Origin of the sequence: Microbacterium aurantiacum (genome assembly GCF_002872075.1) — a bacterium.
Classification (GTDB): domain Bacteria; phylum Actinomycetota; class Actinomycetes; order Actinomycetales; family Microbacteriaceae; genus Microbacterium; species Microbacterium aurantiacum_A.
Genome location: NZ_PGGU01000004.1, coordinates 111,407 through 157,115, shown reverse-complemented (window position 1 = coordinate 157,115; position 45,709 = coordinate 111,407). Strand labels below are relative to the sequence as shown.

The 45,709-nt window shown below is 67.0% G+C and carries 57 protein-coding genes; 6 read left to right on the top strand and 51 right to left on the bottom strand.

Translation table 11 applies throughout. The annotated features are described in order from the left end of the window. A partial coding sequence (locus tag CUR96_RS02405) for a helix-turn-helix domain-containing protein (protein WP_102191697.1) occupies positions 1-1,433 on the bottom strand: 1,433 nt, incomplete at its 3' end. A 138-nt stretch (positions 1,434-1,571) separates the two neighbouring features. Between CUR96_RS02405 and aceB the strand changes: the two genes are divergently transcribed. The 3 genes from aceB (at position 1,572) to CUR96_RS02390 (ending at position 5,356) form a co-directional block, all read left to right on the top strand. After that, positions 1,572-3,227: a malate synthase A gene (gene aceB, locus CUR96_RS02400; protein WP_102191696.1), complete on the top strand. Its 1,656-nt coding sequence runs from the start codon at positions 1,572-1,574 to the stop codon at positions 3,225-3,227. A gap of 27 nt (positions 3,228-3,254) precedes the next feature. Then, positions 3,255-4,850, top strand: a complete 1,596-nt coding sequence (locus tag CUR96_RS02395) for an isocitrate lyase (protein ID WP_102191695.1) — start codon at positions 3,255-3,257, stop codon at positions 4,848-4,850. A gap of 161 nt (positions 4,851-5,011) precedes the next feature. After that, a complete protein-coding gene (locus CUR96_RS02390; RefSeq protein WP_102191694.1) occupies positions 5,012-5,356 on the top strand; it encodes a hypothetical protein in 345 nt (114 codons plus the stop codon). A 25-nt stretch (positions 5,357-5,381) separates the two neighbouring features. On the opposite strand, the gene CUR96_RS02385 is transcribed toward CUR96_RS02390, so the two are convergent. Next, complete coding sequence (locus tag CUR96_RS02385; protein WP_102191793.1) at positions 5,382-5,885, bottom strand: Lrp/AsnC family transcriptional regulator; 504 nt, start codon at positions 5,883-5,885, stop codon at positions 5,382-5,384. Between the two features lie 117 nt (positions 5,886-6,002). On the opposite strand from CUR96_RS02385, the gene ald reads away from it, so the two are divergent. Then, positions 6,003-7,088 carry an alanine dehydrogenase gene (gene ald, locus CUR96_RS02380; RefSeq protein WP_102191693.1) on the top strand — a complete coding sequence of 362 codons (1,086 nt, stop codon included), beginning with the start codon at positions 6,003-6,005 and terminating at the stop codon, positions 7,086-7,088. Between the two features lie 236 nt (positions 7,089-7,324). Then, positions 7,325-8,524 carry a pyridoxal phosphate-dependent aminotransferase gene (locus tag CUR96_RS02375; protein ID WP_102191692.1) on the top strand — a complete coding sequence of 400 codons (1,200 nt, stop codon included), beginning with the start codon at positions 7,325-7,327 and terminating at the stop codon, positions 8,522-8,524. 118 nt (positions 8,525-8,642) lie between these two features. Here CUR96_RS02375 and CUR96_RS02370 read toward each other — a convergent pair whose 3' ends face one another. The 13 genes from CUR96_RS02370 to CUR96_RS02310 all read right to left on the bottom strand — a co-directional run bounded on the left by CUR96_RS02370 (position 8,643) and on the right by CUR96_RS02310 (position 20,640). After that, the gene (locus CUR96_RS02370) at positions 8,643-9,038 is read right to left on the bottom strand and encodes a VOC family protein (protein WP_102191691.1); all 396 of its coding nucleotides are present in this window, start codon (positions 9,036-9,038) and stop codon (positions 8,643-8,645) included. 33 nt (positions 9,039-9,071) lie between these two features. Continuing rightward, entirely contained in the window at positions 9,072-10,217 is a 1,146-nt protein-coding gene (locus tag CUR96_RS02365) for a UDP-N-acetylmuramate dehydrogenase (RefSeq protein WP_102191690.1), read from the bottom strand. Positions 10,218-10,220: 3 nt separating this feature from the next. Beyond that, positions 10,221-10,619 carry a MaoC/PaaZ C-terminal domain-containing protein gene (locus CUR96_RS02360; protein WP_102191792.1) on the bottom strand — a complete coding sequence of 133 codons (399 nt, stop codon included), beginning with the start codon at positions 10,617-10,619 and terminating at the stop codon, positions 10,221-10,223. Beyond that, a complete protein-coding gene (locus tag CUR96_RS02355; RefSeq protein ID WP_102191689.1) occupies positions 10,619-11,080 on the bottom strand; it encodes an FAS1-like dehydratase domain-containing protein in 462 nt (153 codons plus the stop codon). The genes CUR96_RS02360 and CUR96_RS02355 overlap by 1 nt, the downstream gene beginning before the upstream one ends. Before the next feature lie 26 nt (positions 11,081-11,106). Beyond that, on the bottom strand, positions 11,107-12,309 hold the full coding sequence (locus tag CUR96_RS02350) for a glycerate kinase family protein (protein WP_102191688.1): 1,203 nt from the start codon (positions 12,307-12,309) through the stop codon (positions 11,107-11,109). Between the two features lie 99 nt (positions 12,310-12,408). Further along, a complete protein-coding gene (locus CUR96_RS02345; protein WP_102191687.1) occupies positions 12,409-14,076 on the bottom strand; it encodes an SLC13 family permease in 1,668 nt (555 codons plus the stop codon). After that, on the bottom strand, positions 14,073-14,732 hold the full coding sequence (locus tag CUR96_RS02340) for a response regulator transcription factor (protein WP_102191686.1): 660 nt from the start codon (positions 14,730-14,732) through the stop codon (positions 14,073-14,075). Before CUR96_RS02340 ends, CUR96_RS02345 begins: the two co-directional genes overlap by 4 nt. A 1-nt stretch (position 14,733) precedes the next feature. Then, positions 14,734-16,296, bottom strand: a complete 1,563-nt coding sequence (locus tag CUR96_RS02335) for a sensor histidine kinase (protein WP_219721951.1) — start codon at positions 16,294-16,296, stop codon at positions 14,734-14,736. Continuing rightward, complete coding sequence (locus CUR96_RS18480; protein ID WP_146008112.1) at positions 16,289-16,570, bottom strand: hypothetical protein; 282 nt, start codon at positions 16,568-16,570, stop codon at positions 16,289-16,291. The genes CUR96_RS02335 and CUR96_RS18480 overlap by 8 nt, the downstream gene beginning before the upstream one ends. Positions 16,571-16,647: 77 nt before the next feature. Then, positions 16,648-17,445: a sulfite exporter TauE/SafE family protein gene (locus CUR96_RS02325; RefSeq protein ID WP_102191684.1), complete on the bottom strand. Its 798-nt coding sequence runs from the start codon at positions 17,443-17,445 to the stop codon at positions 16,648-16,650. Positions 17,446-17,508: 63 nt separating this feature from the next. Beyond that, positions 17,509-19,056: a tripartite tricarboxylate transporter permease gene (locus tag CUR96_RS02320; protein WP_102191683.1), complete on the bottom strand. Its 1,548-nt coding sequence runs from the start codon at positions 19,054-19,056 to the stop codon at positions 17,509-17,511. Next, a complete protein-coding gene (locus CUR96_RS02315) occupies positions 19,056-19,619 on the bottom strand; it encodes a tripartite tricarboxylate transporter TctB family protein (RefSeq protein WP_102191682.1) in 564 nt (187 codons plus the stop codon). The genes CUR96_RS02320 and CUR96_RS02315 overlap by 1 nt, the downstream gene beginning before the upstream one ends. Position 19,620: 1 nt before the next feature. Next, positions 19,621-20,640, bottom strand: coding sequence for a Bug family tripartite tricarboxylate transporter substrate binding protein (locus tag CUR96_RS02310; RefSeq protein WP_102191681.1), 1,020 nt, complete (start codon positions 20,638-20,640; stop codon positions 19,621-19,623). Positions 20,641-20,801: 161 nt separating this feature from the next. On the opposite strand from CUR96_RS02310, the gene CUR96_RS02305 reads away from it, so the two are divergent. Continuing rightward, positions 20,802-22,034 (top strand): hypothetical protein, encoded by a 1,233-nt coding sequence (locus tag CUR96_RS02305; protein ID WP_102191790.1) that lies wholly within the window; start codon positions 20,802-20,804, stop codon positions 22,032-22,034. Positions 22,035-22,108: 74 nt separating this feature from the next. On the opposite strand, the gene rplQ is transcribed toward CUR96_RS02305, so the two are convergent. From rplQ to rpsL, 36 genes are all read right to left on the bottom strand, one after another. Beyond that, positions 22,109-22,672, bottom strand: coding sequence for a 50S ribosomal protein L17 (rplQ, locus tag CUR96_RS02300; protein ID WP_102191680.1), 564 nt, complete (start codon positions 22,670-22,672; stop codon positions 22,109-22,111). A gap of 34 nt (positions 22,673-22,706) precedes the next feature. Further along, positions 22,707-23,696 carry a DNA-directed RNA polymerase subunit alpha gene (locus CUR96_RS02295; RefSeq protein ID WP_102191679.1) on the bottom strand — a complete coding sequence of 330 codons (990 nt, stop codon included), beginning with the start codon at positions 23,694-23,696 and terminating at the stop codon, positions 22,707-22,709. Positions 23,697-23,818: 122 nt separating this feature from the next. After that, positions 23,819-24,217 carry a 30S ribosomal protein S11 gene (rpsK, locus tag CUR96_RS02290; RefSeq protein WP_033106075.1) on the bottom strand — a complete coding sequence of 133 codons (399 nt, stop codon included), beginning with the start codon at positions 24,215-24,217 and terminating at the stop codon, positions 23,819-23,821. A 32-nt stretch (positions 24,218-24,249) separates the two neighbouring features. Continuing rightward, positions 24,250-24,624: a 30S ribosomal protein S13 gene (gene rpsM / locus CUR96_RS02285; RefSeq protein WP_102191678.1), complete on the bottom strand. Its 375-nt coding sequence runs from the start codon at positions 24,622-24,624 to the stop codon at positions 24,250-24,252. 135 nt (positions 24,625-24,759) lie between these two features. Next, positions 24,760-24,876, bottom strand: a complete 117-nt coding sequence (rpmJ, locus tag CUR96_RS02280) for a 50S ribosomal protein L36 (RefSeq protein ID WP_005050492.1) — start codon at positions 24,874-24,876, stop codon at positions 24,760-24,762. Positions 24,877-24,944: 68 nt separating this feature from the next. Next, a complete protein-coding gene (gene infA, locus CUR96_RS02275; protein WP_102191677.1) occupies positions 24,945-25,166 on the bottom strand; it encodes a translation initiation factor IF-1 in 222 nt (73 codons plus the stop codon). A gap of 203 nt (positions 25,167-25,369) precedes the next feature. Then, the gene (locus tag CUR96_RS02270; RefSeq protein ID WP_102191676.1) at positions 25,370-26,050 is read right to left on the bottom strand and encodes a DsbA family protein; all 681 of its coding nucleotides are present in this window, start codon (positions 26,048-26,050) and stop codon (positions 25,370-25,372) included. A 207-nt stretch (positions 26,051-26,257) separates the two neighbouring features. Beyond that, positions 26,258-27,253 carry a hypothetical protein gene (locus CUR96_RS02265; RefSeq protein ID WP_102191675.1) on the bottom strand — a complete coding sequence of 332 codons (996 nt, stop codon included), beginning with the start codon at positions 27,251-27,253 and terminating at the stop codon, positions 26,258-26,260. A 206-nt stretch (positions 27,254-27,459) separates the two neighbouring features. Next, positions 27,460-28,308, bottom strand: a complete 849-nt coding sequence (map, locus tag CUR96_RS02260; protein ID WP_102191674.1) for a type I methionyl aminopeptidase — start codon at positions 28,306-28,308, stop codon at positions 27,460-27,462. 1 nt (position 28,309) lies between these two features. After that, a complete protein-coding gene (locus tag CUR96_RS02255; RefSeq protein WP_102191673.1) occupies positions 28,310-28,906 on the bottom strand; it encodes an adenylate kinase in 597 nt (198 codons plus the stop codon). Next, a complete protein-coding gene (gene secY, locus CUR96_RS02250) occupies positions 28,903-30,225 on the bottom strand; it encodes a preprotein translocase subunit SecY (RefSeq protein WP_102191672.1) in 1,323 nt (440 codons plus the stop codon). The genes CUR96_RS02255 and secY overlap by 4 nt, the downstream gene beginning before the upstream one ends. Positions 30,226-30,327: 102 nt before the next feature. After that, complete coding sequence (rplO, locus tag CUR96_RS02245; protein WP_102191671.1) at positions 30,328-30,969, bottom strand: 50S ribosomal protein L15; 642 nt, start codon at positions 30,967-30,969, stop codon at positions 30,328-30,330. Continuing rightward, positions 30,969-31,154, bottom strand: a complete 186-nt coding sequence (gene rpmD, locus CUR96_RS02240) for a 50S ribosomal protein L30 (RefSeq protein ID WP_102191670.1) — start codon at positions 31,152-31,154, stop codon at positions 30,969-30,971. The genes rplO and rpmD overlap by 1 nt, the downstream gene beginning before the upstream one ends. Next, on the bottom strand, positions 31,154-31,843 hold the full coding sequence (gene rpsE / locus CUR96_RS02235; RefSeq protein WP_432612405.1) for a 30S ribosomal protein S5: 690 nt from the start codon (positions 31,841-31,843) through the stop codon (positions 31,154-31,156). Before rpsE ends, rpmD begins: the two co-directional genes overlap by 1 nt. Positions 31,844-31,863: 20 nt before the next feature. Further along, positions 31,864-32,223, bottom strand: a complete 360-nt coding sequence (gene rplR / locus CUR96_RS02230; RefSeq protein ID WP_029260926.1) for a 50S ribosomal protein L18 — start codon at positions 32,221-32,223, stop codon at positions 31,864-31,866. A 2-nt stretch (positions 32,224-32,225) separates the two neighbouring features. Further along, positions 32,226-32,762, bottom strand: a complete 537-nt coding sequence (rplF, locus tag CUR96_RS02225; RefSeq protein ID WP_102191668.1) for a 50S ribosomal protein L6 — start codon at positions 32,760-32,762, stop codon at positions 32,226-32,228. Between the two features lie 6 nt (positions 32,763-32,768). Then, positions 32,769-33,167, bottom strand: a complete 399-nt coding sequence (gene rpsH, locus CUR96_RS02220) for a 30S ribosomal protein S8 (RefSeq protein WP_102191667.1) — start codon at positions 33,165-33,167, stop codon at positions 32,769-32,771. 156 nt (positions 33,168-33,323) lie between these two features. After that, the gene (rplE, locus tag CUR96_RS02215; RefSeq protein WP_102191666.1) at positions 33,324-33,914 is read right to left on the bottom strand and encodes a 50S ribosomal protein L5; all 591 of its coding nucleotides are present in this window, start codon (positions 33,912-33,914) and stop codon (positions 33,324-33,326) included. Further along, positions 33,914-34,273: a 50S ribosomal protein L24 gene (gene rplX / locus CUR96_RS02210; protein ID WP_102191665.1), complete on the bottom strand. Its 360-nt coding sequence runs from the start codon at positions 34,271-34,273 to the stop codon at positions 33,914-33,916. Before rplX ends, rplE begins: the two co-directional genes overlap by 1 nt. 2 nt (positions 34,274-34,275) lie before the next feature. Further along, positions 34,276-34,644: a 50S ribosomal protein L14 gene (gene rplN, locus CUR96_RS02205; RefSeq protein ID WP_102191664.1), complete on the bottom strand. Its 369-nt coding sequence runs from the start codon at positions 34,642-34,644 to the stop codon at positions 34,276-34,278. Then, on the bottom strand, positions 34,641-34,985 hold the full coding sequence (gene rpsQ / locus CUR96_RS02200) for a 30S ribosomal protein S17 (protein WP_102191663.1): 345 nt from the start codon (positions 34,983-34,985) through the stop codon (positions 34,641-34,643). The genes rplN and rpsQ overlap by 4 nt, the downstream gene beginning before the upstream one ends. After that, positions 34,985-35,302 carry a 50S ribosomal protein L29 gene (gene rpmC / locus CUR96_RS18830; RefSeq protein ID WP_045278747.1) on the bottom strand — a complete coding sequence of 106 codons (318 nt, stop codon included), beginning with the start codon at positions 35,300-35,302 and terminating at the stop codon, positions 34,985-34,987. Before rpmC ends, rpsQ begins: the two co-directional genes overlap by 1 nt. Then, positions 35,302-35,721 (bottom strand): 50S ribosomal protein L16, encoded by a 420-nt coding sequence (rplP, locus tag CUR96_RS02190; RefSeq protein ID WP_053097481.1) that lies wholly within the window; start codon positions 35,719-35,721, stop codon positions 35,302-35,304. Before rplP ends, rpmC begins: the two co-directional genes overlap by 1 nt. Beyond that, positions 35,721-36,479: a 30S ribosomal protein S3 gene (gene rpsC / locus CUR96_RS02185; RefSeq protein ID WP_102191662.1), complete on the bottom strand. Its 759-nt coding sequence runs from the start codon at positions 36,477-36,479 to the stop codon at positions 35,721-35,723. Before rpsC ends, rplP begins: the two co-directional genes overlap by 1 nt. Next, the gene (rplV, locus tag CUR96_RS02180; protein ID WP_102191661.1) at positions 36,479-36,877 is read right to left on the bottom strand and encodes a 50S ribosomal protein L22; all 399 of its coding nucleotides are present in this window, start codon (positions 36,875-36,877) and stop codon (positions 36,479-36,481) included. Before rplV ends, rpsC begins: the two co-directional genes overlap by 1 nt. Positions 36,878-36,902: 25 nt before the next feature. Next, positions 36,903-37,184, bottom strand: a complete 282-nt coding sequence (gene rpsS, locus CUR96_RS02175) for a 30S ribosomal protein S19 (RefSeq protein WP_102191660.1) — start codon at positions 37,182-37,184, stop codon at positions 36,903-36,905. Between the two features lie 12 nt (positions 37,185-37,196). Next, positions 37,197-38,036, bottom strand: coding sequence for a 50S ribosomal protein L2 (gene rplB / locus CUR96_RS02170; RefSeq protein ID WP_102191659.1), 840 nt, complete (start codon positions 38,034-38,036; stop codon positions 37,197-37,199). Between the two features lie 20 nt (positions 38,037-38,056). Beyond that, positions 38,057-38,380, bottom strand: a complete 324-nt coding sequence (gene rplW, locus CUR96_RS02165; protein WP_102191658.1) for a 50S ribosomal protein L23 — start codon at positions 38,378-38,380, stop codon at positions 38,057-38,059. Then, positions 38,377-39,039 carry a 50S ribosomal protein L4 gene (rplD, locus tag CUR96_RS02160; protein WP_102191657.1) on the bottom strand — a complete coding sequence of 221 codons (663 nt, stop codon included), beginning with the start codon at positions 39,037-39,039 and terminating at the stop codon, positions 38,377-38,379. The genes rplW and rplD overlap by 4 nt, the downstream gene beginning before the upstream one ends. A gap of 3 nt (positions 39,040-39,042) precedes the next feature. Continuing rightward, positions 39,043-39,702 (bottom strand): 50S ribosomal protein L3, encoded by a 660-nt coding sequence (rplC, locus tag CUR96_RS02155; protein ID WP_102191656.1) that lies wholly within the window; start codon positions 39,700-39,702, stop codon positions 39,043-39,045. Between the two features lie 8 nt (positions 39,703-39,710). Continuing rightward, complete coding sequence (rpsJ, locus tag CUR96_RS02150) at positions 39,711-40,019, bottom strand: 30S ribosomal protein S10 (protein ID WP_030147986.1); 309 nt, start codon at positions 40,017-40,019, stop codon at positions 39,711-39,713. Between the two features lie 837 nt (positions 40,020-40,856). After that, positions 40,857-41,081 carry a hypothetical protein gene (locus CUR96_RS02145; RefSeq protein ID WP_102191655.1) on the bottom strand — a complete coding sequence of 75 codons (225 nt, stop codon included), beginning with the start codon at positions 41,079-41,081 and terminating at the stop codon, positions 40,857-40,859. 143 nt (positions 41,082-41,224) lie between these two features. Next, positions 41,225-42,415 carry an elongation factor Tu gene (gene tuf, locus CUR96_RS02140; protein WP_102191654.1) on the bottom strand — a complete coding sequence of 397 codons (1,191 nt, stop codon included), beginning with the start codon at positions 42,413-42,415 and terminating at the stop codon, positions 41,225-41,227. 147 nt (positions 42,416-42,562) lie between these two features. After that, positions 42,563-44,677, bottom strand: a complete 2,115-nt coding sequence (fusA, locus tag CUR96_RS02135; RefSeq protein WP_102191653.1) for an elongation factor G — start codon at positions 44,675-44,677, stop codon at positions 42,563-42,565. 99 nt (positions 44,678-44,776) lie between these two features. Then, positions 44,777-45,250, bottom strand: a complete 474-nt coding sequence (gene rpsG / locus CUR96_RS02130; protein WP_028502477.1) for a 30S ribosomal protein S7 — start codon at positions 45,248-45,250, stop codon at positions 44,777-44,779. A gap of 5 nt (positions 45,251-45,255) precedes the next feature. Next, complete coding sequence (gene rpsL, locus CUR96_RS02125) at positions 45,256-45,624, bottom strand: 30S ribosomal protein S12 (protein ID WP_046013400.1); 369 nt, start codon at positions 45,622-45,624, stop codon at positions 45,256-45,258. Between the last annotated feature and the right edge of the window lie 85 nt (positions 45,625-45,709).

The window sequence follows — 45,709 nt, the reverse complement described above, 5'->3', positions numbered from 1 at the left end:
TCGAGGAACTCGTACACGTCGGTCGTATCGACCCCGGGGAAGGCTCCGGTCGGCAGCGTCGCGAGCAGGGTGCGCGGCGTGCGCACGTTCGGCCAGGAGTTGTCGCGCCAGCGCTGCTCGAGGTCGGCCGGCGCCCGCCGGCAGCAGACCTCGACGGAGTGCTTCGACGTACCGCGGTTCGCGGTGTCACGCCCCACGAACCACTTCGTGTCGTCGAAGCGCACGCCGACGCTGACCGAGTGCAGGCCTTCGCTGGACGATTCGACCCGAGCGGTGCACCAGTAGGTGCCGTTGCCGGTGTCGGTGTACTGGTAGTACGGGTTGAAGCGGTCATCCTCGTCGAAGACGACCCGGCTCGTCCACCGGCGGCAGCACATCTGCCCCTCGATGGCACCGAGCCGGTCGGTGGGGAAGTTGACGTCGTCGTTCTCGTAGGCCTTCGTGATCGTTCCCGACTCGTGCACCTTCAGGAAGTGCACGGGGATGTCGAGGTGGCGCGTCGCCAGGTTCGTGAAGCGGTGCGCCGCGGTCTCGTACGACACCGAGTAGGTGTCGCGGAGGTCTTCGATCGAGATCGCCCGGCGGGCCTTCGCATCCTTCAGGGCGGGCACGACGTGGGCCTCCGGGATGAGCAGCGCGCCGGTCAGGTAGTTCGTCTCGACCCGCTGGCGGAGGAACTCGGCATAGCTGCGGGGCTCGGAGTGCCCCAGCATCCGGGAGGAGAGCGCCTGCAGCACCGCCGTGCGCGCGTCCCCCTTCGCCGGCACCTGGCTGGAAAGGTAAAGGCGCCCGTTCGCGAGATCGGCGACGCTGCGGGTGGTCTGCGGCAGGTCGGGCGCATAGTGCAGGGTGAATCCGAGGTACGCCGCGATCTCGGATGCGGTGCGCTGCGTGAGCGGCCCTCCCGGGTGCCCGACCGCGGTGAGGATCTCGGAGGCCTTCGTCTCGAGGTCGGCGAAGTGGTTGTCCTGACGGCGCATGAGATGGCGCAGCTCGACGTTCGCCCTCCGCGCCTCCTCCGGGGTCGCCGCCCGCTCATCGCGCAGTCGGTCGATCTCGCCGTGCAGCGCGAGCAGCGCCTTCAGCGCGTCGGTCGGCATTCCCTTGCCGATCCGGAACGGCTCGATGCCGAGGGCTTGGAACGTCTGCCCCTTCATCGCCCGCTCCAGCGCGATCTCCGCGGCGCTGCGCTCGTCGAGGGGCTCGCCCTCGAGCAGCGCGTCGATCGTGACTCCGAGGGCACGGGCGATCGCCTGCAGGGCGGTGAGCTTCGGCTCGCGTTTGCCGGTCTCGATCATCGAGAGCTGGCTGGGCACCCGGTCGACGGCCGAAGCGAGGTCGTCAAGGGTCATCCCGCGCGCCGTGCGCAGCTGGCGGATGCGGCGGCCGATCGTGAGGGCGTCGGTCTCTTCTGCGGTGTCAACGGTGACCATGGCGCCGATTCTGTCACAGAAGAAGAATTTCAGCCAAACTTCACATGCGATTTGGCCAGGCGGATGCAGAAACTTCACCCACAGTGGAACCAAGCCACCCGGCAGTTCCACCGCCGAGAACGACCGAAAGGACTCATCATGACCACTCCCACCGCTGCCGCGTTCACCGCGCCGATCCAGACGGCGCAGCAGGGACCCGCGATCGAGCTCACGGGCCCCACCCGCGATCGCTATGACGAGATCCTCACGCCCGAGGCGGTCGCCTTTCTCACCGAGCTGCACCACCGCTTCACCAACCGACGGCACGACCGTCTCGCCGACCGGATGCGCCGGCGGTTCGAGATCGGCAACGGCCACGACCCGCGCTTCCGCGACGACACCGCGCACATCCGCGAGGACGCCGACTGGCGCGTCGCCGGAGCCGGCCCAGGACTCGAGGACCGTCGCGTCGAGATCACCGGCCCCACCGACCCGAAGATGACCATCAACGCGCTGAACTCCGGGGCGCGGGTCTGGCTGGCCGATCAGGAGGACGCCACCAGCCCCACCTGGAAGAACGTCATCGAGGGGCAGCTGTCGCTGCGCGATGCGATCCGCGGCGAACTCAGCTTCACAAGCCCGGAGGGCAAGGAGTATCGCGTCACCGCCGAGCGCACGCCGACGATCGTGATGCGGCCGCGCGGCTGGCACCTCACCGAGAAGCACATGGAGTTCACCGACCGCGCGGGTCGCCGGATGGCCGCATCGGGCTCGCTGGTCGACTTCGGGCTCTACTTCTTCCACAACGCCCAGGCGCTCATCGACGCCGGCCGCGGGCCGTACTTCTACATCGCCAAGATCGAGTCCAGCGAAGAGGCGAAGCTGTGGGACGACGTGTTCCGCTTCAGCGAGGAGTACATCGGCATCCCGCACGGCACGATCCGCGCGACCGTCCTCATCGAGACCCTGCCCGCCGCATTCGAGATGGACGAGATCCTGTACGAGCTGCGCGACCACTGCGCAGGCCTCAACGCCGGGCGCTGGGACTACATCTTCTCGATCATCAAGAACTATCGCGGCCGCGGTGCGCGCTTCGTGCTGCCGGACCGCAGCGAGGTCACGATGACGGTGCCGTTCATGCGGGCGTACACCGAGCTGCTGGTGAAGACCTGCCACAAGCGCGGGGCCTTCGCCATCGGCGGCATGAGCGCATTCATCCCGAATCGCCGGGATGCCGAGGTCACGGCCCGTGCCGTCGAGAAGGTGTCCGCCGACAAGAGGCGCGAGGCGGGAGACGGCTTCGACGGCACCTGGGTGGCGCACCCCGACCTGATCGCCACCGCGCAGGCGGAGTTCGATGCGGTGCTCGGCGACCGCCCGAACCAGGTCGACCGTCAGCGCGACGACGTGCACGTGACGGCATCCGATCTGCTGGACCTGCACATCGGCCGGCCCATCACCGCTCAGGGAGTGCGCGACAACGTGTCGGTGGCGATCCGCTACCTCGAGGCATGGCTGCGCGGCCTCGGCGCCGTGGCGATCGACAACCTGATGGAGGATGCGGCGACGGCGGAGATCAGCCGCTCGCAGGTGTGGCAGTGGATCCACCAGGATCGCTCCACCGAGGACGGCACGGCGATCACTCCCGAGTACGTCGAGGGCCTGATCACGCAGGTGCTCGCCCAGGCCACCCGCTCGGCAGGAGACCGGTTCGACGACGCGGCCGAGATCTTCCGCGAAGTCGCGCTGAAGGAGGAGTTCCCCTCCTTTCTCACGCTCGGTGCGTACAACCGCTACCTCACCGAGACCGACTGACCGTCCACCACCCACGAAGGGCATGACATGACCCCGTACCAGAACGACATCGACACGCTCCAGACGCTGAAGGATGCGCAGGGCTCCAGCTGGCGCGCCATCAACCCCGAATCCGTCGCCAGGATGCGCGCGCAGAACCGGTTCCGCACCGGACTGGAGATCGCGCAGTACACGGCCGACATCATGCGCCGCGACATGGAGGAGTACGACGCCGACTCGTCGGCGTACACCCAGTCGCTCGGGGTCTGGCACGGTTTCATCGGGCAGCAGAAGCTCATCTCTATCAAGAAGCACCTGAAGTCCACCAGCAAGCGGTACCTCTATCTCTCCGGGTGGATGGTCGCCGCACTCCGTTCCGAGTTCGGCCCGCTGCCGGACCAGTCGATGCACGAGAAGACCGCGGTGCCCGCCCTGATCGAGGAGCTCTACACCTTCCTCCGCCAGGCCGACGCCCGTGAGCTCGACCTGCTCTTCTCCCAGCTCGACGCCGCCCGTGCCGGCGGCGACGAGACCGCTGTCGAGTTCATCCAGTCCCAGATCGACAACTACGAGACGCATGTCGTCCCGATCATCGCCGACATCGACGCGGGCTTCGGCAACCCGGAGGCGACTTACCTCCTCGCCAAGAAGATGATCGAGGCGGGCGCGTGCGCCATCCAGATCGAGAATCAGGTCTCGGATGAGAAGCAGTGCGGCCATCAGGACGGCAAGGTCACCGTGCCGCATGAGGACTTCATCGCGAAGATCAACGCAGTCCGGCACGCGTTTCTCGAGCTCGGCATCGACAACGGCATCATCGTCGCCCGCACCGATTCGCTCGGCGCCGGCCTCACGCAGAAGCTCGCCGTCACGCACGAGCCGGGCGACCTCGGCGACCGGTACAACTCCTTCCTCGACGTCGAAGTGGTCTCGGAGGATGACCTCGGCAACGGCGACGTGGTGATCAAGCGTGACGGCGCGCTGCTGCGCCCGAAGCGCCTGGCCAGCAACCTGTACCAGTTCCGCCCCGGTACCGGTGAGGAGCGCGTCGTGCTCGACTGCATCACGTCGCTGCGCAACGGCGCTGACCTGCTGTGGATCGAGACGGAGAAGCCGCATGTGGAGCAGATCGCGGGCATGGTCGATGCGATCCGCCGTGAAGTCCCGAACGCGAAGCTCGTCTACAACAACAGCCCGTCGTTCAACTGGACGCTGAACTTCCGTCAGCAGGCGTACGACCTGCTCGCGGAAGACGGGACGGATGTCTCGGCATACGACCGCAACGCCCTCATGAGCATCGAGTACGACGACACCGAGCTCGCACGGCTGGCCGACGAGAAGATCCGCACGTTCCAGCGCGACAGCGCAGCCCGCGCGGGGATCTTCCACCATCTCATCACGCTCCCGACCTATCACACGGCTGCGCTGTCGACCGACGATCTCGCCAAGGGGTACTTCGGCGACGAGGGGATGCTCGCCTACGTCAAGGGCGTCCAGCGCCGCGAGATCCGCGGCGGGATCGCCACGGTCAAGCACCAGAACATGGCAGGGTCCGACCTCGGCGACAACCACAAGGAGTACTTCGCTGGCGATGCCGCCCTCAAGGCCGGCGGTCAGCACAACACGATGAACCAGTTCGGCTGACGCCGGCTCTGCGGCGAGCCGGACACCCCGGCGAGGCCGCGCCCGAAGAACCCCTGGCCCCCGGTTGCTGCGAGACCCGCAGCATCCGGGGGCCTCGTCCTGCACCCGCGGCCTGTGGACAACCCGAACGTCACCGGGCGGATCCGAGTACGTTCCCAGGCATGCTCACCTCTGAAACCATCGCTGGTACCGGACCGCGACGCCGCGCCATCGCCCGGACGATCTTCATCGTCTCGGCCGTGGTCATCTTCTCGGCGCTCGTGCTGCTCGTCTCGGAATCACGGCTGATCCCTGGATCCGTGCCGGCGGAGGCGTTCCTCCTCTTCATGATCCCGGCGTACCTGTTCATCTTCGGGTGGTGGTTCTTCGGACTGCTCCTCATCGCGGGGATGCTGTTGCTGATCCGAGTGCCGAAGCCGCTGCCGCTGGCGATCTTCGGGGCGATCGTGCTGGTGTCCGGCGGCATCGTCGGTGCCGACCTCATGCACCTCTACGACCTGGGGTGACGTCCGGCCGCTCCCGGCATCACGTTCACTCGAACGACGCGGCGACAGAATTGCGGTGGTAGTCGAAGACGATGCTGGTACGCGTCGAGGCCACGCTGCTCTGCGCGGAGAGGTGCTCGAGGACGAACTCGCGCATCTGCGACGAGTCGGTGACCGCGATGTGCAGCAGGAAGTCGTCGTCTCCGCCGAGGAAGAACACCTGGATGACCTGCGGCAGTCCGCGCACCCGGTCGGCGAACTCGACGATGCTCTCGCGCCGTCCGCTCGGGCGCAGCGTGACGCCGATGACCGCCTGAAGGCCGGCGCCCAGCATCCGCTCGTCGACACTGGCGTGGAATCCGGTGATCACGCCTCTGTCGAGGAGCGATCGCAGCCGCGCATGAGCGGTCGACGGAGCGACGCCGAGCGTGGCGGCGAGCTCGGCGTTCGTCATTCGGCCGTCGGCCGCGAGCAGGCCGACGATCTGCGCGTCGACCGGGTCGAGGGCCGGCGCTCGCAGAGTATTCGGCCGAGGGGCTTCCGATGGCATCTCCATCCGAATGATTATTCAGGATCTGCGCCTGCTTCGAATAGTCTTCAGCGAATCTTTTCTCGTGCCGATGATTCTGCGATCATTGCCTCACCGCCACCACTATCTGGAGGATCGATGAAGATCGCCGTGCCCACCGAGGTCAAGAACAACGAGAGCCGCGTCGCCCTCACTCCGGCCGGCGCCGATCGCCTCGTCCACGAGGGGCATCGCGTCCTCGTGCAGTCGGGCGCCGGGCTCGGGTCGCGCATCGACGACGACGCCTATCGCGCAGCCGGCGCCGAGATCATCGCGTCCGCCGACGAGGTGTGGGGCGAAGCCGATCTGCTGATCAAGGTCAAGGAGCCGATCGCACAGGAGTACGGCTTCCTCCGCCCCGACCTGACGCTCTTCACCTATCTGCACCTCGCCGCCGACCGGGCGCTGACGACGGCTCTCGTCGACGCGGGCACCACCGCCGTCGCCTATGAGACGGTGCAGCTGCCCGATCGCACCCTGCCGCTGCTCGTGCCGATGAGCGAGATCGCCGGCCGCCTCTCGGTCACGATGGGCTCCTACTCGCTGATGCGCTCAGCCGGCGGGCGCGGTGTCCTCCTCGGCGGCATCGCCGGCACTCCGCGGGCGAAGACCGTCGTGATCGGCGGCGGTGTCGCCGGCGAGCACGCCGCAGCCAACGCGCTCGGCCTCGGTTCGAAGGTCACCGTGATCGACATCTCGCTGCCGCGGCTGCGTGAGCTGGAGCACCGATACGGCGGTGCGATCGAGACGCGCGCTTCCAGCCGCTACGACATCGCCGAGGAGCTCGCGACGGCCGACCTCGTCATCGGTTCCGTCCTGATCCCGGGGGCCGCGGCCCCGAAACTCGTCACCGACGAGATGGTCGCCACGATGAAGTCCGGCTCGGTTCTGGTGGACATCGCGATCGACCAGGGCGGATGCTTCGAGGGCTCACGCCCGACCACGCACGACGACCCCACCTTCGCCGTGCACGATTCGATCTACTACTGCGTCGCGAACATGCCGGGCGCCGTGCCGGAGACGGCGACCCGCGCACTGACCAACGCCACCCTCCCGTACGTCTCGGCGATCGCCGGCAAGGGCTGGGAGCGCGCTGCGGCAGACGACCTCGCCCTGGCCAAGGGCCTCAACACCCAGGACGGGCGCATCACGCTCGCGGCCGTCGCCCAGGCCCACGGCCTCTGACGCGGCATCCGGCGCACAACTCAAGATCACGCGACTCAGCATCTCGGCACGAGACAGAGTTTCCAGCATGAGGCGGCCCCAGCCCGGCGCTGTCTCATGCCGCACACTCTGTCTCAGCGCGTCACCTTGGTTCGCGGGAGCATCCCTGCACGGACTTGCCGAACGCGTAAAGAACAGGCGAACTTGATGTCGTCGGCGACCTCCTGCCAGGCGACGATCCGAGTACGCTCGAAGGCGTGACCGAACGCGCACCTCTCTCTCGCAAGCTGTCCGCCATCGCCGAGTCCGCCACCCTCAAGGTGGATGCCAAGGCCAAGGCCCTCAAGGCCGAGGGCAAGCCGATCATCTCCTACGCGGCGGGCGAGCCGGACTTCGCGACGCCGCAGTTCATCGTGGATGCCGCAGCGACGGCGCTCGCCGACCCTGCGAGCTACCGTTACACCCCTGCTCCGGGGCTGCCAGCGCTGCGCGAGGCGATCGCCGCGAAGACTCTGCGCGACTCGGGGATCGAAGTCTCCCCCAGCCAGGTCATCGTCACCAACGGCGGCAAGCAGTCCGTCTACCAGGCGTTCCAGGCCGTGGTGAACCCGGGCGACGAGGTGCTGCTGCCCGCGCCGTACTGGACCACGTACCCCGAGGCGATCCGTCTCGCCGACGGCGTCCCGGTCGAGGTGTTCGCCGGCGCCGACCAGGACTACAAGGTGACCGTCGAGCAGCTCGAGGCCGCGCGTACCGAGCGCACCACGGTGCTCGTCTTCGTGTCGCCGTCGAACCCGACCGGATCCGTGTACACCGCCGAGGAGACGAAGTCGATCGGCGAGTGGGCCGTCGAGCACGGCATCTGGATCATCTCCGACGAGATCTATCAGAACCTCACCTACGAGGGCATCAAGGCGACCTCGATCGTCGAGGCGGTGCCGGATGCCGCAGGCCAGACGATCCTCGTCAACGGTGTCGCGAAGACCTACGCGATGACCGGCTGGCGCGTGGGCTGGATGGTCGGTCCGGCCGACGCGATCAAGATCGCCGGCAACCTGCAGTCGCACCTGTCCAGCAACGTGAACAACGTCGCCCAGAAGGCCGCGATCGCCGCGCTCAACGGCCCGCAGACCGAGGCCGAGCAGTTCCGCGAGGCGTTCGACCGCCGCCGCCGGCTGATCGTCGCCGAGCTCTCCAAGATCGACGGGATGCGGGTGCCGAACCCGCTCGGCGCGTTCTACGTCTACCCCGACGTGCAGGGTCTGCTCGGCCGCACCTGGGGCGGCGTGACGCCGACGACGTCGCTCGAGCTCGCCGACCTCATCCTCGAGCAGGCCGAGGTCGCCGTCGTTCCGGGCGAGGCGTTCGGGCCGAGTGGCTACATCCGCATGTCGTACGCCCTCGGCGACGACGCACTGCTCGAGGGCGTGCAGCGACTGCAGCGCCTGTTCTCGTAGCATCCGCCCGCCCTGCCGGGCCTCGAGTGCACGGCTTGTTGCCGAGTGCATGGCTTCCGCACCGCGATAAGCCGTGCACTCGGCGAGATCCCGTGCACTCGGCGACGAACCGCCCCGCTCAATCCTCGTATCCGACGAGCCAGCGGATGCCGAAGCGGTCGGTGACCTGTCCGTCGTGCGCACCCCACTGACGTTTCTGCATCGGGTCGAGCGCCGTGCCGCGGTCGGCGAGCGCGGCGAACCAGCGTGTCAGGGTCTCCGGATCCGCCGTTCCCAGCAGCGAGAAGACGGCCCCGACGACGTGCACAGCGTCCTGGTCGGGCCCGGCGTCCGCGGCGAAGAGCTCGACCGGGCCGCGGATCTCGCCGTGCGCGATGGCATCGCCGGGCCCGTCGGTCCGAGCGAACTCCGCGTAAGTGTGCAGGTCGAGTTCGCCGCCGAACACGCCGTGATAGAACGTCAGCGCTTCGGCAGCGGTTCCGGGGAAGAAGAGATAAGGGACGAGTCCGGCCATGCGCAGAGCGTACCGTCGGTCGGCGGGATCGGCCTACAGCTCCACGCCGATCAGCACCGGCTCCGGCTGGAGCACGAGACCGAACTCGGCGTGCACGCGGCTCTGGATGAACCGGGCGAGCTCCGCGACCTCACCCGCGGTCGCGCCGCCTCGGTTGGTCAGCGCGAGAGCATGCTTCGTCGACACGGAGGCACGCGAGCGCGGGAGCTTGAATCCCTTGCCGATGCCAGCCTGCTCGATGAGCCACGCGGCGCTCACCTTCACGTCGGACGCCTCGTGGCGCGGCGTCGGGAGGAGACCGTCGTACGACGCGAGCGGAATGACGGTGACAGCGTCGAGGTCGGGGGCCACCGGCCACTGGGGGCACTCCGGCGGCAGCGCACGAGCGACGGCCTCCGGCACGACCGCGTTCTGGAAGAACGAGCCGACCCCGTGCGTGTCGGGGTCGTGCTCGTCGAGCAGCATCCCCTTCGACGCGCGGGTGGCGAGGATGCGTTCGCGCACCCAGGCGAGGGGCACGGGGGCCTCGTCCTGAAGTCCGAGGGCTCGCCGCAGCTGCTCGCCCCGCACCACGCGCTCGTTCGCGATGTGCAGATCGACCGTCACCGAGAGGATGACCGCTCGGCGCAGCGGCTCGCCGCCGTAGTGGTGCTTGAACACCGAGGTGCGGAATCCGAGCCCGAGGTCGGCTGCGGGCACGACCGAGATCTCGCCGGAGGACTCGTCGATGAGCTCGACCTCGACGAGCGTCTCCTGGATCTCCTGCCCGTACGCCCCGATGTTCTGCACCGGGGCGGCGCCGACGGTGCCCGGGATCCCGGACATCGCCTCCAGTCCGGCGTAGCCCCGATCGACCGCATGGGCGACGAGCGCATCCCAGCTGTGGCCGGCCTGCGCGCGCAGTCGCACGCGTCCCTGGTGCGGTGACGGGAGTTCGTCGATGCCGCGCGTCAGCACACGGATGACGGTGCCCTCGAACGGCTCGTCGCCGACGAAGAGATTCGAACCGCCGCCGAGCACGAACCACTCGTCGCCGCGCGCCCAGGTGTCGCGCAGCGCGTCGACGAGTTCTGCGGTGGTCGTGACCTGCAGCATCCGCTCCGGGGCGGCGCCGGTGCGCAGCGTCGTGAGCTCGGACAGCCGGATCGGGGCGATCTCCACGGGGTTCGAGAGGTCCATATGTCAGACCGCGACGCGCAGCTGCGCCTTGACCAGCACGGTGGCGTCGTTGAAGGTGACCTTCAGATCGATGCGCGCCGACGTCTCGTCGACCGCACCGACGGTGGCGAGCACGTGCACGTCGGCGCCGTCCACGGGATCCACGACGACCGGCTTGGTGAAGCGCACCCCGTAGTCCAGGATGCGGGCACCCGGCTCGAGAGCGGCGAGCACGACCGAGGAGCCGATGCCCATGGTCAGCATGCCGTGCGCGAGCACCCCGGGAAGCCCGACGGATGCCGCGACGTCATCGCGGTAGTGGATCGGGTTGAAGTCGCCGGATGCTCCGGCGTAGCGGACCAGCGACTCCCGGGTGAGGTGCACGGTCCGCTCGGCGACGGTGTCTCCGACCGCGTAGGCCATCATTCCGCCTCTCCTTCGGGGTCGGAGCCGACCAGCAGCACGCTGGTGGCCGTCACGACGTGGGCGCCCTCGGCATCCGTGATCTCCGCGTCGCTGGTGATCAGCGCGTTGCCCGCCATCATGCGGATGCCGGTGACCTTCAGCTGCGCGCTCAGCGCGTCACCCGCGACGATCGGACGCGAGTAGGTGAAGCGCTGTTCGGCATGGATGGTGCGCGCGAGAACGATCCCCGAGTCGGGTTCGGCCAGAAGCTGCTGCAGCGTGTGATCCTGGATCACCATCGCGAAGGTCGGCGGGGCGACGACATCGGCGAAGCCGGCGGCGCGTGCCACCTCGACGTCGGTGTGCTGCGGGGCATCGGCGAAGACGGCGCGCGCGAACTCGCGCACCTTCTCACGTCCGACGAGGTACGGGGGCGTCGGCGGGAACTCCCGGCCGACCAGTTCTGAGTTCACGGGCACCCCTCGATCCTATGCCGACCTGCCTGTCACGCCGCCCTCGCCGACAACGCCGACCCGAGCAGAACGAGCCGCATGCAGCGTTCTGCGGCATCGCGCAGCAGCTCCTCCCCCTGCTCGACGGCCTGCTCGAGTTCCATCGGCACAGTCAGGATCGAGGCGATCGCACCGATGCCGATGTCGTGCACGGCCGGCGCCCCCACGCCCAGAGAGCCGGCGATCCCCAGGACCGGAACGCCCTCGATGCGCGCCCGCATCGCGACCTCCGCGGGGACCTTGCCGCGCGGTGTCTGGAAGTCGATGGCGCCCTCGGCGGTGATGACCAGATCCGCCTTCGCGATGAGGTCATCGAGAGACGTCGGCAGGAGCCAGCTGTCGAGCAGCACCTCGAAGCGCGGTGCGAGCCGGGCACCCAGCACCGCGGCGAGCCCGGCGCCGAGCCCACCGGAGGCGCCGGTTCCGGCGCCGGTGCGCACGTCCATCGCACCCCCGAAAGGAGATTGCGCCTCGAGAAGCCCGGCCCAGGCATCGAGCGCCGTCGACAGCACCTCGACCTGTTCAGGCGTCGCGCCCTTCTGCGGCCCGAACACCCGGGCGACGCCGCGGCGCCCGCACAGCACATTGTGGATGTTGCAGGCGAGCACGATCTCGACGTCGCCGAGCCGCGGGTGCAGTCCTGCGAGATCGAGTTCGACCGCCTCGGCCAGGTGGCGTCCGCCGCGCGCGAGCGGTATCCCGTCGCGGTCGAGGATCCGCGCTCCGAGCGCCTGGAGCGCACCCGCACCGCCGTCGCTCGTGCCCGAGTCGCCGCATCCGATCACGATGCGCTCCGCACCGTCGTCGAGGGCGGCGGCGATCAGCTCGCCGACTCCGTAGGTCGTGGTCTCGCCGGGGTCGCGACGGTCGCGGGGCACGAGGCGCAGTCCGGCGGCCGCAGCCATCTCGACGACCGCGGTTCCGGTCGCCGCGCCCCCGAGCCGAGCCCAGTGCGCGTCGACCGCGTCTCCGGCGGGGCCGGTCACCCGCACCGGCACGACGTCGCCGCCGGTTGCCGCGGCGAGCGCCAGCGCGGTGCCCTCGCCGCCGTCCGGAACGGGGAACTCGTCGACCTGCACGCCCGGGATGACCCGGCGGATGCCGGACGCGATGGCGTGCGCGACGGCTTCTGCGCTCAGGCTCTCCTTGAATCCGCTCGGGGCGACGAGGATGCGCTGCGGGATGTGAATGGACATGTGTTCTCCTTCGATACGGCGTGAGCAGGGGCGGAGTGCCCTTCGGCGGGCACGACGATCAACGGGTACGCGGTGCGGACCCGGGCGAGGTGCGGATGCTCAGCGCATGAGGGGCATTCCCATCGCCGGCCAGATCCAGAACGCGAACACGGCGACCAGGGTGAACATCGCCGGCGCCAGCAGGACGGAGAGACGCCGGAGATCGTTCGGCGCGAACCCGCCGGGCACGACCGCGGGGTCGGCGAACATCGCCACCGGTTTCGCCGAGCTCGGCAGGGTGTGGCAGAAGCCCGCGGCCACCGTCGAGGCGAATGCGGCGGCCATGGGCTCGACGCCGAGACCGGGTGCCAGCGCGATCACCACCGGGATGACGGCGGCCGATCGCGCCGACCGCGACGGGATGAGCAGGTGCGCGGCGATCGAGAGACCGATCACCACGAGAATGAAGGCGACTCCTCCGCCGTCGCCCAGCCCCGCGAGCGGGGCGAGGGCCGACCCGCTCAGCCAGGCCGCCGCACCCGTCTCGGTGAGTGCGGATGCCAGCGCGAGCGTCGCGGCGAGGAAGAGCAGCAGCCCCCACGGCACCTTCGCCACGGCGGCGGGAAGGCGCGTGCATCCGATCACCGGTGAGACAGCGGCGACCGCGCCCAGCAGGGCGACGAGCGCCGGAGAGAGCTGGTGCAGCGGCTCTGTGCTCCAGAGCACGATCACGCCTGCCAGCAGCGCCGCCGCCCGCCATTCATCGGTGCTCAGCGGCCCGGTCACCGATGTCGGCGCGGTGCGCTCGAAATCGGCGAGGCCGATCCGCAGTCGGCCGGCGCGCTCGCGGCGGTCGGTGAAGCGCCACAGGATGATCTCGCAGGCGAGATGCGAGGAGATGACGGCGACGGGCAGGCCGAACCACAGCCAGCTGAGGAAGGTGAACCCTTCACCACCGGCGGCGACGAGAAGCTGGTTCGTGATGATGTGCGCGCCGGCTCCGAGGAGAGACGCCGCAGCCGAAAGCAGGATGACCGTCGGGAAGAGCAGCGCGAGCGCCTTCACCAGCTTGTCCCGGCCCGCGAGTGCGGCCGCCACCGCCGTGAAGACGGGGATGGCGAGCGCCGCGCGCCCGGATGTCGCCGGCACCGCGAACGCCGTGAGGGTGAGGGCGACGGTCGTCAGGTGGAACAGTGCCCGCGGGCTTCGCGCCCCGCGCAGCAGGTGGGCGGCGCCGCGCATCGCGAGGCCCGATGAGGTGACGCCCGCAGCGATCACGAATGCGCCGATGAGCAGCCAGATCGTGGGATCTCCGAGCGAGGCGAAGAACGTGTCGACGGGGAGCACGCCGGCGGCGATGAGGGCGATCGCCGCGAGGAGGGCGACGAGCGTGTCGTCCAGTCGCGTCGCGGTCCACGCCCAGACGGCGAGGAGGAACACCGTCACGGTGATGGCGACCGGGACCGTCAGGCCGCCCCCGGCATCGGTGGCGGGCACGGGCGCCGCGATCGCCGACATCGTCATCGCTGCACCGGCCGCCAGCACAGCGGCGAGCGCGGCGAACGCGACGATGCGACGCATCCGGGTGGGCCGGCCGATCGCGCCGGACGGCCGTGCCGAGCCGCCGCGCCGGCGCTGCGGCCACTCCGGTGTCGCCCGGCTGAGCAGGGGCTTCCCGGCTGGAGGCAGGGTCGCGAAACGCACGCGTGCCGGACGCTCGGCCGGCTCCTCCGGAGCCCTCGGAGTCGTCGGAGCGAGGCCGGTTCGGGAGTCGATCAGAGTGCTCATCGCAGTCGGTATCCCGCCCCGCGCACGGTCTCGATGCGGTCTGCGCCGATCTTGCTCCGCAGCGCCCGCACGTACACGTCCACGACGTTCGAGGCGGGGTCGAAATCCATCCCCCAGACGTGACCGATCAGCTGGTCCCGCGAGAGCACCTGCCCGGCGTTCTCGATGAACACCTCCAGCAGCGCGAACTCGCGTGAGGTGAGCTCGCGCATCTCACCGCCGACCGTCACTCGCCGCGCTCGGACGTCGACGTGCACGTCGCCGTGTGCGAGCACGGGACCGGATGCTCGTCCCTCGCCATCTCCGATGCGCAGCCGCACCCGGGCGAGAAGCTCCGCGAACTGGAACGGTTTGGTGACGTAGTCGTTGGCGCCGCTCTCGAGGCCGCGCACGGTGTCGATCACCGAGTCGCGGGCGGTCAGCACGATCACGGGGGTGGTGACGCCCTCTCCTCGGAGATGCGCGAGGACATCGAAACCGTCCATTCCGCCCAGGCCGATGTCCAGCAGCACCAGATCGAAGGTTCCGCTGCGCGCGAGGATGAGCGCCGTCTCGCCATCGGCCGCCTCCGCGGTGTCGTATCCGGCGGCGCGCAGACCGCGCCGCACGAACGACACGATGTGCGGATCGTCTTCCGCGATGAGGATTGTCCGCATCTCAGTTCCTCTCTGCGATGAGCTCCGACGGCAGTTCGCCGTCGAGCAGGTCCGGCACATCGATCGGCGCCGGGATGTCGATGCCGAAGGTGGCGCCCTCACCCGGGACGCTGTCGACCCAGGCCGATCCGCCATGGCCGTCCGTGATCGCGCGCACGATGGCGAGCCCGAGGCCCGATCCGTGCCGCCCGACGGTGTCGCCACGAGCCGACCCGCGGACGAAACGCTCGAAGATCCGCTCCGCGTCCTCCGCGAGCACCCCTGGGCCGGTGTCCTGCACCCAGAGCCGCAGCGCCCGTTCGGCGCCGTCCCCTTCGAAGCGGGAGCCCATCCGGATGCGGTCGTCGTCATCGGTCACCTGCACGGCGTTGGCCGCGAACTGCAGAACGGCCTGCGTGATGCGCTGCGGATCGAGCCGGACGCTGCCCTCGGCGACCTCCATCAGCTGCCAGCGGCGATCGCCGAGCGCCTGGGCCTTCGCCTCGATGTCGAGCGTGAGAGCCGTCACGTCGCACGAGGCGGCGCGGACGAAGTCGGGCTGCTGGGCACGCGCGAGGACGAGCAGGTCGGTGACGATGCGGCTCATGCGGTCGAGTTCATCGCTGACCAGCCGCAGTGCGGCCTTCCGCTCCTCGGGCTCATCGCTGAGCAGTTCCAGATGCCCGCGAACGATCGTGATCGGGGTGCGCAGCTCGTGACCGGCGTCGTCGACGAACCTCTGCTGCGTGGCATGAGCGGCCTCGAGGCGGTCGAGCATCTGGTTGAACGTCGTCGCGACGGCGGCGATGTCGTCGCTGCCGTCCACCGGAACGCGGGCGGTGAGGTCATGCTCGCCGATGTCGCGGGCCACGCGGTAGACCTCTCGCACCGGCGCGAGGATCTGGCCGGCGACGAGCCACGCGACTCCCGAGCTGAGCAGCAGGCCCAGCAGAGCGGCCCACGCGATCCCGGCGAAGCTCTCGTCGACCTGAGCGCGAGCATCCTGTGTGAACTGCAGGATCAGCAGCGTCCCGCCCGTGTCCCCCGACGTGAACTCCAGCCGCCCCCACCGCGCGGGTCCCGTCTCTCCGGTCTCGACGATTCCGGAAGCCGCGTCTCCGCTGAGGATGCGGTCGACGAGCGCCTCGCCACCGGGGACCTCGGCGGAGCCGCCGTTCGCCGTGTTCGACGCTGTGAGGCCGTTCGCCACCGCGACGATCGACCCGTCGACGATTCCGACGACGACCTCGTCGTGCAGCACCTGCCGCGCCACGTATTCCTGCAGGAGCTGCTCCGGAGTGGAGAGCCCTTCGGCTCCGGCCTTCTCCGAGAACCGGATGAACTCGTCGGCCTCCTGTTCGATCTCGGTGTTCGCCGCCCGCTCCACGCCGGCCACGAAGATGCTGCGGCCGATCATGCCCACCGCGACGAGGGTGACCATCGTGCTGAGGATGATCCACGCGGTGATCCGCCAGCGGGCGGGCATCGAGCGCGCGCGCAGAGTGCGCAGCGGAGTGCCCGGCCGTCCGACGCGGACATCGTCGGAGCCGTCGGGCTCGGCCCGGTCGATCAGCGGATCAGTCATCGTCGCCCTCGTCATCGTCGTCGTCATCGCCGCCGGGAACCGCAGGCGCCGGCGGGGCCGGCGGGGCCGGAGGCGCAGGTGCTGGTTCGACCTGCGGGGCCGGCGCGGGCGGATCCGGAGTGGCCGGTGTCGGTGAGGCCAGCTGCACCGTGACCGGTGCATCCGGAAGCCGCGGAGCTGCGGGCATCTGCGCGTGCGCCACGATGCCCACGGCGAAGGCCACGGGAAGCGCGATCAGAGCGCCCGGGATCAGGATGCGTCGTGCGGAGGTCATACGACCATCCTGCTGGGCGATCATGATGCCCGCATGAGGTGCGGATGAAGATTCCTTCATCCGCGGATCCGTGCAGGTCAGTCCCGCTTGCGCCCGCGGATCGCCTTCATCGCCATCTGGACGGCGATCACGGCGAGATATGCCGCGAACAGCACGTTGCCGAGCGCTGGGTCCACGATCGTCGCCAGCCACGCGCCGAGAGCGGTCGTGGTGCAGGCCGCCACTCCGATGACCGCAGCGGCACGCAGGTCGACGTTGCGGCGCCGGACGTTGCCGACGGTGCCGGAGACTGCGGTCGGGATCATCATCAGCAGCGACGTGCCCTTGGCGACCAGGTCGCTCGTTCCGAAGGCCAGCATGAGCACCGGGACGACGATCACCCCGCCGCCGACGCCGATGAGACCGGCGAGGATGCCGGCGCCGATGCCGACCCCGATGAGCGCGAGCCCGCTCCACCAGCTGAGCGTGAAGGCGGCGTCTCTCGAGGGGATCACCAGGAACAGGCTCGTGATGACCACGACCAGGAACCCGAAGAAGCCCCAGCGAAGCGCCGTCTGCGAGATGCGCGGGAGCAGCCAGGTGCCGATCTGGGCACCCACCACGGCCCCGGCCGCGAGGATGATCGCGGGGACCCAGGCCACCGACCCGGATGCCGCATACGAGATCACTCCGACGGCGGCCGTCGGCACGATGGCTGCGAGCGAGGTGCCGGCCGCGAGGCGCTGATCGAAGTGCAGGAGCAGCACCAGGAGGGGCACGATGACGGTTCCGCCGCCGACTCCGAAGAGTCCGGAGAGGAGACCGGCGAGCAGACCGATGACCACGAAAGCGGCGTAGGCACGAGCCCCGCGACGCGGCGAAGCTGCGGCATCCATCACGTCTCCAGCCTACTCGTGACCGCCCTGCCCTCCTGTCGGGAGGGCAGGGCGGTCACGGACTCAGACCTCCGAATCGGCCTTGATCGGAACGGCGATCGATTCCGTCAGCGCCTGCTCGTACCGACGCTGGCGGCGCCGCAGCCAGAGGCCGCCGACGATGAGCAGCGCGAGCAGCGCATAGGCGACGGCCGCGAACGGCTGGGCCACGAGGGTCGTCACGTCTCCCTGGCTGAGCTGCAGGGCCTTGCGCAGCTGTTCCTCGCCCATCGGACCGAGGATCGTCCCGACGACGAGCGGGGCGACCGGGAACCCGTAGCGCCGCATGAAGTAGCCGAGCACGCCGATGATCAGCAGGATCAGGATGTCCATCACGGAGAAGTTCAGGGCGTAAGCCCCGAACGCGGCGAACATCAGGATGCCGGCATAGAGATACGGCCGCGGGATCTGCAGCAGCTTCACCCACATTCCGACCAGCGGCAGGTTGAGCACGATGAGGATGACGTTGCCGATGTAGAGGCTCGCGATCAGCGCCCACACCAGGGTCGACTGGCTCTGGAAGAGCATCGGTCCCGGCTGCAGCCCGTAGGACTGGAACGCGGTGAGGATGATCGCGGCGGTCGCCGTAGTGGGAAGGCCGAGCGTCAGCAGCGGCACCAGCACTCCGGCTGCGGCGGCGTTGTTCGCCGACTCCGGACCTGCCACGCCCTCGATCGCTCCGTGGCCGAACTCCTCCTTGTGGCGGGAGAGCTTGCGCTCCGTCGCATAGGAGAGGAAGGTCGCGACATCCGCCCCGCCCGCCGGGATCGTGCCGATCGGGAAGCCGATGGCGGTTCCGCGCAGCCAGGGCTTCCACGAGCGACGCCAGTCGTCCCTGGTCATCCGGTTGCTCCGGCCGCGGGTGACGGGGATGACGGAAACGCCGCCGTGACGCAGGCGGGCGGCGATGTACAGCGTCTCTCCCACCGCGAACAGGCCTACCGCGATGAGGACGACGTCGATGCCGTCCGACAGAGGCAGCAGACCCAGCGTGTAGCGCTGCTGACCGGACAGCGTGTCCGTGCCGACGAGACCGAGGAAGAGGCCGACGCCGAGCGACAGCATCCCGCGCGACACCGACGACCCGATGAGCGCACCGACCGTGATGAACGCGATCACGATGAGGGCGACGTAATCCGCGGGTCCGAGGTTGACGGCGAACTGGGCGAGCACCGGTGCCAGCAGGGTGAGTCCGACGGTCGCGAGGGTGCCGGCGACGAACGAGCCGAGGGCGGCCGTGGCGAGCGCCGCAGCGCCCCTCCCCAGTTTCGCCATCTTGTTCCCCTCGATCGCGGTGACGATCGAGGCGGACTCCCCCGGAGTGTTCAGCAGGATGCTGGTGGTCGAACCGCCGTACATGCCGCCGTAGTAGATGCCGGCGAACGTGATCAGTGCGGCAGCCGGGTCCAAGGTGTTCGTCAGCGGCAGCAGCAGTGCCACCGTCATGGCGGGGCCGATGCCCGGGAGCACGCCGACGGCGGTGCCGATCAGCACGCCGAAGAAGGCGAAGGCGAGGTACTGCGGCTGCAACGCGGTCGCGAAGCCCTCGAGGAGCAGAGTCCAGCTGTCCATCAGAACATCCTTCCCAGCCAGCCGAGCGCGGGCCCCCAGGGCAGTGAGAGCCCGAGGAGACCGCCGAACACGATCTGGATGACGAGAGCGAGCCCGGTGCCGATGAGGAGTGCCATCCACCAGCGCTTGGCTCCGAGCGACCAGGCGACGCCGGCGAACAGCAGAGCGGCCGCGGGAACCCAGCCGACCGGCTCGACGAGAAGCAGGTGCGCCACGACGAGACCCGCGATCTTGAGCAGCGTGAGCCAGTCGGTCGGCAGGCTCTGGTCGATGTCCTCACCGTCCTCGGGGACGCCGCGCTGTCCGCGGAGCACCCCGGCGAGCACCGCGACCGCGGAGCCGAGCAGGATGACGGCGACGAAGATCGGGAACACCCGCGGCCCGACGTGCGCGCCGACGGGGACGTGGATCGCGAAGACGCCGACGAGTGCGAAGACGCCGAGAGCGACCATGAGCGCGGCGAACACGAGTTCGCCGATCGGGAGGGTGCCGACGAGCCGTGCGGGCCGGTGTGCACCGGCCCGCACGCTGTCGGGTCCCCTCCCCGGAGACCCGGTGGTCATGTCAGCCGACCAATCCGATGTTCTTCAGCGTCGCGGTGACTTCCTCGATGTTGCTGTCCAGGAAGTCGTCGAACTCCGCACCGGTGAGGAAGGCGTCGGCCCATCCTCGGTCCTCCAGTTCCGCGGTCCACGCCTCGGAGTCGTGCAGCTCGGTGACGATCCGCTCCAGTTCGGCACGGCTGGCGTCGTCGATTCCTCCCGGTGCGATCACTCCGCGCCAGTTGGTGAGCACGACGTCGTAGCCGGCGTCCGTGATCGTCTCCACGTCGGGGAGCTGCTCGACCGGCTCCTCGGAGGAGACGGCGAGCGCCTTCATGGTGTCGGCCTCGATGTGCTGCAGGAACTCCCCGACGCCGGAGATGCCGGCGGCGACCTTTCCGCCGAGGATCAGCGTGGTCGCCTCTCCACCGCCGGAGTTCGGCGTGTAGTTGAGCTTCTCGGCGATCTCCGCCCCGTCGAGTCCTGCCTCTTCGAGCATGAGCCCGGCGAGGATGTGGTCGGCACCGCCGGCCGAACCACCGGTGATGGTGATCGCCTGCCCCTTGTCGACGATGTCCTCGATGAGATCCTCGAGCGTGTCGTACTTCGAGTCGGCGGGGACGACGACGACCAGCGGCTCGTCGGTCAGGCGGGCGATCGGCGTCATGTCCTCGATCCGCACTGCGGACGCGTTCGTCTCGACGGCCCCGACCATGACCAGGCCCATCACCATGAGCGTGTTCGGGTCCTTCTGATTGGCCAGCTGGGCGAGGCCGACGGTGCCGCCGGCTCCTCCGACGTTGGTCACCGGGGCCGAATCGACGATCTTCTCCCCGGTCAGCAGGTCCGACATGGCCCGGCCGGTCTGATCCCAACCTCCGCCGGGGTCTGCGGGTACGACGATGGAGACGTCGGTGAACGACGCGGCCTCGTCGGCGCCTTCTTCGTCAGCGGCGGGTACGGCGCCGCCGGCGCAAGACGTCAGTGCGAGTGCGGTGGCAGTGGCCAGTGCAGCCAGGATGCCGGTGCGTGTCTTCTTCATGCGCTCCTCCTTGAGCGTTCGTGATTGCTGTCCGCAACCGTAGGAGCACGGATGCCGCCCCTCAAGCTTCGGAAACCATTGGTCCCGGTTTCGGAACTATTGGTCGCGGATGGGTCGTGCAGCCCCTCGCGAGCCGCGGAGCGCCGGGGGAGAATGATCACGTGGCTTCGAAGATGACGCTCCGCGTACAGCTGCTCCTGCTCCAGGCGCTGATCGTGTTCCTGGTGACCCTGGCGACCGGCATCGTGGCCGGCGCCTTCCAGGAGAACGCGCTCCGCGAGGCCTACAAGGACCGGATGCAGGCGGTGGCGCAGTCGATCGCCTCGCTTCCGACCGTGATCGACGCCTTCGACGACGAGGACCCGTCACGGGTGATCCAGCCGATCGCCGAGGTCATCCGCGAAGCATCCGATCTCGCCTACGTCGTCGTGGCCAATGCCGACAGCATCCGCTACTCCCACCCGAATCCCGAGCGCATCGGCGAGAAGGTATCGACGGATGCGTCGATTCCACTCTCCGGCGAGATCTACGTCGGCACGCAGACCGGCACGCTCGGCACATCGTGGCGGGTGAAGGTGCCGATCCGTGATGACGGCGGCGAGGTCATCGGCACCGCATCCGTCGGCATCCTGGAGTCGGAGCTGAATGCCGAGTTCCTGAGCAACCTCACCTGGCTGATCTCGGCGATGCTGGCCGCCGCTGTGCTCGGCGTATTCGGCTCGGCGTGGGTGACGTCCGTGATCCGACGGCGGATCTACAGTCTGGAACCGCATCAGATCGCCGCACTCGTGAAGAACCAGGAGACGACGCTGCACCGCCTCAGCGAGGGGGTCATCACCGTCGGCGCCGATGGGCGCATCACCCTCGTCAACGACGCGGCCGCGCTGTTCCTAGGCAGGGATGCGGTGGACATCACCGACGCGGATGCCGAAGATGTGCTCGGGGCGGAGTTGATGTCGGTGCTCCGAGAGGGCGAGTCCGCTGGGCGGCCCGTCATCGTCGGCTCGCACGTGCTCGTCGCGCGCAGCACGGGCGGCGAGGTCGACGGCGAAGGCATCGAGGCCACTCTGCTGCTGCGTGATCACACGGAGCTGCACGACGTCGTCCGCCGCGTCGAGACCGCCGACGCGATCATCGCATTCCGCCAGCGCTTCGGCGTGCCCAAGGGCCTCAGCTCCGAGACGCTCGATCGGGTGGTGGCCGCGCTGACCGCGCGCCCGAATGCGTCGGCCACCGAGATCGGCGACGACCTGCAGATCTCGAGGGTCAGCGCTCGGCGATATCTGGAGCATCTCGCGGGTTCCGGCCGTGCCATCCGGGCACTCGACTACACCACCAAGGGGCGACCGAGCACCCGGTACCGTGCGAACGACGCGGTGGAGGCTCCGCGGTGACGGCACAGCCGCCGGGGGCGAACGAAGAAGCCCGCCACCCCTGAGCGGGGCGGCGGGCTTCTTCGTGAGTGCGATTACTCGGACTTGTCCTTGACGGCGTCCTCGGCAGCAGCCTCAGCCGCTTCGCCCTCGGCCTGCGACTCGGCACCGGCCTCGGCAGCCGGAGCCTCCTCGGCGGGAGCATCCTCGGCCGGAGCCTCCTCGGCGGGGGTTTCCTCGGCCGGCTTCTCAGCGGCCTTCGAAGCAGCAGCCTTCTTGGTCGACTTCGCCTTCGGGGTGACGGGCTCGAGAACGAGCTCGATCACGGCCATCGGAGCGTTGTCGCCCTTGCGGTTGCCGACCTTCGTGATGCGGGTGTAGCCGCCCTCACGGTCGGCGACCAGCGGCGCGATCTCGGCGAAGAGCGTGTGCACGACGCTCTTGTCGCCGATGACCGACAGCACGCGACGGCGTGCGTGCAGGTCGCCGCGCTTGGCGAAGGTGATCAGTCGCTCGGCGAGCGGACGAAGGCGCTTGGCCTTGGTCTCGGTCGTCTTGATCGACTTGTGGGTGTACAGCGCCGCCGCAAGGTTGGCAAGCATCAGGCGCTCGTGTGCGGGGCCGCCTCCGAGGCGGGGACCCTTAGTGGGCTTAGGCATAGTTGACTAACTCCTGGTCAGAATTTCGGGAAGGTCAGAAGGACTCGTCTTCGCTGCCGCCGTAGAAATGGGCGCCGTCGAAACCGGGCACCGAATCCTTGAGCGACAGACCGAGCGAGATGAGCTTGTCGCGCACCTCGTCGACCGACTTCTGGCCGAAGTTGCGGATGTTCATGAGCTGCGTCTCCGAGAGGGCGACGAGCTCGGACACCGTGTTGATGCCTTCACGCTTGAGGCAGTTGTAGGACCGGACCGACAGGTCGAGGTCTTCGATCGGCATGGAGAGCTCACTGGAGCTCACCGCCTCGACCGGCGCCGGGCCGATCTCGATGCCCTCGGCCTCGACGTTCAGCTCGCGAGCGAGACCGAACAGCTCGGTGAGGGTCTTCGCAGCCGAAGCGACCGCGTCACGCGGAAGCATCGACGACTTGGTCTCGACGTCGAGGATGAGCTTGTCGAAGTCGGTGCGCTCACCGGCACGAGTCGCCTCGACCCGGTAGCTGACCTTCAGGACCGGCGAGTAGATCGAGTCGATCGGGATCTGACCGGCCTCGGCGTACTCGTTGCGGTTCTGCGTCGCCGAGACGTAGCCGCGGCCACGCTCGATCGTGAGCTCGAGTTCGAACTTCGCGGTGTCGTTCAGGGTCGCGATGACGAGTTCGGGGTTGTGCACCTCGACACCGGCCGGAGCGGAGATGTCGGCGGCGGTCACCTCTCCTGCACCGGTCTTGCGCAGGTAGGCCGTGATGGGCTCATCGCGCTCGCTCGAGACGACGAGCTGCTTGATGTTGAGGATGATCTCGGTGACATCCTCCTTCACGCCGGGGATGGTGCTGAACTCGTGCAGCACGCCGTCGAGGCGAACGCTGGTGACAGCGGCACCGGGGATCGACGAGAGCAGGCTGCGACGCAGCGAGTTCCCGATCGTGTATCCGAAGCCGGGCTCCAGAGGCTCGATGATGAACCGGCTCCGGTTCTCGACGATCTTTTCCTCGATGAGTGTGGGACGCTGTGCAATAAGCACTCTGTGTTCCTTTCGATCACATGACCGCTATATGACATGTGGTGGGTGAGGTCTTTAGTTGAATCAGTGCCCGCACGCGGGCATGACGAGGGATGCCGAAGCATCCCTCGTCATCTGCCGGATCAGACGCGGCGGCGCTTCGGCGGACGGCAGCCGTTGTGAGCCTGCGGCGTCACGTCCTGGATCGAGCCGACCTCGAGGCCTGCAGCGGTCAGCGAGCGGATCGCGGTCTCGCGGCCGGAGCCCGGACCCTTCACGAAGACGTCGACCTTCTTGACGCCGTGCTCCTGCGCCTGGCGAGCAGCCGACTCGGCGGCCATGCCGGCCGCGTACGGGGTCGACTTGCGCGAGCCCTTGAAGCCCACTCCACCGGACGATGCCCAGCTGATGACAGCGCCGGACGGGTCGGTGATCGAGACGATCGTGTTGTTGAACGTCGACTTGATGTGGGCCTGGCCCAGCGCGATGTTCTTCTTTTCCTTGCGGCGCGGCTTGCGCGCGGCGGCCTTGGGTGCAGCCATGAAAGTGTTCTCCTAGTCCCTGGGGCCGCTGCTTAGCGGGCCTTCTTCTTGCCTGCGACGGTGCGCTTCGGGCCCTTGCGGGTACGGGCGTTGGTCTTGGTGCGCTGACCACGGACCGGGAGACCACGACGGTGGCGGATGCCCTCGTAGGAGCCGATCTCGACCTTGCGGCGGATGTCTGCGGCGACCTCACGGCGCAGGTCACCCTCCACCTTGTAGTTGCCTTCGATGTGATCGCGGAGGGTGATCAGCTGCTCGTCGCTGAGGTCCTTCACGCGGATGCTCTCGTCGATCTCAGTTGCCTTGAGGATCTCGACAGAACGGGTGCGGCCAACGCCGTAGATGTAGGTAAGGGCGATCACCACGCGCTTATCGCGCGGGATGTCAACGCCGGCAAGACGTGCCATGCGACTCTCCTGAGTGTTGTTGAAGGTGTGGAGCAGGATCGGTGCCCGGGCCTTCGCCCCGAGGTGTCCCCCGCGTGCGCGGGTTCTGATCCTGCCAGTTGTGTGTTGAGTTGTATGTCAGATCTGAAAGAGTGATCAGCCCTGGCGCTGTTTGTGGCGCGGGTTGCTCTTGCAGATGACCATGACGCGGCCGTGACGGCGGATCACCTTGCAGTGATCGCAGATGGGCTTGACGCTGGGGTTGACCTTCATGATGCTTCCTGTTCGCTGTCTTCGTACCGACTCCGCTCCGCGGAATCAGGCCGTTACTTCTCGACCGATCAGCGGTAGCGGTAGACGATACGACCACGTGTCAGGTCGTAGGGGCTGAGCTCCACGACCACGCGGTCCTCGGGGATGATGCGGATGTAGTTCTGCCGCATCTTTCCTGAAATCGTTGCAAGGACCTTGTGCCCGTTGGCGAGCTCAACGCGGAACATCGCGTTGGGCAGCGCCTCGGAGATCACGCCCTCGATCTCGATGACACCGTCTTTCTTAGCCATAGCCTCGCTGACGCTTCTGCAGACCGGTCGATCTGCGGTGGGTGATTGGATAGTGGTGCTTCGCCGATTCAGACACGCCGAATCAAGGCGCAAGGCACCAAAGATCCATGGTATCTGACGACGGCGCATCCGGCAAATGCGGATGCCCGGGCGGCCGAAGGGCGGATCCGCGCGGTGCGGACCCGCCCTGTTCGCCGGTGGGATCAGCCCAGGAGCTTCGCGAACTCGGCCGCGATCTCGCTGTTGTCGATCCGGTTGCCGTTGATAGCGACCGTGGGAGTGCCGACCTGGCCGGTCTCCGGGTTGGGAGGGGTCTCCGCGGTGCGGTCTGCGACGAACTTGTCGTAGGTGCGATCGGCGATGCAGTCTGCGGCATCCCCCGCGCCGGCCTGCTCGGCGAACGCAGCCAGCTGGTCGTCCGTGAGACCGGTCGATCCCTCTTCGGGCTGGTTCTCGAAGAGCAGGTTGAAGAAGTCCAGGGTGACCTCCGGCGCCTCCGACGCCACGCAGTACATGGCGTTCGCGGCGCGGGTCGAGTACTCCGTGCTCTGCGAGGCCCGATCGAGAATCGAGATCGGGTGGATGTTGAGGGTGATGTCGTCGCTCTTCGCGGCAGCCTGCAACTGCTGGCCGTATGCATCCTCGAAGTCGCCGCAGATCGGGCACATGAAGTCGACGTACGTGTCGATCTCTTCTTCGCCGGTGCCGAACGAGATCGCGCCGGTCTCCTCGTTGACGATGTCGCTCTTGGGAGCGGCACCCGGAGCGGTGGCCATGTTGTTCAGGAAGACGACGAGCCCGCCGAGTCCGACGAGGACGACGACCACGGCGATCGATATCCAGATGGCGAACCAGTTGGTGTTGTTGCCCTTCGCAGCGGCCATGGTGTTCCGTTTCTCTCGAGGCTCACCCGAAACGGTGAGTCCGACTGAAGTCTCCGGCGCTGAGCGCGCCCCTATGATCCTATTTTGTCCCGCGCGCCTATGCGCCCCTTGTGAACGCCTCAGCCCTCTCACCGCGCCTGAGACAGAGCCTCCAGCATGAGACAGCGTCAGCCCGACTCGGTCTCATGCCGCAGGCTCTGTCTCGCGCTATCCGGTCGTCTTGGGCAGCCACGTCTTCGCGCGCGGGCGACGAGTGAGCGTTGCAAGCATTCCGGACTGCGGCGGACGGACGCGCAGGACTCCGGCTGTGTCCAGCGCTTCGCGGAGCGGGTCGACCTGCCACGCGCCCCGCAGATCCCACCGGGCGAACGGATGCCCCTGCCGACGCAGCCTGTCTTCTCGACGCTTCTCGTCGGCGAGCTTCTGCTTCGCCCCGTCGAGGTCGTTCAGGTCGTACTTGCCCCAGCCGTCAGCTTCGCCGATCGCCCCCGTCGACGGGAAGTGGAAGTCACAGCGGTCCACGTGCCCGTCGTAGGAGAACTCGCGCTGCAGTTCAGGCACCTCGTAGCCGCACCACAGGATGATGGCGCGGCTCACGCTCTCCCCCGGTGACTCCGACCGCCCGTCTGCGTGGTCCCAGACCCAGCGCATCCGGGCGCGCCCGCGCCGGTTCTCGAACTGTTCACCGCGATCGGACAGCTCGGCGACCTGGAGCTTTCCGCCTTGCACCGGCGACGTGACGGCATCCGCCACCGCGAGTGCGTCGGCAGGGTTCATCACCCTGGCGAGATCGACGACGGTGTCTCGCAGGCTGGTGACGCTCGCACCACCGACTCGCTCCACATCCCGGACATCACAGCTGGCGTGCACGATGACATCGCCGTAGCGCTGGGTTGCCCCCGCATCCGGGGCATAAACGTGGATGAGCGCGGTTTCTCCGAACTGCGGGATCCCATGGAAGACACCCGCCGATTCGAGGCAGAACACGGCATCCGGATGCGTCCGTAGGAAGGCGTGCACTCGCACCGCGTACCGCTCCCAGGGTGGGAGTTCGCCGTAGGGACCGCGCTCGACGTAGACACCCTTGCGCAGCCGCATCCATCGCTGGCTATCGACGCTGAAGCCGGCCATCCGCGCTTCTTCACGGGTGTAGACACGAAGCGGAGGGACGACCCGGGCACGATCGGACAGGAGCTGCGGCATGCTTCAGTCTCGGTGCGTTCAAGAGCGCCCAGACGCGGCGTGTACACCACCTGTGCACAGCGCGGCGGAATCGCACGCTGTGCAGAACATGTCCCGCGGCGAACCACGTCGACGACGCAGAGTTTCCGGCATGAGACAGAGCCAGCCCAGCTCTGCCTCATGCTGCAGGCTCTGTTTCGCGCCGGGAGAGCTTGTGCGCCGCGGCGCTACGCCAGCGGCACAGGGGTCACGCCGAACGGCGCCAGCCCGGCGGCTCCCCCGTCAGGCGCCGTCAGCACCCAGACGCCATCCGCGTGCACGGCGACGCTGTGCTCCCAGTGCGAGCCGTCGGTGCCGTCCATGGTCGACACGGTCCAGTCGTCGTCCTCGACGAACGTCATCTCGCCGCCGGCGGTGACCATCGGCTCGATGGCGACCACCAGACCTGGCTTCACGTCGGCGCCGGGATCGGGGGTGCGGTAGTTGAAGACGCTCGGCGCCTCGTGCATCTTGCGCCCGATGCCGTGGCCCACGTACTCGCGGAGGATGCCGTACGGCTCCCCCGACACCGCAGAGGGTCCCTGCGCCTCGATGTAGTCCTGGATGGCCGCGCCGACATCGCCGAGGTACGGCACCGTGGCCATCGCGGCGATGCCTGCCCACATGGACCCCTCGGTGACGCGCGCGAGCTCCTCCCGCTGCGCGACGAGCTCAGGGCGGGACGGATCCGCAATCACGATCGTGATGGCGCTGTCGCCGTTCCAGCCCTGGTACTGAGCCCCGCAGTCGACCGAGACGATGTCGCCCGGCTGCAGCACCCGATCGCCTGGGATGCCGTGCACGACCTGCTCGTTGACCGAGACGCAGATCGTGTGGCGGTAGCCGCGGACCAGCTGGAAGTTCGACTCCGCGCCGCGCGCGATGATGGCCGCGTTCGCAGCCGCATCGAGCTCGAGAGTCGTCACACCCGCACGGACCAGCGGCCGCACGGCATCCAGTGCCGCCGCCGTGATCAGCCCGGGTTCGACCATGGCCCGAAGCTGGGCCGGGGTCTTGTAGATCGACCGACGGAACACGTCAGACCGCGACGCGCAGGCCGCGCGCGTCCAGCGCGGCGACGATGCGCTCGGTGATCTCGTCGAGCGAGCCGACGCCGTCGATGCGGTCGACGATGCCCCGCTCGCTGTACGCCTCGAGGATCGGAGCGGTCTCGCGCTCGTAGATGTCCAGACGGTGCGCGATCGCATCCTCCGTGTCATCCGAGCGTCCCTGCTCGCTCGCCCGCAGACGCAGGCGATCCATGCTCTCGTCACGCGGGACATCGAGCAGGATGACGGCATCGAGGGACTCGTCGCGTCCGCTCAGGAATGCATCGAGATGCGCCACCTGTGCGGTGTTGCGCGGGTAGCCGTCGAGGAGGAAGCCATGTGCGGCATCGTCCTGCGAGAGACGATCGCGGACGATCTCGCTCGTCAGCTCGTCGGGCACGAGATCGCCCTTGTCGAGGATCGCCGTGACCTGCTGGCCGAGAGGCGTTCCCTCCTTGATGTTCGCACGGAAGATGTCGCCGGTGGACACGACCGGGATCCCGTAGGACTCGGCGATGCGCACACCCTGCGTGCCCTTGCCGGAGCCCTGCGGGCCGACGATGAGGAGACGGGCGGATGCTGTCATCGGAGGAGCCCTTCGTAGTGTCGCTGCTGCAGCTGAGCGTCGATCTGCTTGACCGTCTCGAGACCCACACCGACGATGATGAGGATCGACGCGCCACCGAACGGGAAGTTCTGGTTGGCGCCCACCGTGGCCAGCGCCACGAGCGGGATCAGAGCGATGAGGCCCAGGTAGAGCGAACCGGGAAGCGTGATGCGCGTGAGCACGTAGTCCAGGTACTCGGCGGTCGGTCGTCCCGCACGGATGCCGGGGATGAAGCCGCCGTACTTCTTCATGTTGTCGGCGACCTCGACCGGGTTGAACGTGATGGCCACGTAGAAGTAGGTGAAGCCGATGATCAGCAGGAAGTACACGGCCATGTAGAACGGCTGGTCGCCGGTCGCGAAATGCGTCGAGATCCAGGTCACCCAGGCGGGCGGAGCGGAACCGTCCTGCGGAGTGTTGAACTGCGCGACCAGCATCGGGATGTACAGCAGCGAGGAGGCGAAGATCACGGGGATCACGCCGGCCATGTTCACCTTGATCGGGATGTAGGTGTTGGTGCCGCCGTAGGTGCGGCGTCCGACCATACGCTTCGCGTACTGCACCGGGATGCGGCGCTGCGACTGCTCGACGAAGACCACGAGGCCCATCACCACGATGCCGACGGCGAGGACCAGGAGGAAGACTTCGAACCCGCGCGACTCCCAGATGAGCCACATGGCGGACGGGAAGGTCGCCGCGATCGAGGTGAAGATCAGCAGGGACATGCCGTTGCCGATGCCGCGCTCGGTGACGAGCTCGGCGAACCACATGATGAGGCCGGTACCGGCCGTCATCGTCATGATGATGAGCAGCTGCGCCCACCACACGTCGTTGGTGAGCAGGTTCTGGCACGCCGCGATGTCGGTGTTGCCGAAGAGCTGTCCGCTGCGGGCCACGGTGATCAGCGTGGTGGACTGAAGGAGCGCCAGCGCGATCGTGAGGTACCGCGTGTACTGGGTCAGCTTGCCCTGTCCGGCCTGGCCTTCCTTGTGCAGCGCCTCGAAGTGCGGGATGACCACGCGCAGGAGCTGCGTGATGATCGTCGCCGTGATGTACGGCATGACGCCGAGCGCGAAGATCGAGAGCTGCAGCAGCGCGCCACCCGAGAAGAGGTTGACGAGGCCGAGCAGACCGTCGGCGCCGGCGTTCTCGGCAAGGCACTGCTCGACGTTGGGGAAGTGCACGAACGGGGCCGGGACGTTGGAGCCGAATCGGTAGATGGCGATGATCGCCAGCGTGAAACCGATCTTCCGTCGCAAGTCGGGCGTGCGGAAGATCCGCGCGATAGCGCTAAACAAGGGCGTTCCTCCTGAAAGGTTGCCGCCCCTGAGGGGCGGCTGAAAGACCAGGGTAACCCACAAGAGGGGCCGGAGAATTCTCCGGCCCCTCTTGTGCACTGGTTACTTGACGGATCCGCCCGCAGCCACGATCTTCTGCTCGGCAGAACCCGAGACCTTGTCGACCGCGACGGTGAGCTTGACGGCGATGTCGCCGTCTCCGAGAACCTTGACCTTCTCGTTCTTGCGAACAGCACCCTTGGCGACCAGATCGCTGATGGTGACGTCGCCACCCTTGGGGTACAGCTCCGCGAGCTTCTCCAGGTTCACGACCTGGTACTCGACGCGGAACGGGTTCTTGAAGCCGCGCAGCTTCGGGGTGCGCATGTGCAGAGGCATCTGCCCACCCTCGAACCCGACGCGCACGGTGTTACGGGCCTTGGTGCCCTTCGTGCCGCGACCTGCGGTCTTGCCCTTGGAGCCCTCACCGCGACCGACACGGGTCTTCGCGGTGTTGGATCCGGGGACCGGACGCAGGTGGTGCACCTTCAGCACGCCGGGGCGGGATGCCGGAGCATCCTTCTTCGGCGCAGCCTTCTTGGCGGCGGGCTTCTTCGCTGCGGGCTTCTCAGCCGTGGCGCTGGCGGCGGCGGCCTTGGCCGGCGCCTTCTTCGCTGCAGGCTTCTTCTCAGCGGCAGCCTTGGGAGCGGCAGCCTTCTTCGGGGCCTTCTTCTCGGCCTCGACGGCGTCGTTCTTCTCAGCCATTAGTCGATCTCCTCAACCTTGACGAGGTGTGCGACGGTCTTGACGTACCCGCGATTCTGCGCGTCGTCGGGGCGAACGGTGCTGTCACCGATGCGCTTCAGACCGAGGCTGCGCAGCGTGTCACGCTGGTTCTGCTTCTCGCTCACCTTGGACTTGATCTGTGTGACCTTCAGCCGGGCGGCCATCAGGCACCTACCTTCTGTGCGGCGATGGCCTCGGCCTCCGCGCGGACAAGACGCGCCGGGGCGACCTGGTCGAACTCGAGGCCACGACGTGCGGCGACCGCACGGGGCTCCTCGAGCTGCTTCAGGGCCGCGACCGTCGCGTGCACGATGTTGATCGTGTTTGACGAACCGAGCGACTTCGAGAGCACGTCGTGGATACCGGCGCACTCGAGCACGGCGCGAACGGGGCCACCGGCGATAACACCGGTACCGCCCGAGGCGGGGCGCAGGAGCACCACACCGGCTGCGGCCTCACCCTGCACCGGGTGCGGGATGGTGCTGCCGACGCGGGGAACGCGGAAGAAGTTGCGCTTGGCCTCTTCGACACCCTTCGAGATCGCCAGGGGGACCTCTCGGGCCTTGCCGTATCCGACGCCGACCAGACCGTTGCCGTCACCGACGACCACGAGAGCGGTGAAGCTGAACCGGCGACCACCCTTGACGACCTTGGACACGCGGTTGATCGTGACGACGCGCTCCAGGAACTGGTTGTCGCCGCGGTCACGCGAGTTGCGGTCACGGCCACCCTGGTTGCGGTCACGACCGCCGCCACGGCGACCTTCGCGAGCGGGCTCCGCCTGTGTCGTGCCGGCAGCCGTCTCGGAGACGACAGGAGCCGTCTCGGGAGCGGCAGCAGCCGTTTCGGTCACTTCGTTCTCCTTGTTGTCACTCACAGTGCCAGCCCCCCTTCGCGGGCGCCATCGGCGATGGCTGCGACACGACCGGCGTAGCGGTTGCCGCCACGGTCGAAGACCGCTTCGGAGACGCCGGCGGCCTTCGCACGCTCGGCGAGAAGCTCGCCGACCTTGCGGGCCTTGGCGGTCTTGTCGCCCTCGAGGGAGCGCAGGTCGGTCTCGAGCGTCGATGCCGACGCCACGGTGTGACCCTTGCTGTCGTCGACGAGCTGCACGAAGACGTGGCGGGCCGAGCGGTTGACGACGAGGCGCGGACGCACCTCGGTGCCGACGACCTTCTTGCGAAGGCGGGCGTGACGACGCGCGCGGGCGTCAGACTTTGACTTGAGAGCCATGGTTACTTACCACTCTTTCCGGCCTTGCGACGCACGATCTCGCCGGCGTAGCGCACACCCTTGCCCTTGTACGGCTCGGGCTTGCGGATCTTGCGGATGTTCGCAGCTGCCTCGCCGACAGCCTGCTTGTCGATGCCACTCACGGTGACCTTGTTGGTGCCTTCGACCGTGAGGGTGATCCCGGCGGGCGGGTCGATCAGGACCGGGTGCGAGAAGCCGAGAGCGAACTCGACCGAGCTGCCCTTCTGCGCCACGCGGTAACCGGTTCCGACGACCTCGAGGCCCTTGGTGTAGCCCTGGGTCACGCCGATGATGTTGTTGCTGATGAGCGTGCGGGTCAGGCCGTGAAGCGACCGCGACTCGCGCTCGTCGTCGGGACGGGTGACCAGAACCTGGCCCTCCTCGACCGCGACCTCGATGGGGTTGGCCACCGTGAGGGTGAGTTCACCCTTGGGGCCCTTCACCGCGATCTCACGGCCGTCGACCGAAACGGTCACGCCCGCGGGAACCTCGATGGGAAGTCGTCCAATACGCGACATTATGAATTACCACACGTAGGCGAGAACTTCTCCGCCCACGCCCTTCTGCTCTGCCTGACGGTCGGTGAGAAGACCGGAGGAGGTGGACAGGATGGCCACGCCGAGGCCGCCGAGGACCTTGGGGAGCTCCGTCGACTTCGCGTAGACGCGGAGGCCGGGCTTCGACACGCGCTTGATGCCCGCGATCGAACGCTCACGGTTGGGGCCGTACTTCAGCTGGAGGGTCAGGCTCTCGCCGACTCGAGCGTCAGAGGTCTCCCAGCTGGCGATGTATCCCTCCTGGAGGAGGATCGCGGCGATGTGCGTCTTGAGCTTGCTCGACGGCAGGGTCACGGAATCGTGGTGTGCCGAGTTCGCGTTGCGCAGACGGGTCAGCATGTCTGCGACCGGGTCTGTCATTGTCATTGTTGTTTTCCTTTGTTCATGAGGTTCCGACTGCCGTTACGCGACAGCCGGCCTGCGATGAGCACGCAATCTTCAATTGTACGGCCACTTCGACGAGCTCGATGACCGGACGACAGGCTCAGCGACCCGGAGGTCCCTGAGCCTGTCAAAAGAGGCTTACGCCTGCGCGTCCTCGGACTTGAAGGGGAAGCCGATGTGGCGGAGCAGTGCCCGACCCTCGTCATCCGTCTTCGCCGTGGTGACCACGGTGATGTCGAAGCCGCGTACGCGGTCGATCTTGTCCTGATCGATCTCGTGGAACACGCTCTGCTCCTGGAGACCGAAGGTGTAGTTGCCGTTGCCGTCGAACTGCTTGGCCGAGAGGCCACGGAAGTCGCGGATACGGGGAAGCGCCAGCGAGACCAGGCGGTCCAGGAACTCCCACGCGCGGTCACCACGGAGGGTGACGTGCGCGCCGATGGCCTGGCCCTCGCGCAGCTTGAACTGCGCGATGGACTTGCGAGCCTTCGTGACGATCGGCTTCTGGCCGGTGATCTTGGTGAGGTCGTCGACCGCACCATCGATCACCTTGCTGTCGCGGGCTGCCTCACCGACACCGGTGTTGACGACGACCTTGACGAGACCAGGAATCTGCATCACGTTGGTGTAGCCGAACTCTTCCTGCAGCTTCTGCTGGATCTCGGCCTTGTACTTCTGCTTCAGGCGCGGCTGGATCTTGCCAGCCGGCGCGGCAGTGTCGGTGCTCATCAGAGGTCCTTACCTGACTTCTTCGCGAAGCGAACGCGCACGTTGCGCTTCACGCCGTCCTTGACCTGCTCCTCGACCCGGTGGCCGACACGAGTCGGCTTCTTGGTGGAGGGGTCAACGACCGCGACGTTGGAAATGTGGATGGGCGCCTCGACAGTCTCGACGCCGCCCGTCTTGGTGCCGCGCTGCGTCTGACCGACACGAGTGTGCTTGGTGACGTAGTTCACGCCTTCGACGATGACGCGGTTCTGCCCGGACAGGATCTCGAGGACCTTGCCCTGCTTGCCGCGGTCGCCGCCACGCTCGGGCTTGGCGCCCGTGATGACCTGAACCAGGTCACCCTTCTTGATGTTCGCCATGATCAGATAACCTCCGGCGCGAGCGAGACGATCTTCATGAACTTCTTGTCGCGAAGCTCACGACCGACCGGTCCGAAGATACGGGTGCCGCGGGGCTCCCCGTCGTTCTTCAGGATGACGGCGGCGTTCTCGTCGAACTTGATGTAGGACCCGTCGGGACGACGGACCTCCTTCTTGGTGCGGACGATGACCGCCTTGACGACGTCGCCCTTCTTCACGTTGCCACCGGGGATCGCGTCCTTGACGGTGGCGACGATCGTGTCACCGAGGCCCGCGTAGCGGCGGCGCGAGCCACCGAGAACGCGGATGGTGAGCAGTTCCTTGGCGCCGGTGTTGTCGGCGACCTTGAGGCGGGATTCCTGCTGGATCACTTGGCCTTCTCCAGAATCTCGACCAGGCGCCAGTTCTTGGTGGCGCTCAGCGGCCGGGTCTCGTTGATGAGGACGAGGTCGCCGATGCCGGCGGAGTTCGTCTCATCGTGGGCCTTGACCTTCGAGGTGCGGCGGATGACCTTGCCGTACAGCGGGTGCTTCACGCGGTCCTCGACCTCGACGACGATGGTCTTGTCCATCTTGTCGCTGACGACGTAGCCACGGCGGGACTTGCGGTACCCGCGCGCGGTGGCGTCGCGCACGTCGTGAGACGCATGCTCGACGACGGCCTCGGCCTTCTTCGTCGCGGGCTTCTCCGCGACCTTCTTCTCGGTGGCCATCACTCAGCCTCTTCCTTCACGGCGTCGTCGGCGGAGTCCGCCTTCTTCGCCTTCGACTTGGTCGCCTTCTTGGCCGGGACCTCGACGGGAGCGGGCGTCGCACGGATGCCCAGCTCGCGTTCGCGGATCACGGTGTAGAGGCGCGCGATGTCGCGCTTGACGGCGCGGATGCGGCCGTGGCTCTCCAGCTGGCCGGTGGCCGACTGGAAACGGAGGTTGAACAGCTCCTCCTTGGCCTTACGCAGCTCCTCAACGAGGCGCTGGTCTTCGAACGTGTCGAGCTCTGCCGGAGCGAGCTCCTTGGTGCCGATCGCCATTACGCGTCGCCCTCCTCGCGCTTGATGATGCGTGCCTTCAGCGGCAGCTTGTGAATTGCACGGGTGAGGGCCTCGCGTGCGAGTTCCTCGTTGACGCCCGCGACCTCGAAGAGGACGCGACCCGGCTTGACGTTTGCGACCCACCACTCGGGCGAACCCTTACCGGAACCCATGCGGGTTTCGGCCGGCTTCTTGGTGAGCGGACGGTCGGGGTAGATGTTGATCCACACCTTGCCACCACGCTTGATGTGACGGGTCATCGCGATACGAGCGGACTCGATCTGACGGTTCGTCACGTAAGCCGGCGTGAGCGCCTGGATGCCGAAGTCGCCGAAGGAGACCTTCGTGCCACCGGTGGCCTGGCCATCACGCTTGGGGTGATGCTGCTTGCGGTACTTGACCTTGCGGGGAATAAGCATCAGGCAGACGCTCCTTCTGCGACGGGGGCCTCGTTGCGAGGTCCGCGGCGACGGTCGCCACCACGGTCGTCACGACCGCGGGACTTCGGCGCGTTGGCCTGCTCGCGAGCGAGCTCCTTGTTGGTGAGGTCGCCCTTGTAGATCCAGACCTTCACGCCGATACGGCCGAAGGTGGTCTTCGCCTCGTAGAAGCCGTAGTCGATGTTCGCGCGAAGCGTGTGCAGCGGCACACGACCCTCGCGGTAGAACTCCGACCGGCTCATCTCAGCGCCGCCGAGGCGGCCCGAGACCTGGATGCGGATGCCCTTGGCACCGGCGCGCTGGGCGCCCTGCATGCCCTTGCGCATCGCGCGGCGGAACGCCACACGAGCAGAGAGCTGCTCGGCGACACCCTGCGCGACGAGCTGAGCGTCAGCCTCGGGGTTCTTGACCTCGAGGATGTTCAGCTGGATCTGCTTGCCCGAGAGCTTCTCGAGGTCGCCGCGGATGCGCTCGGCCTCGGCGCCACGACGACCGATCACGATGCCCGGACGGGCGGTGTGGATGTCGACGCGGACGCGGTCACGGGTGCGCTCGATCTCGATGTTCGAGACGCCGGCACGGTCGAGCTGCGTCTGCAGCAGACGACGGATCTTGATGTCCTCGGCGACGTAGTCGGCGTAACGCTGACCCTTCTTCGTCGAGTCCGAGAACCAGCGAGACACGTGGTCCGTGGTGATACCGAGACGGAAGCCGTACGGGTTTACCTTCTGTCCCATTACTTGCTCGCCTTCTTGTTGCTGTCGCCTTCGACTGCCTTGGCAGCCTCCGGCGTCGAGAGCACGACCGTGATGTGGCTCGTGCGCTTCTTGATCTGGAAAGCGCGACCCTGTGCACGGGGGCGGAAACGCTTGAGCGTCGCGCCCTCGTCGACGTAGGCATTCGCCACGTACAGGTCCTGCTCGTCGAGGTACTCGCCGTCACGATCCGCCTTGACCTGCGCGTTGGCCATGGCCGACGCGACAAGCTTGTAGATCGGCTCACTGGCGCTCTGAGCTGCGAACTTCAAGATCGCAAGAGCCTCCTGGGCCTGCTTGCCCTTGATGAGCGCGACGACACGACGAGCCTTCTGAGGGGTCACGCGGATGTGTCGCACGCGTGCGATGGACTCCACCATTTCTCTCTCCTCTATCGCCACCGCGTCAGCGGCGGCGGCCCTTCTTGTCGTCCTTCTCGTGGCCGCGGAAGGTGCGGGTGGGCGAGAACTCGCCCAGCTTGTGACCGACCATGGTCTCCGTCACGAACACAGGGATGTGCTTGCGACCGTCGTGAACCGCGATCGTGTGACCCAGCATCGCCGGGATGATCATGGAACGACGTGACCAGGTCTTGATGACGTTCTTCGTACCCGCCTCGTTCTGGACGACAACCTTGCGAAGCAGGTGCTCGTCGACGAAGGGGCCCTTCTTAAGACTGCGTGGCATCTTCTTCTACTCCTACTTGCGCTTCTTGCCGGCGTTACGGCGACGCACGATGTACTTGTCGCTTTCCTTGTTGGCGTGACGGGTACGGCCTTCGGCCTGCCCCCACGGGGTGACCGGGTGACGGCCACCAGAGGTCTTGCCCTCGCCACCACCGTGCGGGTGGTCGACAGGGTTCATCGCAACACCACGGACGGTCGGGCGGACGCCCAGCCAGCGCTTGCGGCCGGCCTTGCCCCAGTTGATGTTCGACTGCTCGGCGTTGCCGACCTCGCCGATGGTCGCGCGGCAGCGCGCATCGACGTTGCGGATCTCGCCCGAGGGCAGACGCAGCTGAGCGTAGGGGCCATCCTTGGCGACGAGACGGACGGATGCACCGGCCGAACGTGCCATCTTCGCGCCGCCACCGGGGCGGAGCTCGATCGCGTGGATGACGGTACCCGTCGGGATGTTCTTCAGCGGGAGGTTGTTGCCCGGCTTGATGTCAGCCCCGGCGCCCGACTCGATGATGTCGCCCTGCTTCAGCTTGTTCGGCGCGATGATGTAGCGCTTCTCGCCGTCGAAGTAGTGCAGCAGTGCGATGCGTGCGGTGCGGTTGGGGTCGTACTCGATGTGAGCGACCTTGGCGTTGACGCCGTCCTTGTCATTGCGACGGAAGTCGATGACACGGTACTGGCGCTTGTGGCCACCACCGATGTGACGGGTCGTGATGCGGCCCTGGTTGTTACGACCACCGGTCTTGGAAAGCGGGCGCAGCAGCGACTTCTCCGGCGTCGATCGAGTGATCTCGGCGAAGTCAGCCACCGACGAGCCGCGACGGCCCGGGGTCGTGGGCTTGTACTTGCGAATAGCCATTATTAGTCCTTATCCCCCGGTCAGCCGACGGCCGTGAAGATGTCGATGGTGCCCGACTTCAGGGACACGATGGCGCGCTTGGTGTCCTTGCGCTTACCGGTGCCGAAGCGGGTGCGGCGGGCCTTGCCGACCCGGTTGATCGTGTTGACCGATGCGACCTTGACGCCGAAGATCTTCTCGATGGCGAGCTTGATCTCGGTCTTCGTAGCGCGCGGGTCGACGAGGAAGGTGTACTTCCCCTCGTCGATGAGTCCGTAGCTCTTCTCAGACACGACCGGCTTCAGGATGATGTCGCGCGGGTCCTTGTTCAGGGCCGTCTGGAGGACAGTTGCCTGCTCGCTCATGCGGAGACCTCCTTGGTTGCACCGGACTTCGAAGCGATGAACGCCTCGAGAGCGGCCTGGGTGAAGACGATGTCGTCGGAGACGAGCACGTCGTAGGCGTTGAGCTGGTCGAACGTCAGCACGTGCAGGTTCGACAGGTTGCGGATGCTCTTCAGCGTCACGTCGTCGTCGCGCTCGATCACGACGAGCACGTTCTTCGACGACACGACGTTCGTGAGGAAGCTCACGGCGGTCTTGGTCGAAGGCGCGCCGTCGATCCCGAAGGACTCGATGACGTGGATGCGGTCACCGCGGAAGCGATCGCTCAGCGCGCCCAGCAGGGCGGCCGCGATCATCTTCTTGGGGGTGCGCTGCGAGTAGTCGCGCGGCTTGGGACCGTGCACGACGCCACCGCCGGTCATGTGCGGCGCGCGGATCGAGCCCTGACGGGCGTTACCCGTGCCCTTCTGCTTGAAGGGCTTGCGGCCGGCACCGGAGACCTCACCGCGACGCTTGGTCGAGTGGGTTCCCTGGCGAGCCGCCGCGAGCTGCGCGACGACGACCTGGTGGATGAGCGGAATGTTCGTCTTGGCGTCGAAGAGCGCTGCGGGCAGCTCGACAGAGCCTGCCTTCTTGCCGTTGGCGCTGAGGACGTCGAGCGCAAGAGTCGAGTCAGCCATGGACTAGGCCCCCTTCACAGCGTTGCGGACGTAGACGATGCGGCCACGAGCACCGGGGACGGCGCCCTTGACGAGCATGAGTCCCTTCTCGATGTCGATGGCGTGCACCGTGAGGTTGAGGACGGTCACGCGCTCGCCACCCATACGGCCGGCCATGCGCATGCCCTTGAAGACGCGGCTCGGAGTCGACGATGCGCCGATGGAGCCGGGCTTGCGGTGGTTGCGGTGCGAACCGTGGGATGCCGAGACGCCCTTGAAGTTGTGGCGCTTCATGACACCCGCGGTGCCCTTGCCCTTGCTCGTGCCCACGACGTCGACCAGCTGGCCGGCCTCGAAGACACCGTCGACCGTGAGCTCCTGACCAAGCGAGTAGTCAGCAGCGTCCGCGGTGCGGATCTCGGTGACGTGGCGGCGCGGCGTGACGCCGGCAGCCTCGAAGTGAGCGGTGAGGGGCTTGTTCACCTTGCGCGGGTCGATCTGGCCGTACGCGATCTGCACGGCGTTGTAGCCGTCCTTCTCGGGCGTACGCAGCTGAGTGACCACGTTCGGGGAAAGCTCGATGACGGTGACGGGAACGAGCTTGCCGCTCTCGTTCCACACCTGGGTCATGCCGAGCTTGGTGCCCAGCATTCCCTTGGAAATCTTTGCGTTGATGTCAGCCATGTCGATCCTCAGAGCTTGATCTCGATGTTGACGTCAGCCGGCAGGTCGAGACGCATCAGCGAGTCGACGGCCTTGGGCGTCGGGTCGACGATGTCGATCAGACGCTTGTGGGTGCGCATCTCGAAGTGCTCACGGCTGTCCTTGTACTTGTGCGGCGACCGGATGACGCACACGACGTTCTTCTCGGTCGGAAGCGGCACTGGGCCGACGACCGTCGCGCCCGCACGGGTCACGGTGTCGACGATCTTGCGCGCCGACGAGTCGATGACCTCGTGGTCATACGACTTCAGGCGAATGCGGATTTTCTGTCCCGCCATTGTCTGTTCACTCTCTATAAAGCGTCTTACCGTCCTGGGCCGGGTGACCCTGGGGCATTGGACGCACGTCGACGCTGTTCGCGCCTCGGCACTGGAACGGCTCTCGCGAGTCGATCTGCTGCACCACTGTTCTGCTGTCAGCCCGCCGATCTCTCGACAAGCGGATCCCGACCCTGCCGCGCACGGCAGAACCTCCGTGAGGAGGTGTCGGGGTTGTCCTGCCACCCGCGGCCTAGATCCCTGCATCCGTCTCCTGAGAGAGGACGCCGCCTATGCACTGCCATGATGGTGATCCGGCGCACGCGAGGCACAGCCGAAATGTCGAACCTGTCTATTCTGCCATGCCTGATTTCACTTGCGCAAACCCGGGCGTGTCGCACTTCTGCAGCGAGTGCTCGAACAGGTCCTCGCGGCACCGATTCCGATGTCTCACCACGGCAGGACGAGGCATCCCCATGCCTCGCCCTGCCTGGGGAGCGTCCGATGCGAGGGGACACATCGAACGCGAGGATCCTGACGCGAAGGGACGTCGAGACCCCCGATCGAGGGCGCGGCGGACAGCCGCGCGGGCACGGGGACGATGCGGCGCCGATCGCGCATGCGTCGTACGATGATCCCCAAATCGTCGTCCCCAGATCGAGCGCGGCGAGCCGCGCGTATACGGATGGCCGAACCCCTTCGACTATCCCTGACCGCAAGAACCCCAGGCGATCAGCCTCATGATAGAGGGCAACGCGACCTCAGCGCGAGTGCCGCGGCGCGATTGTCCCGGATGCAGCAGAACGGCGGCCCATCCCGGAGAGGATGAGCCGCCGTTCGATGTGCGTGGCGCGAGTGCTACTCGGTGCCGACGGCCTTGTCGGCGTTGTCGCGGATCTCGTCGATCTTGTCCGCCGCACCCGGAGCGATCTTCTTCGCGAAATCGGCGACACCATCGAGGACCTTGTCACTGACGTCCTCGGCCTGCTCGCTCTTGACGACCTCTTCGATCTTGTCGCGGTTCTGCTCGAAGAGGTCCTTGCCCTTGTCGACGGCGCCGTTGAACGATTCCTGAATACCCATGTGTCCCCCTATGAGATGTCTGCTCCGCCGAACCCGGCGGCCCTCCCTTATTGTGCATGGGGACACCGCCGAAGGGAACCCCCGACACGCACGACAAAGGGGCCGGACCCGAAGGCCCGACCCCTTTGCGAGGAAGCAGATGCTTACTTGATGATCTTCGTGACCGTACCGGCGCCCACGGTGCGTCCACCCTCACGGATGGCGAAGCCGAGGCCCTCCTCCATGGCGATCGGCTGGATCAGCGCGACCGTCATGTCGGTGGTGTCGCCGGGCATGACCATCTCGGTGCCCTCGGGCAGCGAGATGACGCCGGTGACGTCGGTGGTACGGAAGTAGAACTGCGGGCGGTAGTTCGTGTAGAACGGGTTGTGACGCCCACCCTCATCCTTGGAGAGGATGTACGCGGTGCCCTCGAAGTCGGTGTGCGGCGTGACCGAACCCGGCTTGACGACGACCTGGCCGCGCTCGACATCCTCGCGCTTGAGGCCACGGAGCAGGAGACCGCAGTTCTCGCCGGCCCATGCCTCGTCGAGCTGCTTGTGGAACATCTCGATACCCGTGACCGTGGTCTTCTGGGTGTTGCGGATGCCGACGATCTCGACCTCGGAGTTGATGGCCAGGGTGCCGCGCTCGGCGCGACCCGTGACGACCGTGCCACGACCGGTGATCGTGAAGACGTCCTCGATCGGCATCAGGAACGGCTTGTCCTTGTCGCGGATCGGGTCCGGAACGCTGGCGTCGACGGCGTCCATGAGGTCGAGGATCGACTGGACCCACTTCTCGTCGCCCTCGAGGGCCTTGAGGCCCGAGACGCGGACGACAGGAGCGTTCTCGTCGAAGCCCTGCGATGCGAGCAACTCGGAGACCTCGAGCTCGACGAGCTCCAGGATCTCCTCGTCGTCGACCATGTCGCTCTTGTTCAGCGCGACGAGCAGGTACGGCACGCCGACCTGCTTGGCGAGCAGAACGTGCTCACGGGTCTGGGCCATCGGGCCGTCGGTGGCGGCGACCACGAGGATCGCGCCGTCCATCTGAGCAGCACCGGTGATCATGTTCTTGATGTAGTCGGCGTGACCAGGAGCGTCGACGTGCGCGTAGTGACGCTTCGGGGTCTCGTACTCGACGTGCGAGATGTTGATCGTGATGCCGCGCTGACGCTCTTCGGGAGCGGAGTCGATCGACGCGAAGTCGCGCTGAACGTTGGTCGCAGACGGGAACTTGTCAGCAAGAACCTTCGAGATCGCTGCAGTGAGCGTGGTCTTGCCGTGGTCGACGTGACCGATGGTTCCGATGTTGACGTGCGGCTTGGTGCGCTCGAACTTGGCCTTAGCCACTGGGTCCTCCTCAGGACGTTCGTGTAGAGGATGCCGGGCACTGGATTGTGACCGGTTCTCTACGGGTTTGATTCTCAGTTTAGTAGAGAGGGAATGTGAAGTTGTAGGAGACCTGGGAGCCGGGCGCGAACCCGGCTCCCAGAAGTGTTACTCGCCGTTGGTCTTCTGGACGATCTCGTCGGCCACCGCGCGGGGCACCTCAGCGTAGCTGTGGAACTCCATCGAGTAGACGGCGCGACCCGAGGTCTTCGAGCGCAGGTCGCCGATGTAGCCGAACATCTCGGACAGCGGAACCTGTGCGCGGACGACCTTGACGCCTGCGGCGTCCTCCATCGACTGGATCTGGCCACGACGCGAGTTCAGGTCGCCGATGACGTCGCCCATGTACTCCTCGGGAGTGCGGACCTCGACGGCCATCAGCGGCTCGAGGAGCACGGGGCTGGCGCGGCGAAGAGCTTCCTTGAAGCCCATGGAGCCGGCGATCTTGAACGCCATCTCCGAGGAGTCGACATCGTGTGCCGCACCATCGACGATGGTCGCCTTGACGCCGACGATCGGGTAGCCGGCGAGCACGCCGACGTTCATCGCGTCCTGGAAGCCGGCATCGATCGAGCCGATGTACTCACGAGGGATGCGACCACCGGTGACGGCGTTCACGAACTCGTACGTCTTGTCGGCATCCAGATCGAGAGGCTCGATGTTGAACTGGATCTTCGCGAACTGACCCGATCCACCGGTCTGCTTCTTGTGCGTGTAGTCGTGCTTCTCGACGGCCTTGCGGATCGTCTCGCGGTACGCGACCTGGGGCTTGCCGACGTTGGCCTCGACGTTGAACTCGCGCTTCATGCGATCCACGAGGATGTCGAGGTGCAGCTCGCCCATGCCCTTGATGGTCGTCTGACCGGTCTCGGGGTTGAGTTCGGTGCGGAAAGTCGGGTCCTCTTCAGCGAGCTTCTGGATGGCGACACCCAGCTTCTCCTGGTCGGCCTTCGTCTTCGGCTCGATCGCGACCTCGATCACGGGCTCCGGGAACGTCATCGACTCGAGGACGACGGGCGCTGCCGGGTCGGTCAGGGTGTCACCGGTGGTGGTGTCCTTCAGGCCGATGACCGCATAGATGTTGCCCGCGGTGACCGAGGGAACCGGGATCTCCTTGTTGGCGTGCATCTGGAAGATCTTCCCGATGCGCTCCTTCTTGCCCTTGGTCGAGTTGATGACCGCGGAGCCGGAGTCGAGGTGGCCCGAGTAGACGCGCACATAGGTCAGGCGACCGAAGAACGGGTGCACGGCGACCTTGAACGCCAGCGCTGCGAACGGGTCGTTCGCGTCGGGGTGGCGCTCGATGATCGTGTCGTAGTCCTTGGGGTCGTGCGCCTGGATGGAACCCACGTCGAGCGGGTTCGGCAGGTAGTCGACGACCGCGTCGAGCATCGGCTGGACGCCGCGGTTCTTGAAGGCCGAGCCGCACAGGACCGGGTAGATCTCGGATGCGACCGTCAGCTTGCGGATCGCGCCCTTGATCTCGGCGACGGTGAGCTCTTCGCCTCCGAAGAACTTCTCGAGCAGGACGTCGTCGGTCTCGGCGACGGTCTCGAGGAGCTGCTGCCGGTAGTCGGCCGCCTTCTCCTTGAGGTCCTCGGGGATCTCCTGGATCTCGTAGGAGGCGCCCATGGTGACGTCACCCTTGGAGTCACCGGCCCAGACGAGTGCGCGCATCTCGACGAGGTCGATGACGCCGACGAAGTCGTTCTCAGCGCCGATGGGCAGCTGGATGACGAGCGGCTTCGCGCCGAGGCGGTTGATGATCGTGTCGACCGTGAAGTAGAAGTCGGCGCCGAGCTTGTCCATCTTGTTGACGAAGCAGATGCGCGGGACGTTGTACTTGTCGGCCTGACGCCAGACGGTCTCGGACTGGGGCTCGACGCCCTCCTTGCCGTCGAAGACGGCGACCGCGCCGTCGAGGACGCGGAGCGAGCGCTCCACCTCGACGGTGAAGTCCACGTGACCGGGGGTGTCGATGATGTTGATCTGGTTCTTGTCCCAGTAGCAGGTCACGGCGGCAGACGTGATCGTGATGCCGCGCTCCTTCTCCTGCTCCATCCAGTCGGTGGTCGAGGCGCCGTCGTGCGTCTCGCCGAGCTTGTGGTTGACACCCGTGTAGAACAGGATGCGCTCGGTGGTCGTGGTCTTGCCGGCATCGATGTGAGCCATGATGCCGATGTTGCGGACCTTACTCAGGTCGGTGAGCACCTCTTGTGCCACAGGAGTGTCCTTATCTTGGTGAGCAGTCGTACTGCGAAGAGTGGGGTGTTCGGTGGGCTCGGCGCCGCAGAGGCGCCGCCGAGCCCGCCGAAGGGAGGTTTACCAGCGGTAGTGAGCGAACGCGCGGTTCGACTCGGCCATCTTGTGAGTGTCCTCACGACGCTTGACCGCGGCACCGAGGCCGTTCGAGGCATCGAGGATCTCGTTCTGCAGACGCTCGGTCATCGTCTTCTCACGACGGCCCTTGGCGTAGCTGACGAGCCAGCGCAGTGCGAGGGTGTTCGCACGGTGCGGCTTGACCTCGATCGGCACCTGGTAGGTCGAGCCGCCGACGCGGCGGCTGCGGACCTCGAGGGTCGGGCGCACGTTGTCGAGCGCCTTCTTGAGCGTGGCGACGGCGTCCTGGCCGCCGTTCTTCGCCTCGACGCCGCGGAGGGCGCCGTAGACGATCGACTCGGCCAGCGACTTCTTGCCGTCGACGAGGATCTTGTTCACCAGCGAGGTGACGATCGGAGCGCCGTATACCGGGTCGTTGACGACGGGGCGCTTAGGGGCGGGACCCTTACGAGGCATCTAACTCAACCCTTCTTCGCGCCGTAGCGGGAACGAGCCTGCTTACGGTTCTTGACGGCCTGGGTGTCCAGGGCGCCACGGACGATCTTGTAACGCACACCCGGGAGGTCCTTGACACGACCGCCGCGGACGAGCACCAGGGAGTGCTCCTGCAGGTTGTGTCCCTCGCCGGGGATGTAAGCGGTGACCTCGGCGCCGTTGCGCAGCTTCACGCGGGCGACCTTGCGCATCGCCGAGTTCGGCTTCTTCGGGGTGGTGGTGTAGACGCGGGTGCATACCCCGGCCTGCTGCGGGTTCGACTTCAGGGCGGGCGTCTTGGTCTTGGTGACCTTCGGCGAGCGACCCTTGCGAACCAACTGCTGAATGGTTGGCACGTTCTCTCCTCATAGTGCTGCACGGTGACAGCGTGATGGATTTCACATCATGCCCCACCGGCACGCCGGAATCGGCGGGCTTTTG

Bases quoted from the DNA above. Each gene is read 5' to 3' on its own strand.
- aceB (WP_102191696.1), top strand. From the start codon at position 1,572: ATGACCACTCCCACCGCTGCCGCGTTCACCGCGCCGATCCAGACGGCG.
- CUR96_RS02395 (WP_102191695.1), top strand. From the start codon at position 3,255: ATGACCCCGTACCAGAACGACATCGACACGCTCCAGACGCTGAAGGAT.
- CUR96_RS02390 (WP_102191694.1), top strand. From the start codon at position 5,012: ATGCTCACCTCTGAAACCATCGCTGGTACCGGACCGCGACGCCGCGCC.
- CUR96_RS02385 (WP_102191793.1), bottom strand. From the start codon at position 5,885: ATGCCATCGGAAGCCCCTCGGCCGAATACTCTGCGAGCGCCGGCCCTC.
- ald (WP_102191693.1), top strand. From the start codon at position 6,003: ATGAAGATCGCCGTGCCCACCGAGGTCAAGAACAACGAGAGCCGCGTC.
- CUR96_RS02370 (WP_102191691.1), bottom strand. From the start codon at position 9,038: ATGGCCGGACTCGTCCCTTATCTCTTCTTCCCCGGAACCGCTGCCGAA.
- CUR96_RS02365 (WP_102191690.1), bottom strand. From the start codon at position 10,217: ATGGACCTCTCGAACCCCGTGGAGATCGCCCCGATCCGGCTGTCCGAG.
- CUR96_RS02360 (WP_102191792.1), bottom strand. From the start codon at position 10,619: ATGGCCTACGCGGTCGGAGACACCGTCGCCGAGCGGACCGTGCACCTC.
- CUR96_RS02350 (WP_102191688.1), bottom strand. From the start codon at position 12,309: ATGTCCATTCACATCCCGCAGCGCATCCTCGTCGCCCCGAGCGGATTC.
- CUR96_RS02345 (WP_102191687.1), bottom strand. From the start codon at position 14,076: ATGAGCACTCTGATCGACTCCCGAACCGGCCTCGCTCCGACGACTCCG.
- CUR96_RS02340 (WP_102191686.1), bottom strand. From the start codon at position 14,732: ATGCGGACAATCCTCATCGCGGAAGACGATCCGCACATCGTGTCGTTC.
- CUR96_RS02335 (WP_219721951.1), bottom strand. From the start codon at position 16,296: ATGACTGATCCGCTGATCGACCGGGCCGAGCCCGACGGCTCCGACGAT.
- CUR96_RS18480 (WP_146008112.1), bottom strand. From the start codon at position 16,570: ATGACCTCCGCACGACGCATCCTGATCCCGGGCGCTCTGATCGCGCTT.
- CUR96_RS02325 (WP_102191684.1), bottom strand. From the start codon at position 17,445: ATGGATGCCGCAGCTTCGCCGCGTCGCGGGGCTCGTGCCTACGCCGCT.
- CUR96_RS02320 (WP_102191683.1), bottom strand. From the start codon at position 19,056: ATGGACAGCTGGACTCTGCTCCTCGAGGGCTTCGCGACCGCGTTGCAG.
- CUR96_RS02315 (WP_102191682.1), bottom strand. From the start codon at position 19,619: ATGACCACCGGGTCTCCGGGGAGGGGACCCGACAGCGTGCGGGCCGGT.
- CUR96_RS02310 (WP_102191681.1), bottom strand. From the start codon at position 20,640: ATGAAGAAGACACGCACCGGCATCCTGGCTGCACTGGCCACTGCCACC.
- rplQ (WP_102191680.1), bottom strand. From the start codon at position 22,672: ATGCCTAAGCCCACTAAGGGTCCCCGCCTCGGAGGCGGCCCCGCACAC.
- rpsK (WP_033106075.1), bottom strand. From the start codon at position 24,217: ATGGCTGCACCCAAGGCCGCCGCGCGCAAGCCGCGCCGCAAGGAAAAG.
- rpsM (WP_102191678.1), bottom strand. From the start codon at position 24,624: ATGGCACGTCTTGCCGGCGTTGACATCCCGCGCGATAAGCGCGTGGTG.
- rpmJ (WP_005050492.1), bottom strand. From the start codon at position 24,876: ATGAAGGTCAACCCCAGCGTCAAGCCCATCTGCGATCACTGCAAGGTG.
- infA (WP_102191677.1), bottom strand. From the start codon at position 25,166: ATGGCTAAGAAAGACGGTGTCATCGAGATCGAGGGCGTGATCTCCGAG.
- CUR96_RS02270 (WP_102191676.1), bottom strand. From the start codon at position 26,050: ATGGCCGCTGCGAAGGGCAACAACACCAACTGGTTCGCCATCTGGATA.
- CUR96_RS02265 (WP_102191675.1), bottom strand. From the start codon at position 27,253: ATGCCGCAGCTCCTGTCCGATCGTGCCCGGGTCGTCCCTCCGCTTCGT.
- CUR96_RS02255 (WP_102191673.1), bottom strand. From the start codon at position 28,906: ATGACAGCATCCGCCCGTCTCCTCATCGTCGGCCCGCAGGGCTCCGGC.
- rplO (WP_102191671.1), bottom strand. From the start codon at position 30,969: ATGGCTGAGAAGAACGACGCCGTCGAGGCCGAGAAGAAGGCCCCGAAG.
- rpmD (WP_102191670.1), bottom strand. From the start codon at position 31,154: ATGGCCGCCCGGCTGAAGGTCACACAGATCAAGTCCAAGGTGAGCGAG.
- rplR (WP_029260926.1), bottom strand. From the start codon at position 32,223: ATGGCTCTCAAGTCAAAGTCTGACGCCCGCGCGCGTCGTCACGCCCGC.
- rplF (WP_102191668.1), bottom strand. From the start codon at position 32,762: ATGTCGCGTATTGGACGACTTCCCATCGAGGTTCCCGCGGGCGTGACC.
- rpsH (WP_102191667.1), bottom strand. From the start codon at position 33,167: ATGACAATGACAGACCCGGTCGCAGACATGCTGACCCGTCTGCGCAAC.
- rplE (WP_102191666.1), bottom strand. From the start codon at position 33,914: ATGAGCACCGACACTGCCGCGCCGGCTGGCAAGATCCAGCCGCGCCTG.
- rplX (WP_102191665.1), bottom strand. From the start codon at position 34,273: ATGGCGAACATCAAGAAGGGTGACCTGGTTCAGGTCATCACGGGCGCC.
- rpsQ (WP_102191663.1), bottom strand. From the start codon at position 34,985: ATGGCCACCGAGAAGAAGGTCGCGGAGAAGCCCGCGACGAAGAAGGCC.
- rpmC (WP_045278747.1), bottom strand. From the start codon at position 35,302: ATGGCGATCGGCACCAAGGAGCTCGCTCCGGCAGAGCTCGACACGTTC.
- rplP (WP_053097481.1), bottom strand. From the start codon at position 35,721: ATGCTTATTCCCCGCAAGGTCAAGTACCGCAAGCAGCATCACCCCAAG.
- rpsC (WP_102191662.1), bottom strand. From the start codon at position 36,479: ATGGGACAGAAGGTAAACCCGTACGGCTTCCGTCTCGGTATCACCACG.
- rplV (WP_102191661.1), bottom strand. From the start codon at position 36,877: ATGGTGGAGTCCATCGCACGCGTGCGACACATCCGCGTGACCCCTCAG.
- rpsS (WP_102191660.1), bottom strand. From the start codon at position 37,184: ATGCCACGCAGTCTTAAGAAGGGCCCCTTCGTCGACGAGCACCTGCTT.
- rplB (WP_102191659.1), bottom strand. From the start codon at position 38,036: ATGGCTATTCGCAAGTACAAGCCCACGACCCCGGGCCGTCGCGGCTCG.
- rplW (WP_102191658.1), bottom strand. From the start codon at position 38,380: ATGAGCGAGCAGGCAACTGTCCTCCAGACGGCCCTGAACAAGGACCCG.
- rplD (WP_102191657.1), bottom strand. From the start codon at position 39,039: ATGGCTGACTCGACTCTTGCGCTCGACGTCCTCAGCGCCAACGGCAAG.
- rplC (WP_102191656.1), bottom strand. From the start codon at position 39,702: ATGGCTGACATCAACGCAAAGATTTCCAAGGGAATGCTGGGCACCAAG.
- rpsJ (WP_030147986.1), bottom strand. From the start codon at position 40,019: ATGGCGGGACAGAAAATCCGCATTCGCCTGAAGTCGTATGACCACGAG.
- CUR96_RS02145 (WP_102191655.1), bottom strand. From the start codon at position 41,081: ATGGGTATTCAGGAATCGTTCAACGGCGCCGTCGACAAGGGCAAGGAC.
- rpsG (WP_028502477.1), bottom strand. From the start codon at position 45,250: ATGCCTCGTAAGGGTCCCGCCCCTAAGCGCCCCGTCGTCAACGACCCG.